The 57,671-nt window shown below is 29.3% G+C and carries 45 protein-coding genes and 1 pseudogene (2 of these 46 running past the window's edge); 8 read left to right on the top strand and 38 right to left on the bottom strand.

Annotation, left to right across the window (positions count from 1 at the left end; genetic code table 4):
* On the top strand, positions 1 to 664 hold the 3' portion of the coding sequence (locus SCLAR_RS03315; RefSeq protein WP_100254519.1) for a SprT-like domain-containing protein. Its footprint begins 2 nt before the window's first position; only the last 664 of its 666 coding nucleotides appear in the window; only part of the start codon is in view: it crosses the left edge, with 1 base visible at position 1; it ends in the stop codon at positions 662 to 664.
* Between the two features lie 127 nt (positions 665 to 791).
* Positions 792 to 1,703 carry a hypothetical protein gene (locus SCLAR_RS03310; RefSeq protein WP_100254518.1) on the top strand — a complete coding sequence of 304 codons (912 nt, stop codon included), beginning with the start codon at positions 792 to 794 and terminating at the stop codon, positions 1,701 to 1,703.
* Positions 1,704 to 1,844: 141 nt separating this feature from the next.
* On the opposite strand, the gene coaE is transcribed toward SCLAR_RS03310, so the two are convergent.
* The 6 genes from coaE to holA all read right to left on the bottom strand — a co-directional run bounded on the left by coaE (position 1,845) and on the right by holA (position 8,083).
* Positions 1,845 to 2,438 carry a dephospho-CoA kinase gene (gene coaE / locus SCLAR_RS03305; protein WP_100254517.1) on the bottom strand — a complete coding sequence of 198 codons (594 nt, stop codon included), beginning with the start codon at positions 2,436 to 2,438 and terminating at the stop codon, positions 1,845 to 1,847.
* A gap of 52 nt (positions 2,439 to 2,490) precedes the next feature.
* On the bottom strand, positions 2,491 to 4,068 hold the full coding sequence (locus SCLAR_RS03300; RefSeq protein WP_100254516.1) for a hypothetical protein: 1,578 nt from the start codon (positions 4,066 to 4,068) through the stop codon (positions 2,491 to 2,493).
* Positions 4,069 to 4,254: 186 nt separating this feature from the next.
* Positions 4,255 to 5,310, bottom strand: coding sequence for a hypothetical protein (locus SCLAR_RS03295; protein WP_100254515.1), 1,056 nt, complete (start codon positions 5,308 to 5,310; stop codon positions 4,255 to 4,257).
* A gap of 11 nt (positions 5,311 to 5,321) precedes the next feature.
* Entirely contained in the window at positions 5,322 to 5,603 is a 282-nt protein-coding gene (locus SCLAR_RS03290; RefSeq protein WP_100254514.1) for a hypothetical protein, read from the bottom strand.
* Positions 5,604 to 5,678: 75 nt separating this feature from the next.
* On the bottom strand, positions 5,679 to 7,112 hold the full coding sequence (locus SCLAR_RS03285; RefSeq protein WP_100254513.1) for a hypothetical protein: 1,434 nt from the start codon (positions 7,110 to 7,112) through the stop codon (positions 5,679 to 5,681).
* Between the two features lie 17 nt (positions 7,113 to 7,129).
* Positions 7,130 to 8,083 (bottom strand): DNA polymerase III subunit delta, encoded by a 954-nt coding sequence (gene holA / locus SCLAR_RS03280; protein ID WP_100254512.1) that lies wholly within the window; start codon positions 8,081 to 8,083, stop codon positions 7,130 to 7,132.
* A gap of 210 nt (positions 8,084 to 8,293) precedes the next feature.
* On the opposite strand from holA, the gene rpsT reads away from it, so the two are divergent.
* Positions 8,294 to 8,536 (top strand): 30S ribosomal protein S20, encoded by a 243-nt coding sequence (gene rpsT / locus SCLAR_RS03275; RefSeq protein ID WP_100254511.1) that lies wholly within the window; start codon positions 8,294 to 8,296, stop codon positions 8,534 to 8,536.
* Positions 8,537 to 8,589: 53 nt separating this feature from the next.
* Here the strand turns inward: rpsT and SCLAR_RS03270 are convergent, their stop codons facing one another.
* The 5 genes and pseudogenes from SCLAR_RS03270 to trmFO all read right to left on the bottom strand — a co-directional run bounded on the left by SCLAR_RS03270 (position 8,590) and on the right by trmFO (position 17,241).
* Positions 8,590 to 10,296: a ComEC/Rec2 family competence protein gene (locus SCLAR_RS03270; protein WP_157795134.1), complete on the bottom strand. Its 1,707-nt coding sequence runs from the start codon at positions 10,294 to 10,296 to the stop codon at positions 8,590 to 8,592.
* A gap of 325 nt (positions 10,297 to 10,621) precedes the next feature.
* Entirely contained in the window at positions 10,622 to 11,152 is a 531-nt protein-coding gene (locus SCLAR_RS03265) for a hypothetical protein (RefSeq protein WP_100254509.1), read from the bottom strand.
* A 735-nt stretch (positions 11,153 to 11,887) separates the two neighbouring features.
* On the bottom strand, positions 11,888 to 14,536 hold the full coding sequence (locus tag SCLAR_RS03260; RefSeq protein WP_100254508.1) for a valine--tRNA ligase: 2,649 nt from the start codon (positions 14,534 to 14,536) through the stop codon (positions 11,888 to 11,890).
* A gap of 348 nt (positions 14,537 to 14,884) precedes the next feature.
* Positions 14,885 to 15,883: a hypothetical protein gene (locus tag SCLAR_RS03255; protein WP_100254507.1), complete on the bottom strand. Its 999-nt coding sequence runs from the start codon at positions 15,881 to 15,883 to the stop codon at positions 14,885 to 14,887.
* Between the two features lie 72 nt (positions 15,884 to 15,955).
* Positions 15,956 to 17,241 (bottom strand): annotated as a pseudogene (trmFO, locus tag SCLAR_RS07345) (methylenetetrahydrofolate--tRNA-(uracil(54)-C(5))-methyltransferase (FADH(2)-oxidizing) TrmFO).
* Between the two features lie 238 nt (positions 17,242 to 17,479).
* Between trmFO and SCLAR_RS03245 the strand changes: the two are divergent.
* Both SCLAR_RS03245 and SCLAR_RS03240 read left to right on the top strand, forming a co-directional pair.
* On the top strand, positions 17,480 to 18,880 hold the full coding sequence (locus SCLAR_RS03245) for a DDE-type integrase/transposase/recombinase (protein ID WP_100254506.1): 1,401 nt from the start codon (positions 17,480 to 17,482) through the stop codon (positions 18,878 to 18,880).
* 133 nt (positions 18,881 to 19,013) lie between these two features.
* Complete coding sequence (locus SCLAR_RS03240) at positions 19,014 to 19,319, top strand: hypothetical protein (RefSeq protein WP_100254505.1); 306 nt, start codon at positions 19,014 to 19,016, stop codon at positions 19,317 to 19,319.
* 41 nt (positions 19,320 to 19,360) lie between these two features.
* Here the strand turns inward: SCLAR_RS03240 and SCLAR_RS03235 are convergent, their stop codons facing one another.
* The 8 genes from SCLAR_RS03235 to SCLAR_RS03200 form a co-directional block, all read right to left on the bottom strand.
* A complete protein-coding gene (locus tag SCLAR_RS03235; RefSeq protein WP_100254504.1) occupies positions 19,361 to 19,885 on the bottom strand; it encodes a hypothetical protein in 525 nt (174 codons plus the stop codon).
* Positions 19,886 to 19,956: 71 nt separating this feature from the next.
* On the bottom strand, positions 19,957 to 20,358 hold the full coding sequence (locus tag SCLAR_RS03230; RefSeq protein ID WP_100254503.1) for a hypothetical protein: 402 nt from the start codon (positions 20,356 to 20,358) through the stop codon (positions 19,957 to 19,959).
* Between the two features lie 187 nt (positions 20,359 to 20,545).
* Positions 20,546 to 21,160 (bottom strand): lipoprotein, encoded by a 615-nt coding sequence (locus SCLAR_RS03225; RefSeq protein ID WP_100254502.1) that lies wholly within the window; start codon positions 21,158 to 21,160, stop codon positions 20,546 to 20,548.
* A gap of 375 nt (positions 21,161 to 21,535) precedes the next feature.
* Positions 21,536 to 24,484, bottom strand: a complete 2,949-nt coding sequence (locus SCLAR_RS03220) for a cation-translocating P-type ATPase (protein ID WP_100254501.1) — start codon at positions 24,482 to 24,484, stop codon at positions 21,536 to 21,538.
* Between the two features lie 359 nt (positions 24,485 to 24,843).
* Positions 24,844 to 25,974, bottom strand: coding sequence for a S8 family serine peptidase (locus SCLAR_RS03215; protein ID WP_100254500.1), 1,131 nt, complete (start codon positions 25,972 to 25,974; stop codon positions 24,844 to 24,846).
* 95 nt (positions 25,975 to 26,069) lie between these two features.
* The gene (locus SCLAR_RS03210) at positions 26,070 to 27,068 is read right to left on the bottom strand and encodes a hypothetical protein (RefSeq protein WP_100254499.1); all 999 of its coding nucleotides are present in this window, start codon (positions 27,066 to 27,068) and stop codon (positions 26,070 to 26,072) included.
* A 2-nt stretch (positions 27,069 to 27,070) separates the two neighbouring features.
* Entirely contained in the window at positions 27,071 to 28,096 is a 1,026-nt protein-coding gene (locus tag SCLAR_RS03205) for an ATP-binding protein (protein ID WP_100254498.1), read from the bottom strand.
* 221 nt (positions 28,097 to 28,317) lie between these two features.
* Complete coding sequence (locus SCLAR_RS03200; protein ID WP_100254497.1) at positions 28,318 to 29,718, bottom strand: DDE-type integrase/transposase/recombinase; 1,401 nt, start codon at positions 29,716 to 29,718, stop codon at positions 28,318 to 28,320.
* Positions 29,719 to 29,889: 171 nt separating this feature from the next.
* Here SCLAR_RS03200 and SCLAR_RS03195 point away from each other — a divergent pair, with 171 nt between their 5' ends.
* Positions 29,890 to 30,270: a hypothetical protein gene (locus SCLAR_RS03195; protein WP_100254496.1), complete on the top strand. Its 381-nt coding sequence runs from the start codon at positions 29,890 to 29,892 to the stop codon at positions 30,268 to 30,270.
* 34 nt (positions 30,271 to 30,304) lie between these two features.
* Here SCLAR_RS03195 and SCLAR_RS03190 read toward each other — a convergent pair whose 3' ends face one another.
* From SCLAR_RS03190 to SCLAR_RS03165, 7 genes are all read right to left on the bottom strand, one after another.
* Positions 30,305 to 31,126 carry an aldo/keto reductase gene (locus tag SCLAR_RS03190; RefSeq protein ID WP_100254495.1) on the bottom strand — a complete coding sequence of 274 codons (822 nt, stop codon included), beginning with the start codon at positions 31,124 to 31,126 and terminating at the stop codon, positions 30,305 to 30,307.
* A gap of 140 nt (positions 31,127 to 31,266) precedes the next feature.
* Positions 31,267 to 31,839, bottom strand: a complete 573-nt coding sequence (locus tag SCLAR_RS03185) for a lipoprotein (protein ID WP_100254494.1) — start codon at positions 31,837 to 31,839, stop codon at positions 31,267 to 31,269.
* A 190-nt stretch (positions 31,840 to 32,029) separates the two neighbouring features.
* Entirely contained in the window at positions 32,030 to 32,272 is a 243-nt protein-coding gene (locus SCLAR_RS03180) for a hypothetical protein (protein WP_100254493.1), read from the bottom strand.
* A gap of 30 nt (positions 32,273 to 32,302) precedes the next feature.
* The gene (locus tag SCLAR_RS03175; RefSeq protein WP_100254492.1) at positions 32,303 to 32,515 is read right to left on the bottom strand and encodes a hypothetical protein; all 213 of its coding nucleotides are present in this window, start codon (positions 32,513 to 32,515) and stop codon (positions 32,303 to 32,305) included.
* 338 nt (positions 32,516 to 32,853) lie between these two features.
* Entirely contained in the window at positions 32,854 to 33,981 is a 1,128-nt protein-coding gene (locus SCLAR_RS03170; protein WP_100254491.1) for a hypothetical protein, read from the bottom strand.
* The gene (locus SCLAR_RS07045; RefSeq protein WP_157795133.1) at positions 33,981 to 34,148 is read right to left on the bottom strand and encodes a hypothetical protein; all 168 of its coding nucleotides are present in this window, start codon (positions 34,146 to 34,148) and stop codon (positions 33,981 to 33,983) included. The genes SCLAR_RS03170 and SCLAR_RS07045 overlap by 1 nt, the downstream gene beginning before the upstream one ends.
* A 1,255-nt stretch (positions 34,149 to 35,403) precedes the next feature.
* A complete protein-coding gene (locus SCLAR_RS03165) occupies positions 35,404 to 36,633 on the bottom strand; it encodes a lipoprotein (RefSeq protein WP_100254490.1) in 1,230 nt (409 codons plus the stop codon).
* A gap of 273 nt (positions 36,634 to 36,906) precedes the next feature.
* On the opposite strand from SCLAR_RS03165, the gene SCLAR_RS03160 reads away from it, so the two are divergent.
* A complete protein-coding gene (locus SCLAR_RS03160) occupies positions 36,907 to 38,307 on the top strand; it encodes a DDE-type integrase/transposase/recombinase (protein ID WP_100254489.1) in 1,401 nt (466 codons plus the stop codon).
* Positions 38,308 to 38,609: 302 nt separating this feature from the next.
* On the opposite strand, the gene SCLAR_RS03155 is transcribed toward SCLAR_RS03160, so the two are convergent.
* From SCLAR_RS03155 to SCLAR_RS03140, 4 genes are all read right to left on the bottom strand, one after another.
* Positions 38,610 to 39,305: a lipoprotein gene (locus tag SCLAR_RS03155; protein WP_100254488.1), complete on the bottom strand. Its 696-nt coding sequence runs from the start codon at positions 39,303 to 39,305 to the stop codon at positions 38,610 to 38,612.
* A 487-nt stretch (positions 39,306 to 39,792) separates the two neighbouring features.
* Complete coding sequence (locus SCLAR_RS03150) at positions 39,793 to 40,611, bottom strand: hypothetical protein (RefSeq protein ID WP_100254487.1); 819 nt, start codon at positions 40,609 to 40,611, stop codon at positions 39,793 to 39,795.
* Between the two features lie 169 nt (positions 40,612 to 40,780).
* Positions 40,781 to 42,061, bottom strand: a complete 1,281-nt coding sequence (locus SCLAR_RS03145) for a hypothetical protein (RefSeq protein ID WP_100254486.1) — start codon at positions 42,059 to 42,061, stop codon at positions 40,781 to 40,783.
* A gap of 2 nt (positions 42,062 to 42,063) precedes the next feature.
* Positions 42,064 to 44,331, bottom strand: coding sequence for a glycoside hydrolase domain-containing protein (locus SCLAR_RS03140; RefSeq protein ID WP_100254485.1), 2,268 nt, complete (start codon positions 44,329 to 44,331; stop codon positions 42,064 to 42,066).
* A 342-nt stretch (positions 44,332 to 44,673) separates the two neighbouring features.
* Between SCLAR_RS03140 and SCLAR_RS03135 the strand changes: the two genes are divergently transcribed.
* A complete protein-coding gene (locus SCLAR_RS03135) occupies positions 44,674 to 46,074 on the top strand; it encodes a DDE-type integrase/transposase/recombinase (protein ID WP_100254164.1) in 1,401 nt (466 codons plus the stop codon).
* A gap of 400 nt (positions 46,075 to 46,474) precedes the next feature.
* On the opposite strand, the gene SCLAR_RS03130 is transcribed toward SCLAR_RS03135, so the two are convergent.
* The 8 genes from SCLAR_RS03130 to SCLAR_RS03095 form a co-directional block, all read right to left on the bottom strand.
* Positions 46,475 to 49,333 (bottom strand): endo-beta-N-acetylglucosaminidase, encoded by a 2,859-nt coding sequence (locus SCLAR_RS03130; RefSeq protein WP_100254484.1) that lies wholly within the window; start codon positions 49,331 to 49,333, stop codon positions 46,475 to 46,477.
* A 17-nt stretch (positions 49,334 to 49,350) separates the two neighbouring features.
* Positions 49,351 to 50,256 (bottom strand): hypothetical protein, encoded by a 906-nt coding sequence (locus tag SCLAR_RS03125; RefSeq protein WP_100254483.1) that lies wholly within the window; start codon positions 50,254 to 50,256, stop codon positions 49,351 to 49,353.
* A gap of 6 nt (positions 50,257 to 50,262) precedes the next feature.
* Complete coding sequence (locus SCLAR_RS03120; RefSeq protein ID WP_100254482.1) at positions 50,263 to 51,144, bottom strand: hypothetical protein; 882 nt, start codon at positions 51,142 to 51,144, stop codon at positions 50,263 to 50,265.
* Positions 51,144 to 51,872: an ATP-binding cassette domain-containing protein gene (locus tag SCLAR_RS03115; RefSeq protein WP_100254481.1), complete on the bottom strand. Its 729-nt coding sequence runs from the start codon at positions 51,870 to 51,872 to the stop codon at positions 51,144 to 51,146. The genes SCLAR_RS03120 and SCLAR_RS03115 overlap by 1 nt, the downstream gene beginning before the upstream one ends.
* 1 nt (position 51,873) lies before the next feature.
* Complete coding sequence (locus SCLAR_RS03110; protein WP_100254480.1) at positions 51,874 to 53,139, bottom strand: hypothetical protein; 1,266 nt, start codon at positions 53,137 to 53,139, stop codon at positions 51,874 to 51,876.
* A 344-nt stretch (positions 53,140 to 53,483) separates the two neighbouring features.
* A complete protein-coding gene (locus SCLAR_RS03105; protein WP_100254479.1) occupies positions 53,484 to 54,905 on the bottom strand; it encodes an SGNH/GDSL hydrolase family protein in 1,422 nt (473 codons plus the stop codon).
* 4 nt (positions 54,906 to 54,909) lie between these two features.
* Positions 54,910 to 55,878: a hypothetical protein gene (locus SCLAR_RS03100; protein ID WP_100254478.1), complete on the bottom strand. Its 969-nt coding sequence runs from the start codon at positions 55,876 to 55,878 to the stop codon at positions 54,910 to 54,912.
* 223 nt (positions 55,879 to 56,101) lie between these two features.
* Positions 56,102 to 57,671 carry the 3' portion of a lipoprotein gene (locus SCLAR_RS03095; RefSeq protein WP_100254477.1) on the bottom strand. Its footprint extends 521 nt past the window's final position, so the window shows 1,570 of its 2,091 coding nt (coding positions 522-2,091); its start codon lies beyond the right edge, outside the window; its stop codon occupies positions 56,102 to 56,104.

The raw sequence follows: 57,671 nt of genomic DNA, 5'->3' as shown, positions 1-57,671 counted from the left end.
GAATCAAATATTGCTTGAAGATGTTATTACTGAATTATCTTCAATCCATCGACAATTAAATGAAATTTTATTTGACAACAAATTAGTTCAAGTAAAAATTGCTGTTGAAAACAATAAACGTCAAAGTAAATCCTTGATGTTAGGTCATTTTAATCCCAATGATGGTTGACTAGATGGTAACAAGATGCAAATTTCAATTTGAACATTAGCTTTAAATGGTGATTATTATGAATTAATTGGAATTTTAGTTCATGAAATGATTCACCAATATAATTATCAAAATGGCATCAAAGATGTTGAAAACAACCAGAGACACAATAAAAAGTTCAAAACTGCAGCAATTTCAATTGGAAAATTGTACATAGAACCAACAATTAGGGGTTCAAAAACAAATGCTCATGGTAAGGGTTATGCCTATACTAAAACTTCAAAAGAATTGCGACAAATCATTGATAAGCAGTTGGATTTTAACAAAGCTGCCTTACAAATCAAACATAAATATGCTATTGTTGGTGACCAAAGAGGGTATGAAAAGCGAAATAAATATACTTGTAGTGGGTGTAAACTGGTAATTACTAGTAGTAGATCTGACTTAAGTTTATTGTGTTTAAATTGTTGTACACTAATAATTAAGACTGATGATCAATATAAGTTACCCGAGTAAAGTGTATATTGTAAAATACACTTTATACAAATAAATGTCTAAACATTGTATTATATCTATGATAAAATTAAATTGGTGTGTAGTCAAAATACCCTACACTACTTAACATAATCGGAGGAAAGCATATATGGGAGCATTTGCGCCAAAATTTTGTTCAATTCACCTAAAAATTCATGTTTGTGATGAACAGCAAGTTTCAAAAAAACTTAGCAATATTGAAAATGATCTAAGTGCCAAAGTCAGAAGACTACATGGAGTTCAAACAGAAGAAGAGATTGCTGCAGAACTTGCCAAAAAACAAGATGCACCAGGAACTTTTGGAGCAATTCTTGCTGAAGCAAAAGCAAAGGCGGCCAAACAAAAACAAGAATTAAGTCAGCAAGGAAATAATGCTGAGGAAGGAAAGGTTGTTAGTGAAGAGGAAGTAAGTAGTCGTATGGCTGCTTTAAGAGCAAAAATGCAAGGTGGTTCACCTTCTCCCACAAATCAAGACATTCCCCTATCAACCCCTACTACAGGACTTGGAGAAATTATAAAAAAAGCCAAAGAACACCAAGCAGATAACCCTAATGCTCAATTTAAAGTCCCTGTGCGCTCCGTTAAAGGCCAAGTTGAAAAGAAACTCACATCAGAAAAAACAACTCGAATAGATGCATTAAATGAGACAAATTTGGATATTTCTGAGTTAGATATGGATAAAATTGAAGTTGCCAAACCAGTGAAAGCAAGTAAGGTAAAAACAACTGCGACTGAAGTAACAAGTAAAAAGACTGGAACAAAAATTCAAAAAGAAGCTAAAATTGATGAGGATAAAATCTTTACTATTGAAGAAACTCAAGAATTAATTAAAAAAGCTGTTAATGCAGCTGTTAAAAAAACCGTTAAAGAAACCTTAAAACAAGTGGGTATTGATACCAAAACAACTGCTGTTAAAAAAACTGCAGTAAATAACAATAAGAAAACAGATGTAAAAAAAGCAAAAACTAACAATTCAAAAGTAGTTCCCAAAAAAACAGCAGTAAGTAAAACAGCAAAGTAATAATACTAGCAAAAAATAACTAAATTAAAAAAAGCCCCAATATGATATTGGGGCTTTTTATTCGACTATCATTAACATTAACTTTTTTTAGATCAACAAATCTAAAAAAAGTACAAAACTAACTTAGTTTACAAAGATTTTTTACTTATTATGATGAGTGGAGGAAATTTGTTTCACCAATTTATCAATATTTTCATAAAAAACTTCAATGTTATCATTATTTTCAAGAACATAATCAAATTTAAAATTATTTAAGTTATTTCTTTGGTAACTTGAAACTGATTTTATTTCCTGAACTTCCCTTTCATCACGAGCAACCACATCATCAATTCTTTGCAACTCATCTTTTTGCAATAAAATAGTTATATCAAATTTAACATTCAAGCCTGCTATAATTGCAGCTTCAATTACAACAACCCTTTCATTTTTATAATCATGACTTATCAAATAGTTAATTTTATCTGAAATTAAGGGTCACATAATTTCTGTAAATTTATCATTTAATTTAGCATCCAAAAAAACAATACTTCTTAATTTTTTTCTATCAATTTTTCCCTCATTTGTAATAACTTGGGGGATATTTACTTTTAAAAACTCTAACACTCTTGCATCTTTAATAACTTCTTTTGAAATTAAATCAGCTTCAATTACAACTACTTCATAGGTCTTTTTTAAATAATTTAACAAGGTTGACTTCCCTGCTCCAATAAAACCACTCACACCAATAACAAACATAACAAAATCAACTCCCTTTATAAAAAATCATTTCTCGAAGAAATGATTTTAATTAACTGTGAAAATGTCTACTAATTGCTGTTTTAATTTCAGCTTTATTTGGAGACATGGCCAATATTGCTTCTAAACAAATTTCACGATAACCATCATAATTTTCACTTTCTTTAGCACTTTCTAATCTACTTAGAATATTTAGTTTATTGTTAATTTCACTAAAGTTTGTATCAACTTTAGTTCTAATACAATATCCTATTTTCCCATATAGTTCTTTGTGTTTAAAAGTTAGGACATAGATTTGTTCAATTACTTGCTCCATCTCAATCAAATTTCACTTGCTGTATGCAAAGTTATATTTGTCAATCAATTTGTCAAGATTATATTTGTCAGATCCAAAAATTTCAATTCTAGGATTATCAATCATTTTTTCAAGTAACAAGACAAATTTTGGATCTTTTCCAACAACTGAACGCAGTACACTTTCAACCTCAGAAACTTCATTATTTCAGTCAAATTTAGCCGACTTACTTTTATAATCATCAATTTTACTTTTAGCTTTTTTGTATAATGGCGAACTTGTTAGTGCAGCTTTTGATAAAATATCTGCTAAACTTGTGTAAAAATCAAGACATTTTGGTTTTAAGTTTGAAGTCAATTTTTGCGGTCCCAGTTCAGTTGTTCTTGTCACAGCTAGATCTGAAGTTTTTTCAGTTCCAGGTACAATAACTTCTCTAATTACTTCAGTATTTGTTGCCAAGACACTACTAATTGAAGCTAAAACAACTGCATTAATTGTTCCCCATGAGCAAGCACCACATGTTGTTCCAATTAAATTATTAAGTAAAAATACTAATAATGGTAAAGTTGGGACAATTGCTCACATTGCTTTTAAGAAAGTACTATCTTTTACAACTGAAGATCCAATGTATTGAATTCCTGTCTCTTTTACTCAAGCATTGTTAAAATGAACTAATGATAATCAATAAAATTTTTTGCTAAGTCCAGTGCCTACTAATCAAGCTTCAATGTTATTTTCATAGATTTCAGAATCTCCAGCTTCAATAATAATGCTTCCTTTAAGATTAAAAGTAATAAACCCTCCTGCTGAATATGGGTAAACTGATGCCAATGAAATAAATCCAGTAATAAAAATTAACACTAAAAAAAATCATGACAATGTCAAAGTGTATTGATAACTTCTAATTGGTTTAACAACTCTAGCAATACCTTTTTTACTTAAAGGACTGTAACCAATTGCATGAGTGATTGCTCTAACTGTCATCACCAAAACTGCTAGACCTCCAACTGCAAGAGGAATTCAAATGATTGCAATTTTACTTGGTAAGAAAACCACTGCATTCCCAGAAACTGATTCTGTTGCAATAAAAGGCAATCACTTAAGTAAATTTCAAACCTGCAATCCTTTTTCTTCAACAATTAACTCATCAGTCAGTTCTCTTGTGAAGAAGTTTCTTAGTCAAATTTCAGATGAATAACCATCAACTGAGTAATTCACAATTGGAGATAACAGCATACAAACCCCAAAACTTAAAAAAGCCAAACCAAATAAAACAGTCGCCACAATCATATATTGAGCCTTGCGGTTCTTTTTAATTATTTTAACCTTTTGCACGAAGAGCCCTCCTTCATAATAATAATTGTAATAATTATACACTATTTTTACATTAAATTATACATTGTACCATAAAATATAGAGCAAACCTTGTTTTTAAGTGTTAAATTTCAATAACTGTAAAGACATTTTTAGATAGTTATTTATCAAATAAAAAAGAGACAATAATCTCTTTAAATTTAAAAATTAACCTTGGACAAAAAAGTCTAAATCTGTTCTTAGATCTCTAATTGTAAGACACTCATTAATTAAACGAACTTGTTTACTTGTTAATTCAAAGCTTCTAAAATTAAATCTTTGTTCTTCACTTAAATAAATACCATCAGCTTCAATTGAATGTTCAGGTTTTAAACATGCAGGAATCATTCCTGTATCCACCTGCTTATTAGTAATAAACTTAAATAAGGGGCGATATTCACCTCTTCCTGGTCCTAAATTGATTAAACCAATTGCAAACATTGGGTCAACCACAAACATGCTTAAAACTGAGATTTTAGTTCTTTCATCCATGAAGTTAGCAATAGTTTTATTAGTTAAAATTAGTGATTTTTCATCTAATTCTGAAACTCGATAAACTTTAATAAAGGTATTGTTCACAATGTTGTGAAAATAAGCATCTAAGAATTTATAATTTTGATTTTCTAAGGCATTATATGGGACAAAAATTTGTTTTTTAAACTCTTGGTGCACAAAATTGACCCCAGAATCTTCAATGTACTTGAATAAACTTTCAAAAATCCTTGGTGTAAAGATATAATCATACATCTCAAACAACACATAACTTATAATTGATAAAATTGTGCGACGAATGTCTAAAGAAATTTCAGGATTTAAAACATCAAAAACTCTGTAACTACCCAATTCATTAAAATTGTATCGATAATCTCCATTCAACAAAGATACTAAAAAATAAAAATACTTAATGAATAAGACCTCTTTACCTGTCATTGTAATTTCAGACCCTTTTTTTCCAATTCGGCGATCAAAAATAGTACGTGCAATTTTAGCGATTTGACTATATTGTCTTTGGATTAACTCAATGTCAAAACTTGTATCTCACTCAAAAAGGACTTTAATTAAAGGATCATTTTCAACTTCTACTTCAACTACTTGGTCTGAGGCAAAATCTATGTATTTAAAAGTTCTTTTACCATTATCATCTACTGTAATTCAACGGTTTAAGAACTCAGCTGGCAAAAGTAAATTCCTTTTAATATTTTTTTTCATATTAAAATCACTCATACTTAATCCTCCTATCCATCACTTTCGATTAGTTGTAACTGCTTGGCAATTGAAATTGGGGTCGCTGTAATAATTAACTTCTCAGGTAATTTTATCACAAAATAAATGTCTTGTTTTTTGGTGTGGATATACAAATGTGTTGAGGTTTCAAAACATTTAGTTGATTTTTCAATCATATCAAGTACCTTTTCTTTTAAAAGATACTCTTCACTATTTCCAAGATTCAAACGTTGTTTTATTCTCTGAATTGAGTGGTCTGAAAATTTAAATTCATGACGATAGTAATATCCCATTTAATAACCTCATTTACCCTATTTTTATAATTATATTAAACCATATTTTTTTTAAAAAAAATAGAGTCTCCTACTCTATTTTTCATCTGATTCTTTTGGGTTATTTTTGCTTTCATAAAAGTCTCGAATCACATCTTCATCCTCAAAAAGAGTGGGATCCATCTTATATTTACGACCATTCATAGCTTCTCCCATTGCTTTTTGATATTCACTAACTGCTCTCATCACTTTATTGCGATCTGTTGCTGGGTTGTAGAATAATAAAGTAATTACAACCACTAGTGCAAGAAAAGAAATTGCCATTTCAATTCATAAGAAAATTGCTGCAAGTTTGATGCTATTGGTATCTAAAAACATTTGATATATCGATCTTATATTTGCATCTCATCCAGTAACATTGCTAACTGAAGAACTAACATAACCTCACTCCACATTTGCTGCTCTGGCTGCTGCTTCAAATGATGATTTTAAATTGACTTCAAAAGTTGATTGATTAACCATTGCTGGTCAAATGTATTTTGCTGATGTAATATATTTCATACCAGTTATAATAACAAAAAACAAGGCATAAAATACTATCATTCATGAAATGCGGAATTGATCACGATAATGTCTTGGTTTTGTTAATAAAAAGTAAGCAACCCCAGTACCAGAGGCAAGACCAATTAATACAGTAAAATAACTTAAAACCTGAGTGTTTGCACCTGTAAATCCAGTCATAATTGGCAAGATAAGTTCTTCAATTTTTTTATCAGTTATAAAAATTCATCCACTAAAAAAATCAGGATTTTCAACAATACTTACTTTTACTGATTGTGAGAGAATAACTATTTCACCAATCACAAAAATTAATGTTAAAAGTGCAAAAATACATCCTGAAACAAGTTTGAAATATTTCATATTCTTTGGTTTTGAACGATAAGGGTAAAATCTTGGATTTTGTAACGGTGGGATTGGAATATCTCCAAAATTTACCTGTTGTCCACCAAAACCATCTTGGAAAAATTGGTTTTTTGGATTTGTGTTTGGTTGTTCACTATTTTTATCAACCACCTCAACAATTGGTAAAACTTCAGTAGTCTCTTCAACCTGCTCAGTGTATAATGACTTCATTTGTTCAGTCACTTTTGAGTTCAGTTTGATTTCCTCAGCAGTTATTTCTAGATTATTGCTCATTAAAACTTCTTTTGGAACATTATATAAATTTAGTGATACTGTTAAAGTATCTGCATAATCTGCATAGATGTCTGTTTCTGATTTATCATCAGGTTTTTCAAACTTTAATTTTTCCTTAGTAACGTTAACAATAGCCTTAGCATAAATTTGACTTCAATTTGTGTCTTTAAAAGAACAGTCATAATCTTTTTCAAGCGCTAGTAAATCATTTACTAAACTTATTGCCTTAGTTTTGTACTCAAGATTTAAAGCAATTTTAGTACGCAGTTTCTCATTCTTAATTATGTTAAATAATGAAACCACAATATCTTCATATATTTTTTTTGCTTCCATAATTATCCCCTCTAACATTAATTGCAAAACATTCTAATAAATTCAAGTTCTGGAATAATCTTATTATCAAAGATTCCTTCTTTTATATTTTTTTCCAATGTGTACAATACTTTTATTTTATCATTAATTTCACTTATCTTTAATTTATTTTCATCAAGTATTTTTTTTATAATATAAGGGTTTTTTACCAAGCGTGATGCAATATCTTGATTGGTATAACCTTGCTGACGCAATAATAAAGCATTTCTTAAAGTAATTAACTGCCCACCTAATAGGGCCACAAAACCAAAAATGTTTGAATTTACTTCAATATAACCCTTTCAACCCACAATAAAACTATTTAAATCACCTCTAATAAATGCATTTAAAATTTGAAAAACATCAAATTGTCAGTAATGATTAATAGATGCTTGGATGAGTTCTTCATTTATGTGCTTGTTCATGTTGATTAACTTATTTAGCTCATTTGTAAAAACATTCATATCATCATTTATATACTCTAAAAATAGATCAGTAGCTCTTTCATCATAACTAATTTGTTTTGATTGTAAGCGTCTTAGGGCAATTTGTTTTTTTTGAATAATATTTGGGACCTGAATCAGCATCACATCAGCTTTTGTCTCAGTTAATTTAGCAATTTTTAATTTCTTTGAAAATTTATCTGAATTTAAAGTCAGAATAATTTCAACATCCAGATTTTGATTATTTAAAATTTTTTCAATTAATTTCAAATCAAAATCCTTGTGCAATTTCACTTTACTTTCATTTACAAACCAACAATCATTAATAACTACAATTTTTTTACCACCAAACAGTGAGTAAGTAACAATTTCTTCATAAATGCTTGCAATTGAATCTTCAATTAAAGAAAATTCAAAAACTTCAAACTCATCTTGAGCTTTTAAAGTTTTAATAATTTTTTGTACCTGTTTACGAAGTAAAAAGTTATCAGCTGATTGTAGAAATTGCATTATTTTCACCCTAATTCCTTTATTATTTTAATGAAAAAAAGCCAAGAATTTTACTATTATTTAAGAAAAATGCAACTGAACCATAAACAACATTGTCTGCTAATTGTCATAATTACAAGAAAAAAAATAATTTCTTTGTAAATTTTGTTGATTTTCCTATATACTTATTTTGTATATATTAAAAATACTAGTAGTTTAGGAGGAAAATAAATGGCAAATATTAAATCACAGAAAAAACGTATTTTAACTAATGAAAAATCTAGAATTGCAAACAAAGCATTTAGAAGTCAAGTTAAAACTGCTATAAAAAAAGCATCAATTGCTAAAGCAAATGATGCAAGTGATAAAGATACATTAATTAATTCAGCTGTTAGCTTAATTGATAAATCAGTAGTTAAAGGTGTTTGAAAAGCAAACAAAGCTGCTAGAGAAAAATCAAGATTAATGAGATAATACAACCAATGAGTTCAGTGAAGAGCTCTTTTTTATTGGTTTTTTAAAATCAACTATCAGAATGTTGGTTCAATTAAGTTAACTTGATGGGAATCTATTTTAAATTTATAACTATAAAGACCTTGAGTGGTATAGATTTGACAGTGATGTTTAGTCAAAGTAGCAATAGTTTCAAAATTTGGGAAAGCTTTTTTCCCTTTTTTTTCGCCTGAAACAAAACAAACCTTGGGCTTGATGGTTTTGATAAACTCTTCACTACTACTAGTTTTGCTACCATGATGACCAACTTGTAAAAAATCAATTCCCCTTTTTACTAAATTTGCAAAACGAAAATCTTGAACTAAACGGTGCTCTCGTTTACTAGTGGCATCACCAAGAAATAACATTTTTGATGATGGAGTTTCAAAAATGATCACCATAGAGTTATCATTTTCATCTGAATTTTTGTACTCATTAAAAATGTGCACTTTTAGATCTCCAAAAGCCGTTTCAGTTATGGTGTTATCATTTTGAATAACTTTTTTAACTGGTCTTGAAGCAATTACACTCTCTAATAAATTATAATGATCCACATGGTGGTGAGAAATAAAAATTGTGTTAACCTTGGTTACACCTAAATAATCAAAATAAGTCTTGACAATTGTTGGTGAGTGACCTGTGCCCTCACCAACATCATACATATAAACATTGCTTTGATAGTTAATAATAAAACTATTCCCATTACCAACATTTAACATATGAACACTATTTTGCATTAATTTCATTCTACTTGTACTGATAACTGGAATAGCCAGCATTACTAATAAAACCAACAAAAGCATTTGCAATCGTTTGGTTTTAAATTCAAGTTTAATATAAGAAATTAAACCACAATAATAAAGGACAAATCAAATTACTGAAATTTTTCCAATCACAATAGAAATATTTCCATATTCAAATGCCCTAACTATGGTACTTAAAATATTCACCAAAAGATCATAGCAAACATCTATTTTGGGAATGAAAAATACTAAACTTAGTAAAAATGATAAATGCACAAATGGTAAAAGGATTAACTCATAAAGTCAGTCAAAAAAATAGAGTTTGTACTGTGCATAAAGAGTTAATGGTGCAAATAACAAAAAGATAAGGACAAAATTTAAGAATAAATTTTTGTACCAGTGAGCTGTTGATAATTTAGTTAGTAAAAAATATGCTAAAAATGAATAAATTAGCCCCAAATTGAATAGATAAAGTGGATTAAAGATTAATAATGTAGTTCATGTTAGTGTCATTCGAATTGCTCTGGACATACTAAACTTTTTAACATAACAATACCATTTTATTAGTAAAACCACTATTACTTTCAACATAACTACAGGGAACTTTAATAAATAGCAGTAAAATAATAAGACTAAAATTGGTATGATTTTATATTTTTTGTAGGTCTTGTTAAATTTAAATAATTTTTTTTCAATAAAGTAATCAATTGGATAAAGTAGTAAACCACTTAAGTTTAATAATCAACTTATGTTTAAATGGATCATACTTTTATACAACTCTTGTTGAGCTTTTCTTTGAAAAATCAGTATTTTCACAAGTTCATGCTGGTGCATTGCTACTTGATAGAACAAATATCTTAAAAATTTGAACTGACAAATTTCAAAATGAGGGTTTTTAATTTCACCAATTACATTAAGATTTTTCAGATAGTCTGTAAAATTAAATTCTCAAAAAACCCCATTGTTTACTAGCTTAGTTGACTCCCCCGTCAACTTCACAAACTCCCCTATCGAAATTTGTGACTCCCCTACTGAGGTTAGATAGAGATTTACCCCTTGTTTTAACAGTGAATAATTTTCTTTAACCTCATAAACATAAAATATTTTTGAACTTACTCATGGGTTGATTTGTAATTTATAAAAAACTATAAAGAATGTCAAAAATGATCCATACACAATGAATCATTTTCACCCTTTTTTTAAGTTAAAACAATAACTAGCTATACATAATCCATAGATAAAACCACAAATTATCAAATTATTTAGTTTCCAGGTTGCAATTGTTAGTAGTAATGTTGCACAAGTAACTCAGATATAGTTAAGTCTAGTAAATCAATTTCGGTAAACCAAACATAAAAAAGTCTTTATTGTATTCATTGCCAATGTAGATTTTCTTCAATTTTTCAAAACAAGTTTCTAAATCTTCATCACTATTTGCTAAAATTGCCACTGTTTTTTTTGAGTTGTTTAGACTAATACCTCTTGATAGGAAGAAATCCACATCAACTTTATAACGTGAAGTTTTTGCAATTTCAACTTCCTCATCAGGGTATAATTCAATAACCTTAGTGGTTTGAAAATTCTTTAAGACACTAACATCAAACCACTTGTATAAATAGCTGAGTTTTTGACTCTTTAAGAATTTCTTTTCTGTAGTTAATTGTCCTTGATATAAAATTGGTTGAGGAACTAAATTTGGATCTTTTAACTTGATATCAAATTTAATTTTAAAAGTCACATATTGATCATTTTTAATATTAACAGGTTGAACTTGGCTTTTATTCAGCATTAATCACAAAATTGTAGTTAAAGTCACTAAGATAAAAGCACCTGAAAAAATAGTTTTTTTATTCATTATTTTTTGCCTCCAATTATTTATCGTCTGGAAATTACTAATTTTGCCAGATAAAATTGTTTTTTTAAAACAAAAAAAATAATAAAAACTCTATCCTTACGGATAGAGAAAGTTTCTTTCAACACCAATTGACTTGACATACTAAATTCAACTTATTTTTATCAATTAACTGATGAAATTTTAAAAAATGAAGTAGTACACTAAAGGGTTAGTAAAAATTGATATTATAAAGTATAGATATAACTTAAATTATTTTATTGCCTATCCTTAGCATGTAGATTATATGAAATAATTTGTATAACTTTTAGTAAAAACTATTATTAATTTTTAAGAACACAAATAACTCTTATGAAGCTAATCAAGGGGGAATAGTCTCATTAACTATTAATCTTAACTAAGTTGTGACAATAAATAAGCTAAATTTAACTTTATACAAAGAGATAAAGGAACAAAACATAGTTTAATATTGTCTGCATTATTTTAAAATATTTATTCTGTTTGATGAGGCAAATCCCCAAACAGAATTGTTTGAATTAGATTTTATATTCACTACTATCTTTTTTAATTAATTAACATCACTTAATTAACACTTATATTTTATCTCAAATTGGAAAAAATACAATTGTTTTTGCCAAGTATTTGAAAATAATTTTCCATAGGGTTTGTCATGACAAACCCTGAATTTATCTCATTTTTTAATCCAATCAGAGAGTAAACTAACTAAAAAACTAGTCTTTACTTATTCTTTTGGTACTTTGCTAATTTTGCTGTAATCAAGTCATACTGAAGTTGATTTTGTTTAGCTTTTTCAACTTCTAATTCAACTTTTTTTGGATCTGCTTTTGCTATAAAATTTTGATTTGATAACATTTTTTGGCTACGAGCAATTTCTGCACTTAATTCTGCTTTGGTAGCCAGTAACTCTGCAACTTGTTTTTCTTTATCAATAAAATCTAAATTTAAAATCTCAAAAAAACAATCCCCCACTTGAATAGTGGTCACTTCCCCAGTCAGCAAGGTTAAAGTCACTTGTGAATTTACTAAAGCTTGAAAGTATTTATTTAAAGTTGGTAATAATTCAACTAATTGTTTTTTAAAACTTGATTCTTTGCCATTGCAAGAGAATGACAAAGGATGAGAATTTTTGATTTTCTGATTGGTTCTAAACTCTCTAATTTTTGAAATTCCTTCTAAAACAAGTTCCTCAAAACCAGGAGTTAAGAAATCAAAATCTATTTCACTAAATTGTTCTTCCATAATTGAAGTTCTTAGTTCTAATTGTTGATAAATTTCTTCAGTGACAAAAGGCATAATTGGATTTAACATTAACAAAATTTCTTTTAATACAAACCCAAGAACTGCTTGAGTTGTTTTGCTAGTTGGTGTTGAGCTGTTTAACTCAGCTTTTGTTAATTCCAAGTATCATGAACAATAATCATCTCAAATAAATTTATACAGATTTTTACCAGCAATTGTGAATTCATATTTGTCCATAGCTTCATGATATGCTTTTTTTGTTTGGCTCAATTTATTTAAAATTCATTTATCAGCAACGTTTTCAAATGATGCTGACTTTTGTAAACTACTGGTAATTGTTTTTAAATCCCCAACAAACTCAATATTTAACATTACATAACGAGCTGCATTTCAAATTTTATTAATAAAATTTCAACTTGCTCGCAGTTTTTCTTCACTATAACGTAAATCTTGACCTGGTGCTGAATTTGTTAAAAGAAAATGCCTCAAAGTATCTGCCCCATATTCCTTGATAACAGCCATTGGATCAACACCATTACCTAATGATTTTGACATTTTTCTACCTTCTGCATCGCGAATTAAACCATGAATTAAAACGTCATCAAATGGTTTCGAACCAATAAACTCTTGGGTTTGAAAGATCATTCGAGCCACTCAAAAGAAAATAATGTCATAACCTGTAACTAAAACATTACTTGGGAAATAATGCTTAAATAAAGGATTATTTTCATCAGTCCCTCAATCAAAAACAGCAAATGGTCATATGGCTGATGAAAATCAAGTATCTAAAACATCTGGATCTCTGGTTCAGTTGGCTTCATCACTTGGTGGTTTTACCCCAACATAAATCTCTTGGCTAGTATTATGGTATCAAGCAGGAATTTGGTGACCTCATCATAATTGCCTTGAAATAGTTCAATCATTTGCATTTTCCATTCATCTCTTTAAAGTATCATCAAATCTTTTTGGAAAGAATTGAATTGCTTGGTCTGATGCTTGTAATTTTAACACATTACTTGCTAATTCATCCATTTTAACAAATCATTGTAGTGATAAGTATGGTTCTACAATTGCATTACTTCTTTCTGAATAACCAACTTGGTGAACAATTTCTTCAGTTTTAACATAAGTTCCAGCCGCCTTTAATTTGGCAATAATTTCTTTTCTGGCCGCAAAACGATCAAGACCTTGGAACTCACCACAAAGTTCATTTAAAGAACCATCTTCATTTAAACAAATGACTTGTTCAAGTTGGTATTTTTCACCCAAAATAAAGTCATTGACATCATGTACTGGAGTACACTTCATAGCTCCTGTTCCAAAATCCATTTCGACATAACTATCTCCAAGAACTGGAATTGCTTGTTGATTTACTGGGTTAATTACTTTTTTTCCAATAAATTTTTGATAACGTTTGTCCTTGGGATTTACCACAACACAAACATCACCAAACATAGTTTCAGGTCTTGTGGTTGCCACTTGTAAAAATTTAGTTGGATCATCTGCTAGAACATATTTAAAATGATACATACCCCCTGTTGTTTCTTGATAAATTACCTCAATATTAGAAATAGCAGTTTTTTGGACTGGATCTCAGTTAACAATTCGTTTGGCTTTGTAAATTAAACCTTTATTATACATTTCAGTAAATACATAATTAACTAAATCATTCAGCTGGGGAGAATATGTAAATTTTTCCTTTGAATAATCTAAACTTAAACCTAATTTGGCTCACTGAGCTCTAATAGTTTGAGCATATTCTTCTTTTCATTCTCAAACTTTATCAATAAACTTAGTTCTACCTAGTTCAAAGCGAGAAATTCCTTGCTCTTTCAAACGTTGTTCAACTTTAACCTGAGTTGCAATTCCTGCATGATCCATTCCTGGAACATATAAAGTGTCAAAACCACTCATTTTTTTGTAACGAATTAAGGTATCTTGTAGGGCTGTATCCCAAGCATGTCCCAAGTGTAATTTTCCAGTTACATTTGGTGGTGGAATCAAAATTGAGTATGGTTTTTTAGACTGATTCAATTCAGCTTCAAAATACTTGTGTTTATTTCAAAATTCATATTTACCTTGTTCTACAGCTGTGGGGTTATATTTTTTATCTAATTCTTTTTTCATAATTTTTCACTCCTTAATAATAAAAAAACCTATTTTGTATAATACAAAATAGGAACGAAGAATCTCCGTGGTACCATCCTTATTAGCTAAACTAGCTCACTCAAAGATATTCACTTGTAAAAACTATACAACCTTCAAAAATCTAATTTATTAGTTCACACCAAACACTAACTCTCTGAAAAATTAAAATTTTTTACTCCTTATAGTTATCAAAATTATTATACCCAATATTGAAAAAAAATGAATTATTATTTAAAATTATTTTAATAGGTCTCATTATTATTTAAAATTATTTTAATAGGTCTACAAAATAAAACCCCTAAAAACAAGGGGTTTTATTTACCAAAACTAAGCAGTTTCACTTGTGCTGGTTGGTTTTGAAAGTTTTTTCTTCTCAGCTTTTTTAGCTGCTTTTTTTTCTGCTGCAATTTGAGCATGATTTGCTTTATATTCTTTATACCCTTCTGGATCTGTTAATTTTAAACATCTTAAATTAATTCCTTTGTTTAAAGCTGCTCCTAATCCTAAAATAATTAAAATAATCATTATTAAGGTAATTGGGAAGAAAATTTGACCTTTTGCAGAGTTAATATCTAAGAAGAAATATTGATAAGCTTTAATATGAAAGTGAGCTACATACTGACTAGCATTTGAAATTGTAACTCCTAAATTTTCAAAGGGTTCAAGGCGTGATAATGAAGCATAAGTCAAAGCACCTCTAACTAATGCTAAAGTCAAGTAAACAATTGGATAAATTATACCCAAAGTAAAGTCTTTGGCAAAATACTTAACTCATGAATTTCTTTTAAAAGCTGATCTGTTAATAAATAAAGCATAGCAAACCATCATAAGGGGCACTAAACCATGACCGATTTCTTGAACAAAAATATCCATTCAAAAGTTAATTGGTTTGTCAGAAGTAATTAAACGCATTGGTAATAAAATTGAGTTATAAATTAAGCCTGTAACTAAAATATAAATTGAAATTAGCAAGACACTAAATCTTGATAGAATAAAACTCTTATGACCTTTTTCATTTGGATTATAATTAAACTTTATAATTGCCACAATAAATAAAATTAAAACTAAAATATTTGATTGTGTGGTAAAGTAGCCCAAATAAAATAAACTGTAACCAAAATAATCCTGGCCAATTACTTTTCCATTTGCACCAAAGATTTCTCATCCTGTAAAATCACTTGCGCTAACAATATTGTTGTGATCCATTTTAGCAATTTTATAAATGTTATATGAGTAATCTGCTACTAAAAAACCAATCACTAATAAGATAACTAGTATTTTATACCAAAATCTTCACTCCAACATATCTTTTGAATTAATGTACATGTGTCCCCCTTGTAGTTATTTTCTTTAATAATATTTTTAATCATAGCACTTCTAAGCTAGAATGTCAAAATGCTAATTTAGATATTCTCTAAGTTTCTTTAAACTGTTTTCATAAATATAATTATTTTTTTCAACCTTTGAAGCAAATGCAGGCATTTCATAATTAACAATTCCTAGGTTTGCTTTCATCGGTTTTAACTTCTTAATTTTAGGATTAGTCACATAGTTAATTAATGATCCTAAAATGGTTTCAGTGGGAAATGGTTCAAACTTATTCCCTTGAAAATGCTGCAACAGTGCTTGCACACAAACCAAAGCAGAGGCAAATGATTCAATGTAACCCTCAACTCCTGTGATTTGACCTGCTAAATAAATTTTTTTATTACGCATAACTTGTAATTTTTTATTTAAGATTTTTGGTGAATTTACATAAAAATTTTTATGCATAACTCCAAATCTCACAAATTCTGCTGTTTGCAACCCAGGTAACATTGAAAAAACCCTTTTTTGTTCTATTCAAGTCAAATTAGTTTGAAAACCAACCATATTATATAAATCATCAACTGCATCATCTTGACGCAGCTGAACCACAGCATATGGCTCAACCCCGTTATTTAACAACCCATTTGGTGATAATGGTCCTTTTAATAAGATTTTTTTGATGTTTTAGCCAACTGTTCAATTGGTTGACAACCTTGAAAAAAGATTTCCTTTTCAAAGTCTTTAAGCACAACTTTATTCGCATTACATAATTCTTGATGAAATTGATCAAACTCAGTTTCAGTTAGTGGCAAACAAAGATAACTTTCATCTTGGTGATGTCTCCCTCCAAAAAAGGTTTGTTGTAAATCAATGGAAGCATTTTTTATAATTGGAGCAGATGCATCCAAGTAGAACAGTTTTTGAGATCCTATAATTCTTGTTAATTCTTGTTTAAATTCAGCACTAATCAAAGGTCCACAAGCAATAATTGTATACTGATTTTCATCAATTTTTGTCACTTCACAATCAAAAACTTGAATATTTTTATGATTTCTAATTTTTTGATCAACCAGTTGCGAAAATTTTTGTCGATCAACTGCTAAAGCATCATCTGCAGGTATTCTGGTTTTTTGTGCACATTCTAAAATAAAAGAATTTAGCAATTCCAGTTCCTTTTTTAAGATTCCCACTGCATTTTGAGTTGAAGTACTGCGAAAAGTGTTTGAACAAACCAATTCAGCAAAAGTATTAAGTTGTTGAATTTCATTTTTAACTAATTGCTTTTTTTCATACAATTTTACTTGTACTCCATGTTCTGCCAACTGCCAAGCAGCTTCACAGCCAGCCAAACCAGCACCAATAATTGTTACTTCCATAAACCCTGTAGTTCCCCCATCTAATATTTTTAGTTTACTCTATTTTAACTTGATTATCTATGATCTTGTTCTTACTTAAGAGTTTATAAGTGTCAAGAGTGTTTTTAAGACACATTTATTCCATTTTAATACACTATTTTTTATATTTTGTAAAAAATTTCAAAAAAACGTAGAAATACATTGTTATCAAAACAAAACTGGACTTTATTATAATAATAAAGGAAATCAGGGAATAAAAATGAAAAGAAATTATAGAGGTAAAAGACAAATGAAAACCAACAAACATATACAAGATATTATTAGGGAGGCTGCTTTATCCAGGGATAAAGCAGCCAAAAGAGAACTTTTGATAAAAAGTGGTGGCAGTAGATCATGGTTTTATGATGCCATTAAAAAATACAAAGAAATTGGTGAGGCCTTCTTTATCCACAAAAATAGAAACAATAAGCATGCTCAAAAGCGAACCCATATGCAAGCACTAGAGATTAGCAGGATTTTTAGGGATGAGTACTTAAACTGTAATTTTAGGGATTTTATGCGCTATTTAAAAGCAGATAAAAGATATGACTATCAGTGGGTGAGTTATTCATATATTTACAATATTTTAAGATCTAAAAATCATTGTTCAAAACTGGCACATAAAAAAACTATCAAATTGTTAGCAAAAGAAGAAGAGTTGAAAAATAGACCTCAAAGTCTACTGGTTCCCTCCTCAGCTACAGAAAGAGCAAAAGAAAATATCCATATTGCAAGGCCAAGAACCCAAAGGCGTGGTCATGTTGTTGAAGCTGATGCTACATTTTGAAGATTCAGTGATGAGGAGATTTGGGCATTGCATGGTTATATTGATGAGGCAAGTGGAGAGGTTTTAGGATTATATTTTGATCATCAAGAAACTACTGAAGGTTATTTCAATGCTTTGAAACCGGTCTTAAAAAATTATGGGACTTTTGAAGTGCTAAGAACTGACAAACGCAGAACTTTTTGGAGTGAAAAAAAAGAATCTTCGCCCGAAGATTCTCGAATTCAGTTTGCATTTGTAGCTAAAAACTTAGGTATTGACATCCAATCATCAATTTCACCACAATTCAAACCAAGGATTGAAAGGCTCTGAAAAACCATTAAAGGTACAATCACTACCTTTATGGAACAAAATAAAGTCACAAATATTAATGAGGCCAATCTAGTCTTACCAAAATTTGTTGAGTATTTAAATAATCATGTTGTAACCCTTCAAAAAGATTTTACTACAAATTCATTCAAAAAATTTGAGGGAGATCTAAATATTATTTTGGGACACAAATCAATTAGAGTGGTTGCAAGAGATCTAACCGTTACCTATGAAAAGAAAAAGTACTTTATATGCAATTTTACAACACCATTAAATATACCTAGACGAGAGATTATGATAATTCAATGTTGTGATGGTAACCTTATCGCATCACTTGGTGATAACTATTATAGTATGATTGAATTTGATAATGAAATGCTCTACAAATCAAAAGTTGTTCTTGAAAATGAAGGAGTGAAACCTGAAGATATGCCACAAAAAATTAAAAACAACTCTGTCTGAGCTCAATCAAACTTTATCTTTTTTAAGAAAAAATACTCAAGTTGATATAAAAAGCACTCCTATTAAACTAGCAATTTATTAAAAGTTGTATTAAAATTACTAAAAGTCCAAATTTGTTTTGATAGCTACATAAAAAATTTCAAAAAAACGTAGAAATATATCAAAGGAAATGTTATTATTTCCACATAGGAGGTACATTATGAAAGGTCTTAAAATTTTTGGAGCTATGTTAATTGATGCTTTTTTTACTGCCATAACATTTACAATTTATGGAATTATTCAAGTGATTAATACAGCTCGCTCAAAAGAAACCCTTGGTATGAGATGAATGGGAATTACATATAGTAATCCAGACAAATCAGGTAACTTATTAATTATGAACTATTTAGTTTACTCATTATGAAGTATGACTTTTGGAGTTATGTGATTAATTGATGTAATCAACTTACTTTCAGGGAAAGAATCATTTGGTGAAAAATGAACTGGAAATGTAAGAAATGTTTAGTTTATATCTAAAAAACTCATTTTAAAAAAAATGAGTTTTTTTTATGCAATTTTAGATTCAGTAGCAGTGTTTGCAGCTGCTTTTTTTGCATCAAGTTTTTTAAAAATTAAGTATAAAACATAGATGTAAACCAAGTTTATTCCATACAAAAATAAAACTATTCCTAAGAAAATCAAATAACATAATAACATAAAGCTAACAGTTGAATAACTTAAAAATCGGCTAAAAATAATTAAATAAATTATAAAAACTATGGTAATTATTGCTGCTGGAATGAAAATAGTTAGTGCAAAAACAACTAAATATCTTTTTCAAGGAAATGGATCTGTAATTGAGGCATTAGAAAATAATAACCTACCTTGATGTGCATAACCAATTGTATAGACTAGATAAACTATTAGAGTTATTAATAAAATTGAAAAACAAGTTATTAAAATATAGTCAAGATAAGAGCTATCAACAAAAAAGAAAGCACAAAAACTCAAACATCAGGTCAAATAAATTACAGTTAAGCCTACAATAGTTAGTATTTTTGTAGTTTTTTTTAATTTTTTTTCTTGAAACATCCTATCATCTCCAAAATAGTAATCTCATTTTACTATAATTAAATCAAAATAAAAAATTGTTGAGGTGTACCCTAAACTGACACTGTTTCATCAGGGTTTATTTCTGTTTGTTGCTTTTCATTTTCAATGGTTTCATCAATTATTTTGTGGATTCTTTCACTTACTTTAAAATATAAGATTCCAATATCAAGGGTAGAGAGATTTTTAAGTTTCTTTACTTCTAAAGTTTTTTTATTTTTTGCTAAAAAAACAGTCCCAACAATTCATGCTAGTGAAAAAATAAAGGTAAAAATAAAAAAGAAAACTCCACAAGCAACTTCAATTGTAATTTGAATTCTTCCAGTATGATCCCACCAAATAAATGTGTGTAAAACTAGCAATAAGAAAATAATAAAGCTAATTAAGCACAAGATGGCAGATGTTATGGTAATCTTAAAAATAGACTGCTTGATTTTGATTAGTTTTTTATCCACAATACCTGACCTCCTTGTATCATTAATAGTATATATGACATTAAGTTTTCTTGCAACTACTTCAAAATTATAAACTAATTTGCAAGGTAAATTGGCAAGTAAATAAAAATTACTCAAATTTATTTGAGTAATTTAAGTAGATTATTATTTTAATAAACAATATATTTATTATTAAATGAGGTAAGTCTTATTCTTCAATGATATCTTCAAGAGTAAAAGTATAAACTTCTCCATCTAATTCATAAGTTTCTTCAAGTTCAAATGTAACTATTGCATCTAAGCTATCTTCAACTTCAGCAGCAGTCAAACTAGTGATCCCATCAATATCACTTACAAAACCATCTAATGCTGTTTGTAAAGCAGCAATGTTAGCATATTTTGTAGCACCAATTTTAGCAATAACTTCTGTTTCAATTTCCTCAGTAGTGATTGGTGTTTTTTGCACTGGTGTAACAGCTAAAAGATATGTGATTTCAAATGTTCCAGTAGTTTTTTCAGCATTATCATCTAAAACATACCCCTCTACAACAGCGAATTCAAATACTGCTGTCGATGCTGTTCCTGATTTTGCAGTTATAGTTCAATTAGCAACTCCAGGAATTGCACTTTCTTCCTTATCTAATAATGCTTTTAATTCTGTAGTTGTATAATCACTTTTTCCATTTTCTAAAAAACCTTTAACAGCTGTTTTAATTGCCTCAGTTGTAATTGCTGAATCTGTGTTTTCTCCACAAGCAATTACTGCAGATCCTGTGCTAGCAACTAACCCTGTTGCTGCAAGTAACCCTAATAATTTTTTCATATATTTTGTTCCCTTTCATACATGTAGCATAACTAAATGCCTAAAAGTATTATACACTTATTCGCGTAGTTTTCAATATTATAAGTGTTAAATTTTAAATTCAAACCGTATTTTAAAGTCCTAAAAACCAAATAATAAACATTATTTTCTTAAAAAATTAAGAAAATCATGACAATTGCTTTAAAATATGAAGATAAATATGGACTTAACTAGTACTTATCTAGGCTATTAAGCACCATAATTGAAAATAAAACTTAATTTAAGCACAGCTTAATATAAATTAAGCAATTTTTCAATAAAAAAACAGATAAATTTATCTGTTTTTACTTAACTTGTCTTTAGTGGTTTAACTTGTAAACACTAATAATTGCAAGATTATTTATTTGCTTCTGCTTCTTCTTTTTGTTTTTTAGCTTTTGCTTTTTTACGTTTTTTCTCAGCTAATAATTTGTCAGATTTTATCATTTCTGCCACTAACATTTGGTTTCTTCTTTTTGGATCTGGAAAGTAATGATAAGTCACAAAAACAATACCATCAAGAGCTAAAATAATAAAAGTTGGTGCTGCTGCAATAGCTAGCGACACTGGGATTAAGTATCAAGCAGTTTGATACTCAGTTAGAGGAATTAAGTTAAGAATACTTGTATTTAACCCAGGAACAAAAATAACAATAATGTTAAGTCCTAGTGCTCCCATTGAACAAATTCATAATGGTTTATTGACAATAATGTTAATTTTTTTACTTGTTTGTCATTGAGATAATTTAATTAAATTAGCATAACCACAAGGTCCGCAAGTAATTGCAATAAACATTGCAGTTCTACCAAAGTTACCAATAATAACTTTTGCACTTATTAAAACATTGTGATCTTTAAAAATTTGGTACCAACCATGGTTATTTCTAATTAAAATTTCACTAACCTGAGCCTCATTGTACCCTGCTTGACTTAAAGCACTTTCAATAACTTGTGTATTTACAAAACCCATTCCAAAGTATCATGCAGCAATTGAGGCAATTGAAGTAAACATAGTGATCTTAATCATTGATCACCAAATACCCCTAAATAAAGGATTTTTACCTTTAATTGGTTTAACTTTCATTAAGCTGTTATCATTGGCTCCCATACCCATTGAAATGGCTATTAAAGACTCAACAATTAGGTTCATTCACAAAATATTTGTGGCTTCCACTGGTGAAACACTATTTAAGGCTGATAAGACAAAGATTGAAATAACATTGGCCATATTGACCCCAATAACAAAGGTTACTGCTCGCTTAATCTTTTGATAAACATTTCGCCCCTCATTAACTCCTTTAATAATAGTTTCAAAGTTATCATCAGTTAAAATAATGTCTGCAGCTTGTTTTGCTACATCTGTTCCAGTAATCCCCATAGCAACTCCAATGTCTGCTTTTGTTAGAGATGGGGCATCATTAACTCCATCCCCAGTCATACTGGTAATGTTACCTCTTCTTTGAAAGGCATCAACAATTCGAACTTTATGTTCAGGGTTAACTCTAGCAAAAACATTAATTTGCTCAATAATTTGGTATAATTCATCATCACTTAATGAGTTTAAACGTTCTGAACTCATAACCTCATTCATACTGTGAGCAATATCTAACTCTTTGGCAATTGCCAAAGCAGTTACAGCATGGTCACCTGTAATCATAACAACTTTAACCCCAGCATCATGGGCTTGTTTTACAGCATTTACTGCACTTTCACGAACTGGGTCAATCATAGCAACCCCTGCTATGAAAGTTAAATCATGTTCTAAGTCGTCTTGATCGGGTTCAACATCATAGCTTGTATTATATGCAAAAGCCAGCACTCTCAAAGCATCATCACTTAGTTTATTGGCAATTTCTAATAAACTATCTTTATCTGCTTGGGTAATAGTTCGAACAGTGTTATTAACCATAATCTTAGTACAGTGTTTTAAAAGTTGATCTAGTGCTCCCTTTGTAAATGTGGTGTTGACACCATTAATGTTGTTAACAGTAGTCATCATTTTTCTTTCACTATCAAAAGGAATTTCATCAATTCTTTTTCACTCATCACGAGCATCTTGTTCATCATAGCCCATAGATTCAGCAAAATCCACCAAAGCTAATTCAGTTGGGTCACCAATTCTCTCTAAACCTTCAGTTACTGAGTCATTACATAAAACCAATGATTTTAAGAAATAATCAGCATGCTCATCTTTTTTCTCAAGACTATACTTTTTACCATCAATAATTTGGTTGTTAATAATGATTTTTTGCACAGTCATTTTATTTTGAGTCAAGGTTCCTGTTTTGTCAGTACAAATAACATTAACACTACCTAAAGTTTCAACTGCTTGTAGTTTTTTTACAATAACATTTTCAGTTGCCATTCTTTTTGTTGAAAAACTTAAAGTAATTGAAATAATGGCCGCTAAACACTCAGGAATAACTCCAATTGCCAAGGTAATGGCAACCATTAAATGGTTTGCTCATGCCTTTTGATCTCCAGAAACAAACAAAGTCAAGAAGATAGCAATCCCAATCAAGAAACTTATTAAAGCAATAATCATTGTAAAACGATTAAATTTTTTCTCTAATGGAGTGTGACTTTCATCATTTTCATTAATTGAAGTAGCTATTTTTCCAATTTCTGTATCTTTTCCAGTTTTAATAACCACCCCGATTGCTCTACCTGCAGTTACAACAGTGGACATAAAAGCAATGTTTTTCATTTCAGCTAAAATTTGAGTAGTTTTAGCTAATGGGGTGTCAATTTTTTCAACTGGTACTGATTCACCTGTTAAAATTGATTCATCAATCATTAAATCACTGGCTTCAATGATTTTTAGTTCTGCTGGAATGTATTTTCCTGCTTCTAAAACTACAATGTCACCAACTACAAGTTCACCTGCATCAATTTCTTGTTGACCATCATTTCTAATGACAACTGCCTTAGGTTTTGAAATTTCTTTTAAGGCATCCATTGACTTACGGGCCTTAACCTCTTGAACGGTTTCTAAAATACCATCGATCAAAACAATAGAAATAATAACCATAAAGTCAATAAATACTTCAAAGTGAACTTCTCAGTGATTTGAAATTAATGGTGCAATTACACTAATAATTGCAGCAATGATTAAAATTATCTGGATTGGTTGAGTTAATGTCTTTAAAAATATTAAATATCAAGGCGTTACTTTTCCTTGAGGCAGTTCATTTCTTCCATACTTTTGCAGTCGATCTTCTACTTGTTCACTAGTCAAACCCTCTTCAAAATTGGTCTCTAGTTCTTTTTCTAAATTTTCATTTTTTTGCGACAAATATTTGTCCATATAAATTCGCCCTCTTCTTAAAAAATTATATCAAATAAAAACAAAATTTAACAAAGATATTATAAAATGATTATGGCTAAATTGTCATTATTTTCTTATTGTTTAGGCATAAAAAAAGGACTAGCAAAGACCTTATAAAAAAAACATCTAGTTCTTTTTTAGTATATCAATCAATAGCTTCCTGAGTTTGCCGCATATTTTCTATGCCTGGCTGAACTTTTGGTCCTCTACTACTATCACAATTATCATAGCACAGACTTTTATTTTTTTTAATCTTTTTTAATTTTTCATTATTATCGATTGTATTATTTTCTTATTGGTTAAGCAAATAAAGAACCTCTCAGAAATATTATATAACTTTACTGTTTGATTTCTAAGTCATCTATGGTTTGTTCCAAGTCAATTATTTCAATAATATTTTCTGCATTTAAATCAATAAATGAACTTAGTGAATTTTCAACAACTTCTCTCAAATGAACTATCAATCCATATCCAATTGATTCAGTTTCAAACCCAACTAGATCGGTTCTTTTAATTACAAATCCAAACTCGTTGTCTGTTGCTGAAATTTTAATTGGTGTTTTGTTACAAAAACTGTTATTAATCAACACAATATTTGGGTTGAATTTACCAAAGTGCTTTCTTAAAGTGCTCTCACTAGCATCAACTCCATCATTTTTATTATTATTACTTTTTATTATGTTTGGTCTTTTGTTATCTCCATTAACTTTAGCAAGTTTAAAAAAAAGATCAAAAGGTGTGTACTCATCACCGATGTCATTCAAAACTGGAACATTATATGATAGTGAGTATGCTACAACAAATTCTGTTTTTGAAAAAAAATCTACAGGTAATTTGACTCTAACCTCTTTAAGTAGACCTTTTTCGGTGCTCCCTTCAATAAGAATAAGTCAATCATTTTTGAAATCATCTAAAATACCTAAGTCACATATTTTATTTGGATTTAATGAAGATAAATGTTTAATTAATGCTCTGGTTGACTGAACATTCAAATTATATTTTCCCAACAAATATGCATCCTTTCGAGCAACTAAGGGTGCAGAAAATGAAGTTCCATTTTCAACTTTGGGTTGAGATGGCCCACTTAAAGTAATTTGTGGGTCTTGGTTTCAATCTGAAGCACCAATTGCATTCCCGATTTCATAACAGTCTGGCTTTTCATATGTCCCAAAAACTTTACCAGTTCCAGATTTGCTCCAGGTTTTTATTTTGTTATTAGTATCTTTATAAGCTGTGCCCACTGCAATAGCAGCTAATGAGTCTGCAGGCATAATGAGTTTATTGTCTCCATAGTTACCAGCAGCAATTATAAATAACACATCATAAATATATTGGAGTTGGTCAATGAATTTCCCAAAAAAAGAAATACATTTCCCTATTCTCTCACAACCAATTGATAAATTTCAAATTTTAATTGTATCACAATTATTTTTAATTACATTTTCAATTTCCCGAACTAATGTACTCACCAATATTGTTCCCTGCGGTAAAACTTCAAATGATTTAATTTTAAATAACCCTAAATTGTCCTTATATGAACTGTTAATTAAGTCATTCCCAATTATTATGATGCTACTTGTGTACCATGTGCTGTATCTCTATTTTTAGAAATTGGAATTAGTTTTTCACTACTTATCACAGCATGTTCTAACCAAGAACTTGGCAAGTCACAATATGAATCAAAAACACCAATTATTTCTTTATTAAATTTACTATTACTTTGCATTTCAATATCAATATCAATCTTATCAATAAACTCATCAGATTCTAAGCAACATTCTACATCATTGGTTGCAAATGCAAATGCATATGGAAAATGCCTTACAATTTTGTTAACATCCTCAATGTTTATGTTTCAATATTCACCTGCAATTAATCACTCTTTTTTAATATTAATATCATATTTTCCCAAAATTATTATTCATTGTTCTACTGACTTTAATGGTAAAAATGAAAATATTGGTGCTTTATCAAACTCATTTCAAATTTTAATTTCAACTTTTTCTATATAAGTTAGGTCTTTTAAAATTTCTCAATGCTTATTTTTTAACAGATTAAAATTGTTCTTAATAAATTCCTTAAATTTTGGTTTTTTTTGTTTAGATTTTAAATCATTAGAATTTTTAATTTCTTTAAGCTTTGTGGCCATTAATAAATCTATATTTGGATAGTTTTTATTAATAATCTCAAAAAGCTGACTTAGATTAGTATAAGTCTTTCTTACATCTTCAAGTCCACATTCATAAACAATGCGAATCTTTTGAATATCTTCTGCATCTTTTGAAAATATATATTCAGAACCGATTTGAAATGGTTCTGAATCTCTTAACTTAAATAACTTTGACACTCTAGATGTTTTTGGAACCAATTTTGAATATGTAATTGAAATTGGTAATGTAGTAAATTCACTTCATTTTTTAAAATTTTCAAAAATTTCTAAACAGCTTTTTAAAATGTCTTTAAGTTGAGATACAAAATTAAAACTTAATTTTGTATAATCAATGCCACCACTAGAATTTTGAGGAACAATTCTGTGGGGAGCCCTATATTTAACAATATTCAAGACTATTCACCATCTTTTCTTTTCCTTTGTAGTGTTGACCTACTAATCCCACTAACTTTTTCAATTTCTCTCAATGTAAATTTTTTATTTTTCAGATCATCTAAGGAAAGATTTAAAAACTTTGCAAATGCCCCTTCTATGGATTTTTCCTCTAAAAGAGCAATGGAAATGACATTTTCAACCAGTGAATAATTTAAATCATCATACTTTAGTTGTGCAATTTTATTAATTAGGTTTTCATCAACTTCAAAATTAAAGTCTTTTGCTCTGCAAACAAAAGTCTTAACTAAATCATCTAAACTAATTTCATTCATTTCAATTTTTAAATTAAATCGTCTTAGAGTCGAATCATCAATGAAACTAGGTTTATTTGAAATCGCTATCACTATTGAACCTTTTGGTAACTTATCTAGATTTTTATTAAAAGTACCAATCATTCTATAGTACTCATCATTAATTTCTCTATCCCTAGATCCCAGTAATGAATCAAATTCATCTACTAAAATAATTGAGCCATAATGGGCTTCTTTAATTTCTTCAAATAATTTATCAATATTTTTTTGAGTTTCTCCAAGTCTTGATGAAATTATGTTACTGGCAGAAACTGAGTATAGATGTTTTTTAGTTGCTGCTGCCAATGTCTGAACTAAACTTGTTTTTCCGGTTCCTGGTTTTCCATAAATAAAGATTTTCAAACCATTAAACTTATAAACAACATGATCATTGTTAATTATTTCAACAAGTCTACCTAATCTTTGTTTTGGTAGCTCTTCACTTAACAGCTCACTTTTTAAAAACTGAAACTTAGTGGTATCAATTTCATCTGCTTCTTTTAAAACCTTAGCATATGCAATATGCCCCAGTAAATCTTTAATATAAATTGATTCTTTTCTCATGTTATTTTCTTGTAAAACCTCAGAAATTTGATTAAACAATATCTTTTTTTGTCTCTCTGTAATATTTCCCTCTTGAACAAACTCTGCAAGTTTTAACAAAATTTTTGGGTCTATTTGTATTAATCGCTCCATTGGCTCACCTCTTCAATATTATATATTAAAATCTCAAAATGGGACAAAAAGAATTTTTTTGGGACAAAATTCCTTGTTTTGCTACCAAAATGCTATATTTTGGGACAAGAAATTAGATATTTTTTAAAAATTAAGTATCTAGATTTTAGATAAATCTTGTAGCTATCAAAACAAATTTGGACTTTTAGTAATTTTAATACAACTTTTAATAAATTGCTAGTTTAATAGGAGTGCTTTTTATATCAACTTGAGTATTTTTTCTTAAAAAAGATAAAGTTTGATTGAGCTCAGACAGAGTTGTTTTTAATTTTTTGTGGCATATCTTCAGGTTTCACTCCTTCATTTTCAAGAACAACTTTTGATTTGTAGAGCATTTCATTATCAAATTCAATCATACTATAATAGTTATCACCAAGTGATGCGATAAGGTTACCATCACAACATTGAATTATCATAATCTCTCGTCTAGGTATATTTAATGGTGTTGTGAAATTGCATATAAAGTACTTTTTCTTTTCATAGGTAACAGTTAGATCCCTTGCAACCACTCTAATTGATTTGTGTCCCAAAATAATATTTAGATCTCCCTCAAATTTTTTGAATGAATTTGTAGTAAAATCTTTTTGAAGGGTTACAACATGATTATTTAAATACTCAACAAATTTTGGTAAGACTAGATTGGCCTCATTAATATTTGTGACTTTATTTTGTTCCATAAAGGTAGTGATTGTACCTTTAATGGTTTTTCAGAGCCTTTCAATCCTTGGTTTGAATTGTGGTGAAATTGATGATTGGATGTCAATACCTAAGTTTTTAGCTACAAATGCAAACTGAATTCGAGAATCTTCGGGCGAAGATTCTTTTTTTTCACTCCAAAAAGTTCTGCGTTTGTCAGTTCTTAGCACTTCAAAAGTCCCATAATTTTTTAAGACCGGTTTCAAAGCATTGAAATAACCTTCAGTAGTTTCTTGATGATCAAAATATAATCCTAAAACCTCTCCACTTGCCTCATCAATATAACCATGCAATGCCCAAATCTCCTCATCACTGAATCTTCAAAATGTAGCATCAGCTTCAACAACATGACCACGCCTTTGGGTTCTTGGCCTTGCAATATGGATATTTTCTTTTGCTCTTTCTGTAGCTGAGGAGGGAACCAGTAGACTTTGAGGTCTATTTTTCAACTCTTCTTCTTTTGCTAACAATTTGATAGTTTTTTTATGTGCCAGTTTTGAGCAATGATTTTTAGATCTTAAAATATTGTAAATATATGAATAACTCACCCACTGATAGTCATATCTTTTATCTGCTTTTAAATAGCGCATAAAATCCCTAAAATTACAGTTTAAGTACTCATCCCTAAAAATCCTGCTAATCTCTAGTGCTTGCATATGGGTTCGCTTTTGAGCATGCTTATTGTTTTTATTTTTGTGGATAAAGAAGGCCTCACCAATTTCTTTGTATTTTTTAATGGCATCATAAAACCATGATCTACTACCACCACTTTTTATCAAAAGTTCTCTTTTGGTTGCTTTATCCCTGGATAAAGCAACCTCCCTAATAATATCTTGTATATGTTTGTTGGTTTTCATTTGTCTTTTACCTCTATAATTTCTTTTCATTTTTATTCCCTGATTTCCTTTATTATTATAATAAAGTCCAAATTTGTTTTGATAACATTTAGTCCTTTTTTGTTTTGATAACAATGAATTAAGTATCTAGATTTTAGATAAATCTATTTTGTTGAACTAAAGTATTGTAAAATATTTATAGAAAATGGAGTCTAAAGAAACATGCAAAAAGAAGAAGTAATAATGGCACTCAATATTTTTGAGCAAGATTTTTTTAATTATGGTAGATCATACCTTTTAAATGATGGTAAGACCAATTTAATTGATAAATTTAAGGATTTAGTTGAAGCCACTGTAAAAATTTTAACTAATAAATTAACAAATTCACTTGCAACAAAACAGTTTGAGGCCACAAAATTTATCCATGCAGTTGCCAATGAACTAGATCTTAAAGCCAAACACCTTCATGAAAAACAACAGCAACTAAGGGCAATGGATATTAACCAGTACTTACAAGGTCAAATTGTTTTGTGTTTTAATGAATATCTTGGCAATCACTTTGTGAATAAAGTAAAATTAAAAGAGATTTTAAGTTTTATTTAAAAAAATGCTCTAATTAAGAGCATTTTTTGTTCCTTTAAAAATCAAAATTATCTGGATCTGGACCATCTCTGTATTCAGGAATGGTTGCCAGTAAAGCCATATCTTCTGCAGTTAAGGCAAAATCTTCAATCTCAGTATTTTCAATTAATCTGTGTGGTTTTGATGATTTTGGAATAATCACAAATCCTTGTTGGAAAGCTCAACGCAGACAAATTTGAGCTGGAGATTTTTGGTATTTTTCAGCCAAGACTTTAACTTGCTCAACTTCAAAACATTTACCCCTAATTAAAGTACCTCATGATTCCACAACAATATCATTGTCTTGTAAGTATTTTACTAGATCTTTTCTTTGTAAAGCTGGATGTAATTCAAATTGATTAATTACTGGCTTAATTTGACAATTTTTTAGCAATTCCTCAATATGCACAATTTGGAAGTTACTTAACCCAATTGAGCGTATTTTTTTAGCAGCTACTGCCTCTTCTAGTGCTTTTCAACACTCAAGACGTTTTGGTGTTGGTCAATGAATTAGTACTAAATCAATGTAAGTAATTTCTAATTCAGCTAAAATACGATCAATTGCTTTTTTAGTTTCTTCATAACCATGATCTGAATTTCAGATTTTTGATGTAATAAAAATTTGTTCTCTAGGAACTTGACTATCTTTTAAAGCTTTTGCAATTAACTTTTGATTTCCATAGATTTGAGCAGTATCAATGTGTAAATAACCTGCTTTTAAGGCAGCAATAATTACATCATAAGTTGCTTTCTCATCATCTAATTTATAAGTTCCTAAACCAAATTGTGGTATTTCTTCACCATTGTTAAATTTAATTTTTTTGTTTAAAACTGACATTTTTTTATCCCCCCTGTCATTTATATTTTACTCCAATTTAGATTTTTACTTCAAAAAAATAAAAAAAAGACCATTATTAGTGGTCATTGTAATTTAGGCAAGTTTAAAAATAGTTTTAAACTTATAAATTGTATTTAGTTTTAGTCTTGATCGTCGTGATAACTTAATTCAAATTGGAATGAACCAGTAATATTTGGACTACTTTGAGTTGCTTGAACTCTGTAAAGTCCTGAAGAAACTCGATCACCATAGTCATTTTCAATTCATTGTTCTGGAGATATTAAGTCTTCTACACTTAATCCTAGAAAGAAAATATTGAAGTGGGTATAATCACCAACTTGGTTAATAACATTGATTCCATAAATGTTGCGAAGAATGTTGGTACAAATAGAATCATACAAGTTCCCAGCATTAACTCAAGATTGTTCATTCAATTTAGTTGCAACTAATGTACTATTTACATTATTGATAACAACCTTTTTCTCTGAATCTACAACTAATTCTTGAGCTCTATCAGGGTCAAAATCTCCAACATTTTGATCTCCAAGTCATTTATAATAGTCCTCAGTGGTTTCAGTGTCAGGAATTTTATCTCCAATAGAGTTTGGGTCATTCCCTGCAATCGGAAGCGGGTCTGAATTACATGCAACTATTGCTGATGCACTTGTTGAAACAATTGAGAGACTCGAAATAACTGAAAGTAACTTTTTCATAAATAACACCTGCCTTTTTTAAATACAATTTTTAATTAAAGAAAAGTTAGGGTCTATAAATAGACTGATTTCTTTAATGTTTTTATTATAATGGTAATATTCTGAAATTGCAATCTTTATGCCGTATTAAACACTTTTATTTAAAGGGTATTTTAAGAAATTTTAATTTTTTCCGTTAATAACTAGTAGCCTAAAAACCGCTAGTTGCCCAATCTGCTAAACTTTCAATAAAACTCAATGTTTCTTCGATATAATTCCCTTCTTGTCTACCAATAGCTGCATATCTAATAAAAGCTTGAGAAATTAAATCTTTTTTATAGCCAATATCATGGTTATTTTTTGCTGCATTAAACAGTTCAATTCGAGCTTCAATAGCAATAATAATCATATCAAGGCAATACAATCACTGAAAATCATATGAATTCATTTTCATTTTTTTTGATTCAGCTACACTTGTGCCTTTTTATTCTAATTCTTTTACTCACACGCTAACTGTTTTTGCTAGAGACGCTTGTTTTTCTCGGTAATCCACAAGAGCTATCTGGGCCTCACTTAAAGTATTTACTTGATTTGGTAGTACAAATCTTGTCTTAGTACAAGCAACAACTTGAGTCAATTGAGATCCCACAATAACAACACTAAAACTAAAAGTCATTATTTTTAATAGTTTTTTCATAAAATTGCCTCCCTTGCTCTACCAACTAGCTTGACAAGATTTTTTTATGGCAAAAAAAATTTGCATTTAGCTATTAGAATAAAGTAAATTAACGAGCTCAAAGTCTAGTCATTACTTCTACACCTTTATTATAGTTTAAAACCCGTGAATATTTTTTTCAAAATAAAAATTATTACAGTATTTTATTGAAAAATTAAAAAAATAGTTAATTTTTAAAAATTAACTATTTTTGCAGCATTATTGTAGCTGTTGCTACTAAAAGCTTTAATAATTTTTTCATGTTAGTCCTCCTGGTCACTACAAGAAAAGAATCTATGCATTTTTTCACTAAACTATTATTATTGAGCCTCTTTTTTTATTGTTCCTTCCATTAGTGATGTGTTTATACTAATATAGATTTCATCACTTTTTTTAAGTTGATAATCTGGGCTTAAATCTGTGCTACCATTAATTGTTATTTGGATTTCATCTTCTTCAAAGAGATAATCTGGATTGGCAAAATATTCTAGTTTTTTTATGACTACATCATACAAGTGTGCTTTTGTTTTTTGTAAGGTTCAACCCACTCTGATTGTAGTTCAATTTAAAAAGTAACTAGTTGCAAATTTTTTAAAAACTACTTTGGTTTGGTTACTATTTTTAAATTTAAGACTATGTTCACTTGGTTTGATTAATAAAATATCTCCCTCAAGTGCTTCATATCTATTATCCAAATCAAAAGAAGTATTATCTCTACAAATTTTTATGTCAACTCAATCTATGGCATCATCAACTTCAGTTATTTTCATTAAAGCAATTTCAATTCTTATGTCATTTCAACCTTGGCCAATTGAACTTGTAAAATCAAATTCTGCAAGATCTAATCTTTTATCTTTTGGGGTAAACTCAAAGTTACCACTAACATAATATGAAGTTGCTGTTTTTGCTTCAAACATGACAATATCATTTGTTTGAAAATAATAATCTTCAGCAACTAATTGATATTTATTATCAATTTTAAGATAAACTAGATAATCTTGTTGATAATGAATTTCTAGATTTTTTTCAAAAACAAATTTTTTTAAATCATCTAGACTATGATTAACATAGAGATTATTTTTAAGTGTCCCCAAGAGACTTTTGGTGAATTCTTCACGCCCATCAATTACTAAAATTGTTTTAGTTTTTGGTTCAGCATTTTCTTTGTGGATAACTTTAAAATTAAACTTATCCCCAACAAAGGCTTGGTAATTTTTATCAAACTTAAGTTCTGAATTTGAACTATTTCTCACTGTTAATTCATATTGATAAACTACATTTTCAAGTTTATTATTAATTTTTTTTGCAATTTCATCATATTTTTCTCCCACTGTAATTCATAAACCATCAAGAACTTCAGGACCACGAGACTTTGAACAAGCAATTGTGACTGTTGTTAATTGTGCTAGCAAAGAAAGACTTGCTAAATATTTTAAGATCCTTTTCATTAGTGGTTTTGGTTAACCTCTTTTTCAAGAATTGTTCAGCCACTAACATTTGCATTAATTGATGTGTATTGTCATGTGGCTCTAAAACCTTGAACCCCAGCATAACAATAAATTAGTAAATTTATTTGTGAAAATGAATGTATTTTTTTAAAAAACTTAGTTTTCATTCTCTTTTCTCCTCTCATTGGGTTGATACGCAATTATCTTAACACTTTTTATAAAATATTCAAGAAATTCCGTAGACTAGTAGAAAGAATTGTTGAAATTAAAAAAAATATACTGAATAAAAACCTTTTGTAATTAGGTTTTTATTCATGGTTTTAACTAAAACTGACCTTTACTTTTGGAATAATATTCTTTGAATATTTTTAGATTTCAAAATAAATTTAAAGATCATTGACAAACAAAAAACAACCAATTTGAGGAAACCCCAGATTAGTTGTTAATCTTGTGATAAATCACAATTTTAGTTTTACAGACAATTTGCTAGGAGAAAATCAAGTTGTTGTGATAAAGAACGGTGTAAAGTATAGACTTCAACACATGGTAAAACATTTCTAGCAAAGTAACAAAAGCAGGTAAGTTACTTTAGTTATGTTTTTTTATATTATTAATAATTTAAAACGTTTGAAAAAATAACTACAATAAGCTCACAATCATTGTAATCCATTACCTAAATTAATAAATAATGGTCCCGACATACAAGTATTATAAGTTTTTATTGAAAAAAGTGCTCAGTATTGTTGTTATATTACCAATATTTTGGAGATACCTTAACAATTGTAACTTTGAACTGGTAAGCAGATTACCAAATGCTTAAAAATCACAACCAATGCAGTTTAATTGGCAATATTCACGCTTGTTTATAAACAACAATATTCAAATGCAAATAAGGATATATGTATTCACAACTACTAGCTAGATTAATAAAAAACTTGTAAAAAAATTTTAAATAGTATAGATTGACAACCAGGCAAAACAACCTAACTGTTTTGCCTGAACTAGACCAAATAATCTAACGAATAATTTTAACCTTGTTATAATTTTGTTCTCTAGCAAAAGAAAACTATTTTTTTGGTTTTGCAAAAATTGTAAAGTAAAATTTATGACACTAAAAAACTTTAATATTTTCAATCTAACTTCAGTCTTATTCCCAACAAAACCTACTTAAATTATACTACACTTTTAAGTAGAATCAAGTGAAAATAATATTTTTTTGAAATATTTTAACACTTATAGAAAGAAATTTTGTTTAATGATCAAGATGGGTTTGGGTTAACATTTGTTTTTATTTCAGCCAGCCCTTTTCAAGTTCATGTCAAAATTCTTAATTTATAAAAACCCTATACCATATGGTATAGGGTAAAATCTAAATTTATTAATTTTAATAGTTTTTAAAATTTATAATGGTTATTGATGTTATTATGCAGCACTAACAGTCACAGTAAATGTAACTGCAGTAACTCCAGTAACTCCAGTAGCAGCAATTGTCACTGTAGTAACAGCTTCTGCATTTAATCCTGCAGCAACTTTATATGAAAGCACACCGGTAATTGGATTAATGCTAACTTCAGTAATACCAGTAGGTGTTTCTGGTGATGTTAAAACAGTAAAATCTGTAACAGTACCCTTAACTGCAATGGTAAGTGTTTCGTCCACAGTAGTAGCACCACTAGTACGAACAATATCCATTGGTTGTACAATAAAGCCTGCTACAACTGATACATCAAATGTAACTGGTTCAACAGCAGTATCTTCTGAACTGATTGTAACAGTAACATTTGTTCCAAGAGCAGCCTCCAAACCTGTGAACTCAATTTTTCTACCTTGTTCACTATACGTTACAGTTGCATGAGCAGGATTTGCTGCAACTTTTATTTTCCCAACTAAATCAAAGTCACTAGCAGCAATTACAATTTCTTCTTTAATGCCTGCTGCTGCTTTAATATTAGCTGGTTTTGTAATTGTCCCAGCTGTTTTAACAGTCACAGTAAATGAAATTTCTTCTACCCCTGTAGTAGCTGACTTAACTGTAATTTTTGATGTTGAGTTAAGTGAAGCAGTTGTAGGAATTGAAATAGTGATTTTATTACCTACATTTGTTGCAGTTGCAACTGATTCTGTTCCAGAAGAAACTGATAATCCTTCAACAGTTCCAGTAGTAGTAATTGTAATTTCTTTTGTGACAGCAACACGGTCACTAGCTTTAACTAATACAACTTGATCACCTGGGTTTGTAATTGTACCTGTTACTGCAGCACTTTCAGTGTCTTTTTTAATAGTAACATTAATAGTACCTATAACTGCATCATTGTATTTTACAGTAATAATTTCTGTAACATCTGCAGCTAATTTTGCTGTACCTGCTTTTAAGCTAATTTTAACATTTGATTTTAAAACACTAGTATCTAGGTTAGTCATTTGTTCAACTACAAGAATTGATTTTCCTGTTGCTGCATTTGATTCAAATGCAAAGTTTGCTTTTCCAGTAACAAATGCTGGAATTGTAACATCTTTAACTTCAAAAGATTTTGTGGTATTGTTTAGTGTAACATTTGCTAATGCATTTACTGTTTCACCACAGGCAACAACAGTTGCCCCTGTGCTAGCAACTAATCCAGTTGCTGCTAATAATCCTAATAATTTTTTCATTCAATTTTTTTTCCTTTCAAAAAATTAAGTTGTTTTTTCTTTAAATTCGATTCCAGAAGAAACCTTAATTTCCTTTCATACATTTCATATACTCATTCTCATTTTCGTTCTCATTCTAGAACCTATTAATAGAGTACCATAAAAACGTGTTATTTATAAAATAATCTTTAAACTTTACAAAAAATAGCATTGTTATCAAAACAAAAAAGGACTAAATGTTATCAAAACAAAACTGGACTTTATTATAATAATAAAGGAAATCAGGGAATAAAAATGAAAAGAAATTATAGAGGTAAAAGACAAATGAAAACCAACAAACATATACAAGATATTATTAGGGAGGCTGCTTTATCCAGGGATAAAGCAGCCAAAAGAGAACTTTTGATAAAAAGTGGTGGTAGTAGATCATGGTTTTATGATGCCATTAAAAAATACAAAGAAATTGGTGAGGCCTTCTTTATCCACAAAAATAAAAACAATAAGCATGCTCAAAAGCGAACCCATATGCAAGCACTAGAGATTAGCAGGATTTTTAGGGATGAGTACTTAAACTGTAATTTTAGGGATTTTATGCGCTATTTAAAAGCAGATAAAAGATATGACTATCAGTGGGTGAGTTATTCATATATTTACAATATTTTAAGATCTAAAAATCATTGCTCAAAACTGGCACATAAAAAAACTATCAAATTGTTAGCAAAAGAAGAAGAGTTGAAAAATAGACCTCAAAGTCTACTGGTTCCCTCCTCAGCTACAGAAAGAGCAAAAGAAAATATCCATATTGCAAGGCCAAGAACCCAAAGGCGTGGTCATGTTGTTGAAGCTGATGCTACATTTTGAAGATTCAGTGATGAGGAGATTTGGGCATTGCATGGTTATATTGATGAGGCAAGTGGAGAGGTTTTAGGATTATATTTTGATCATCAAGAAACTACTGAAGGTTATTTCAATGCTTTGAAACCGGTCTTAAAAAATTATGGGACTTTTGAAGTGCTAAGAACTGACAAACGCAGAACTTTTTGGAGTGAAAAAAAAGAATCTTCGCCCGAAGATTCTTGAATTCAGTTTGCATTTGTAGCTAAAAACTTAGGTATTGACATCCAATCATCAATTTCACCACAATTCAAACCAAGGATTGAAAGGCTCTGAAAAACCATTAAAGGTACAATCACTACCTTTATGGAACAAAATAAAGTCACAAATATTAATGAGGCCAATCTAGTCTTACCAAAATTTGTTGAGTATTTAAATAATCATGTTGTAACGCTTCAAAAAGATTTTACTACAAATTCATTCAAAAAATTTGAGGGAGATCTAAATATTATTTTGGGACACAAATCAATTAGAGTGGTTGCAAGAGATCTAACTGTTACCTATGAAAAGGAAAAGTACTTTATATGCAATTTCACAACACCATTAAATATACCTAGACGAGAGATTATGATAATTCAATGTTGTGATGGTAACCTTATCGCATCACTTGGTGATAACTATTATAGTATGATTGAATTTGATAATGAAATGCTCTACAAATCAAAAGTTGTTCTTGAAAATGAAGGAGTGAAACCTGAAGATATGCCACAAAAAATTAAAAGCATCTCTGTCTGAGCTCAATCAAACTTTATATTTTTTAAGAAAAAATACTCAAGTTGATATAAAAAGCACTCCTATTAAACTAGCAATTTATTGAAAGTTGTATTAAAATTACTAAAAGTCCAAATTTGTTTTGATAGCTACAAAATAATCTTTAAACTTTACAAAAAATAGAATTATTTTACTAGAATTTATTTAAAGTTACTAAGAATAATGATCAAACAAATTCAGAAGTTGTGTCAAACAACATCATGACTTTAATTAATATTTTAGATATTCTAATCATGTCATAAAAGAATAAAAAAACCTAAACCAAATGGTTTAGGTTAACTTTAAAATAATAAATATTCAAAGTTTTTAAAAATTAATAATGATTGTTGAGATTATTCTTCAGTTTCTCCATCTCCACCTGCAGCAGTAACAGTCACAGCAATTGTAACATCAGCTACATCGTCAGTTGTTGAAGAAACAGTAATTGTTGAAGTACCTTCAGCTACTGCAGTAATTGTGAATTGGTTATCTACAATTACTGAAACAGTTGCAGTTGCTGGAGTTCCAGATACAACATCCAATCCTTCAACAGTTCCAGTAATAGTGATTGTAATTACTTTTGTATCATCTACTGCTAATGAAACTTCTGTATCGCTTACACTAATTGAAGCAGTATCTCCTGGAAGTGCAAGTCCTGTATCTTTTTTAACTGTTACATTGATTTTTCCAATTACAACATCGTTGTATTTTACAGTAAGAACTTCTTTAACTTCTTCTTTAGTTACTTCTGATGGGTTTTTTAATGTTATAAGAACATCTGATTTTAAGTTTTCAGCAGTAAATGGTGTTGAATTTGAAGCTGATAAAATTGTTTTGTCATCTTTATCTGATGTAATATTAAGTGTTGCTTTTCCTTCAACAAATGCTTCGATTGTAACATCTTTTACAGTTCCAATCATTTTTTCTGCTGAACCTTCTAAAGTAACACTTCCTAAAGTCTTAGCATCTGCATCTCCACATGCAACAACTGATGCACTAGTACTTGCAACTAATCCAGTAGCTGCTAATAATCCTAATAATTTTTTCATTTATTTTTTTCCTTTCAAAAATTGAGTTATTTTTTTCAATATTTTGTGATCTCAGAGATACAAAATAATTTAAATAAACCTTTCGTATCTCACTCTGAAATCTACTACTAGAATACCATAAAAAATGTAAAAAAATCAACAATATTCAAAAAAAATATTATATTTTTGCGCTTTTTGAATAAAAATAAAACTTAAAGTGTGCATAAATTCTGCTATTCTATGAAAAACTCCTTTATATTTTAATAGATTTTAAAATTTTTCATTTTTATTAATCAAAAGTTAATTAGAAAGATGTTTTTAAAATATTCTTGTCTTAAACCTTTTATCTAGCATTTAGAGATTTTTGACAATTTTAAAGAAAGGTAGCTGTCAATAATGATTAAAATTCAATAAAAACCAAAACACAAATTAGAAACTAATTTGTGCTATTGAGATCTTAAATTGAAAAAATAAAACACTACCTTTTTATAAAACAATCCATTTAAATTTAATTAAAGATAGGTGTTAAACCCCTGCTTTGAAATGCTTGGTTAAAACACTCTCTATAAAAATCACTTTTAAATAGTCCGCCAAAAATATAGACTTTTTTAATATTTGGGTTTATTTTGACTTTATCAAAATAAGTAAAGAATTGTTCAAAGTTTTGTTGTAAAATAGCTTTGATTTCAGAACTATAAGCTTGATTTTTTTCAGTTAAAAGTTCTTTACTAAAACTTAATAAAATTGGTTTAATATCATTTCAATTTTGATAAATTAACTTAACTTTTTCCATATCATTGGTTTTAAAAAAATCATAAACATAATTGACATAGTTACTTGAAATATTATTTTGTCAATCAACAAGGGCTTTGGCAATAAAGTTTTGAGCAAACTTAAATGCTGAACCATCATCTTGAAACATTGGCCCAAAACCATTTAAAAATTTCTTGTGTTGTTGATCTTTTTCAATCATAATTGTTCCACTTCCCAAACACAACATGTAATAACTTGCTTCAGTAATAAACAAGTGTTCTTGAACTTCAATGTCAGTTACTATTTGGGTGTTTTGACAAACACTAGCGAAAATCTTGATTATTTCTGGTTTTGCTTGAAACTCATGTACTCCAGGCATTCCTAAATAAATCTCTTCAAAGTTATTTGTAAAATAATCTTTAATTTCTTGAACTGTTTGTAAGATTTTATTAACTCCTTGCTGAATATTCATTCCAGCAAAGACTTTTGTTTCTAAAATATTGTGTTGTGGATCAGTTAAATAAACTTTTGTGGAAGTCCCACCTCCATCAACAAATAATTTGTATGTTTTCATTGCTTTTACACCTTTCTTTTAAGATAACACTAGTTAGATTCTTGATTTTATCAAAATCTAACCAGTTTCTGCTTTTTAATTCTTAAATATTATATATTTTTTAATCAAAAAATATATAAAAATTTCTAAACTAAATCATCAGGGCATCAAAAAAGGCTTGAAGCCTTTATTAATTGTTAAAAATTATTGGTAAATGAAAAGCACATAATTTACGGGTTGCACCATCATTAAACACTGATAAATAATCTCGATTAGAGCTCATAATTGTTACATTAAAAATATTTCTTGATTCTCCAAAGTAATTGCCTTTAGTAATTCCTGTTGGGTTAGCATTATCTTGTCAAATATTTTCAACACTATTTCAGTAATCAACTCATTCATCTTCTTTACCAGATGTTGGACTTAGTGCTTTTAAAATTTTGATTTCAAAATCAGCTTCAGTTAAATCAATGTTATTGTTGGGAAATTCTTTTAAAATTCAGGTTTTAACATAAGTTTTAATATATGGCATAATATCTCCAAGTTTTTTGTCGGTTAAATCTAGTCGAGACAAGTCTAGAGACATGTCATTTTCTAGATCATATTCTTTATCACCTTGACCCAATTTATAAACTGTTTCAAGTCTTTGTGTAACATCATTGTTAATGACAATTTTTTCATAAAGTACAATTTGACTATTTGCAGAACCATCACTAAAACCATCCATTTTAAAGAAAGAGTTTAAAAACCAATTTGAAGTGGTTTCTAGTTGGGAAATAACTAAATTTGCTCGATTGTCTTCTCCTAAGACAATGTCTTCAGCAATACTTAAATACATTACATTATTTGTTAAAGTGTTCATTAAGTAATTTTTTAAGTCAACTTTTGAGACGTGTAATGCAGTTTGTAAAAATTCTGCTACACCTGGTTCTTCAATCTTACTTACAATCTCACCAATTAGTTCTACAAAAGCAGATTTTGTAATTGAATAAATGTCGGGATTTATCACATTGTTTCTGTCTAAGTAAAAGTTTTTAGGTAATTTCACAATTGTATCTAGCTCACTAAGGTTTTTTCTAACATCAAATAATTCAAAGTTAACATATTGATCATAGTCTTTGAATAAAACTAAGTTAACTTTTAATATAATTCCTAATTCAAATAATTCAGCTAAAGTAATAAATTCATTTGATTGTGCATCATTTCCACTTGCAAAATAAAATTGAAAGTCATTTTCAGCATTATTTCGCTTTAAAAATTGAGATAAAAACTCTTCAAGAGCTGCGCTTTGTTGATTAATAATCATTGAGGCAACATCAATCTGACTTAAATCAGTTTTTAAGTCACTTGATAATTTTTGCATTTCTAACTCTAGTTTTTCAGTGTTGTTCGTTTGTTCACAAGCAACAATACTAAGAGTTGGTGCTACTGTACTTGTTACTGAAAGTAATACTCGTAATAATTTTTTCATTTTTAAGCCCCCTTGTTAGTTAATGAGATTTTCAAGTACTCAATCATTCCATTTATTGAGGCAAAATCTACATCTTTAATTTCTAAGTTTTTATCATTGGCAAACATATAATTTGAAGTATTTTTAAAAGTCTTAGGATTAACAAGATAACTTAATAACTGGATTTTTGAAGCCTCAGTTAAATCACCATTTGCAAACAAAACTCTCATTTTTTTAACTAAATTATAAGCTTCTTGAATATTAAATAACCTAATACTAGGCATAGTATTTTGTAAGTAATAAGTTGGATACATTAAATATGAATCTCCTGGTTCTTTTGTTGCACTATTGTCAACATCCCCATCACTAGTAATTGAGTTACGATAACCTTCATAAGCAAAACGAGTAAAGCCATCAGCACCAAGTTTTTCAGCAATCAACATTCCTCAATAAGCTTCACTTGGTAAAGAGGCAATGTAAGTTGCAGGAGCATTGTTTCATGAAGAGTAAATCCAAGTAATTTTATTTGCTTTTTTACGTTCTTGGATTATTTTTTTTAAGTTAGCCAAACGGGTTTCATCATTTAAAGCATTAACAACAATTTCTCGCTGTTGAATTGTAATATCATCAAATTGTTCAACAAACTTTTGGTAAAGATCATCAGAATCATCAATATTCACTCGGTACTCTCAACCTAAATATGCATGTGATTTTAAAAGTTTGTTTTCATCAATTTGGTTAATTTGTTCAATAATTGCTTGATCAATTTCAAAACTAGTTTCATCAAAAGAATAATAAAACTCTAATTTACTTCCACTTGCAGTAGTTTTTTGTTCATCACTTAGTTGTTCAAGATAGTTAAGAACTGCTTGAAAATATTGGGGAATAAAATTATTAATATAACTTGTTCCTAAGTTTGTAATGTTTCCATAGCCATCAATAAACTCATCTTTAACTGCTGAAACAATATTGTAAAGAGCATTATTTGACCCTAGACTTGCTGATGACACTCCAGCATTATTGTCATAGTTATAAAAGAATTTTAAACCATTGCTTCCTCTGGTTATGGTTGGGATGTAGATTTTTGTAAAACCATTGTTTTTAACAAATTCTAAGTATTTGTCAAAACCATTAAAGTCAAAACTAAATTCAAAATTTTCATTTGCAAATCAGTCACCACTAAAATCTGCCATCTCTTCAAAATATTTATTGTGAGTTTCATAATTTTTTTTATTTTTAACTGAGACTCTCATAATTGAGTTTCCAAAAATTGGAGCATAAGCATACTGAGCACCCATTTGCATCATATAAGAATAATTGTTTTTTAAAATATCTGCATATTTATCATCTAAATATGATGGGAAATAGTTGTCATGGTGAGTCATTCAGTCAAAGTAATTATTGGCACTATATAAATCTCGAATTTCATTAGCAACCTCATCATCAGGCTTGTTAAGTGGTGTCACTACACCACTTTTAGTGGTTTGAGTTGGTGGAATATTAGCTGCATTAAAATTATATGTTGCTAATGTTGCTGGAGAAGTCATTGCATTAAATGAAAAGTCTGAAGTAGGATTAATGGTTTTGTCACTAACTAAGAGAGTGACTTTTTCAACCTTAGTTTTGTAAACTCCATTATCTAAATATTGAATAATGATATTGTAGTTTCAATGTCTTGCAATAACTTTGTTAGTGTAAGAAGAAAATGATACTAAAAATGGTTGAACTGGAAATATTTGAGGATTTACCACTGTATTACCCCCAATTTTATCAGGAAAATAAGTGGTTCCTTCTGGAATTGTGCTTGTCCCAATAGTTTTTGTTGACAAGATAAAGTTCATTACATTAATTTTTGCTTCTACCCCATTATTACTTGCTTCATTTACCCCTTGAATACTAACAGTCACATTTGATATTTTAGCATTCATATCAAAAACCATTACCATTTGTTGAGATTTACGATCATTTTGTCATAAACTTAATTCTTTTCATGGGTTATTTGTTTTTCTTAAAGAGGCAAAATTACCATTAAAAACGGGTGTTTCATCTGCACTCAATTTATAATTGGCATAATTGTACATGCTATCACCATAAAAAATTGTGAAATTATGAGGAGCTGGTTTGTTTGAATCCAGTTCAATCTCATTAACAACATAATTGTTATCATATGAGGTTCCAAAAAATGGTGATCTTTTTGTAAAGGCACTCCAAACTGATAAAGAACTTGCTAATATGCAAGTTATTATTCCAAATATTAAGAAACTATTTATTAGTCTTTTTTTTAAATTCATAAAAACTGCTCCTTTCAAGCTAAGTTTATGCTTTTAATGATTTCTTTGCTTAATTACCGTACTTTTTATTATAAAAAGCAACACCGGTCTAAAAATATTTATGTTTAGGAAATATTGATGATTTTTAATAAAATTTATATCAAGGTGATTTTCATATTTAAGTTTTGAACTATGAATTTTTTCTTCATTTTTCAAAATAATCATAACACAGTTTCATATTTTTAACACTCTTTTTGTGAAAAGTAAGTAAAAAAAACATTGTTATCAAAACAAAAAAGGACTAAATGTTATCAAAACAAATTTGGACTTGATTATAATAATAAAGGAAATCAGGGAATAAAAATGAAAAGAAATTATAGAGGTAAAAGACAAATGAAAACCAACAAACATATACAAGATATTATTAGGGAGGCTGCTTTATCCAGGGATAAAGCAGCCAAAAGAGAACTTTTGATAAAAAGTGGTGGTAGTAGATCATGGTTTTATGATGCCATTAAAAAATACAAAGAAATTGGTGAGGCCTTCTTTATCCACAAAAATAAAAACAATAAGCATGCTCAAAAGCGAACCCATATGCAAGCACTAGAGATTAGCAGGATTTTTAGGGATGAGTACTTAAACTGTAATTTTAGGGATTTTATGCGCTATTTAAAAGCAGATAAAAGATATGACTATCAGTGGGTGAGTTATTCATATATTTACAATATTTTAAGATCTAAAAATCATTGCTCAAAACTGGCACATAAAAAAACTATCAAATTGTTAGCAAAAGAAGAAGAGTTGAAAAATAGACCTCAAAGTCTACTGGTTCCCTCCTCAGCTACAGAAAGAGCAAAAGAAAATATCCATATTGCAAGGCCAAGAACCCAAAGGCGTGGTCATGTTGTTGAAGCTGATGCTACATTTTGAAGATTCAGTGATGAGGAGATTTGGGCATTGCATGGTTATATTGATGAGGCAAGTGGAGAGGTTTTAGGATTATATTTTGATCATCAAGAAACTACTGAAGGTTATTTCAATGCTTTGAAACCGGTCTTAAAAAATTATGGGACTTTTGAAGTGCTAAGAACTGACAAACGCAGAACTTTTTGGAGTGAAAAAAAAGAATCTTCGCCCGAAGATTCTCGAATTCAGTTTGCATTTGTAGCTAAAAACTTAGGTATTGACATCCAATCATCAATTTCACCACAATTCAAACCAAGGATTGAAAGGCTCTGAAAAACCATTAAAGGTACAATCACTACCTTTATGGAACAAAATAAAGTCACAAATATTAATGAGGCCAATCTAGTCTTACCAAAATTTGTTGAGTATTTAAATAATCATGTTGTAACCCTTCAAAAAGATTTTACTACAAATTCATTCAAAAAATTTGAGGGAGATCTAAATATTATTTTGGGACACAAATCAATTAGAGTGGTTGCAAGAGATCTAACTGTTACCTATGAAAAGAAAAAGTACTTTATATGCAATTTCACAACACCATTAAATATACCTAGACGAGAGATTATGATAATTCAATGTTGTGATGGTAACCTTATCGCATCACTTGGTGATAACTATTATAGTATGATTGAATTTGATAATGAAATGCTCTACAAATCAAAAGTTGTTCTTGAAAATGAAGGAGTGAAACCTGAAGATATGCCACAAAAAATTAAAAACAACTCTGTCTGAGCTCAATCAAACTTTATCTTTTTTAAGAAAAAATACTCAAGTTGATATAAAAAGCACTCCTATTAAACTAGCAATTTATTAAAAGTTGTATTAAAATTACTAAAAGTCCAAATTTGTTTTGATAGCTACACTCTTTTTGTGAAAAGTAAGTAAAAAAAATCACTTTTTCTAGCATTTAAGTACTTTAAATCAAAATTTTGGTAGCAGGATAAGGGTCGCTAGCACTTTTTGAGAAAGCCCCTTTAATAAAGACTTTTTGCCCAAAAAAAGTGCTAGCACTTGCAATTTTAAGCTAGCACTTGTGCTAGCACATGAAAAATATAATCTCACATTAATTTTAAGTCAAGCTTTTATTTGTACATTCAATAAACTATCTAAAAGCTTGCTGTTGTTATCAAAAATTAAAAAAATACCCCTATCAGTTCGTTAAAACCCAAAGAGATATTTTGAAAAATAATTATTTTAGCTAAATTTTAAATGTTCCTGTAAACATTTGTGAAGACTCTCCAGAATTATATTTGATTCTTATTCCCAGAGTTAAAGCATCACCTGCAACAAGATCACGAAGGTAATATGAAGTAAGATTGGTTTGTCCAACTCGATATCACTTATCATCATACTTGTAAAAAACTTCATAATAATCTATATTACTTGTATTATCAGTTTCTCAATTAAATCTAATTGAGGCATTTTCATCTCTAACAATTGTAGCTTCATTTGAAAGTCTCTTAATTTTTGAATTTACAACTGGTGCTGACATAGTGTTGGGTTTTAAACTTAGTTCCCCAACATTATAAATAAATTCAGTATTATCACCAGTATTAATTTGTAAACCAATTTTAGCAAGACGATTTTGATCGTTGACACTTAACCCAGCTTGACTTAGGTTGAGTGAAACATTATACCAACCCCCATCAACTGGTGTTACACTAGTTGGTTCAATTACTTTTGGAGCTTCTGTACTTGAAGTTTTAACAAGAACTTTAGTGTTTTTAACAACTTCTGCTAGACCTGCTGACTTGATGTCATCATGTTTTGCAGCTTTAACTTTAAAGTCGAGTGTATAATCTGAGGTTTGTAAGTTTGTTCCCATTAAATTTCAATTATAAGCTGAATTTTTTTCTCAAATTCCTGGTTTTATTCGACCTTGAGCACCATTAAAATCATAACCATTACCAATAGCAATTGAGTTTCCTTTTTTATAAGGGTTATTGTAATCAAAATAACCATTTAATTGACCAGCTTTAGTAATTTTTGAACGATACTTTACTCCATCAACTGTATTGTTGTCAGTAACTGTGCGATCACTTTGGGTTGTTTTTCAAAAATCTCATTGGTATGTGGGCATAACATCTGCTAAACGATTATTAGTTCAAGGGTAATTACTTGCATAAGACAACAATTTACCTGCACTATCTCGATCCACAAAATACATTCCACTACCAGTTGAAAAACTGGTAGTGATATTTGGAGCTGTTGTAGTTTCTTCGGCATTTGTATATTGATTTAATTTTGTATCTGTCAATACGGTTTGTTCTGCAAAGTCATTACCATAACCATAACTAAATGGATAAACTCCTGTGTTTTCATCTCAAAAAAATTGTTTATTACTATCAGTTGGTGGAGTTTCATTTTTAATTTGATCAAAATCAACTCGGGGATCGATTGCTAAAATATCTTTTAAAGCAATAGCATTACCATAACTTGCATCTCGATGCATATTTTTACGCATTGCAGCGTAACTTTCTTCATCATTATACTTATTTTTGTTATTTTCAAAAGCTTGTTCAAAGCCTTTGGCATCTGATTTCAAATAACCATTATAACCTGCATACATGTATGAATTATACAAATTTGAAATTTCTTGGGTTTTTAATCAAGCTCAATCTGTATCAAAGGGAGTTTTGGCATTTTTACTAAACTCAATAAATGAAGAACGAGCAATATCATTTTCAGCTCCTGAACCAAAGCTTGAAAAACTAACTGGAGTATGGTTTTCATAGTCATATGTTAATTCAGGTTTTTTTTCTGAAAATTTGTTAGTAACTTTGTACAAGTATTTTCTAATATCTATGTTACCAATTCCAGGAGTATTGGCACCTTCATAATACATTGAGTAAAATCTTGAAGGATAAGTTGGGTCACCATTATTTCTTTCAGTGAAGAAGTTTTCTTCTTCACCTGGAAATAACCTGTTAAAGTCAAGTTGGAATTTAGTGCGATTTTTTGCATTAGCTCCAAACCCAACTGTAGTTCCATTAACTGCAGCAAGAGTTTGAGAATAAGCGGGTTCTTCTTTATTAATTGAATTTGTATTTTTATAGTAATTAAAAGTTAAGGTTTTTCCACCTTTTCTTTCTAATGCTGCTGCTTTGATGTTAAATTGGCGAATAATTTCATAAATATCACTTTGTTTAACAACTGAACCATCAGGTGCTCCCCCATTTGCTTCATCATTAATAAATCAACCATCAAAGTTCAAAGTAAGTGCTTGGTTAATTAAAATATCCACAATTTTAAAATTTCCTTGTGAATCTAGTTCAAAAAGTTTTTTTAATTTCTCTCGTGAGACATCTTCTCATCCAGATAAATAAAGTAAACCAATAGCATTAACCCCATTTTTATGTAATTGATCAGTGACATCTGCAGATAATGGGGTTAATCACCCTAAATTTGTAAAACCAGCTCAACCAATAAAGTCATTAACATAACTATAATTGGTCATTAGGGCTGAATAAGGATTATTAGTTCCAACAATTGATGAGTCAGAATTTCCTTTATCATGAAAACGATTGTAATAAACCCCTTGTAATTGGCGTTTGGTTGATTTAGCAGCAACATAGTTTCGTGCTCGAATATCTGTGGCTGCAGTGTTATATTTTAGATCTAAATTATCTTTATCTCAGTCTAAAACTGAATTAAAATATTCAAATTTTCTTGACTTTGAATCAACCCCATAATCTGATCAGGTGTTCCCATTGGGTCTAAAAGTTGTTACAATGGGTACCCCAGTTACCCCTTGTTTTCTAATTGAACGACGAGTTTTATAACCAGTGCTAAATTTATCATAATCAAAAACTTGGTCAACTGGACCATTAGCCACTGTTTTAATTGCCACTTCATCACTATTAACTTGGTCAGTTGTTTTATCTTGGTCTGTAAAATTATATTCAGCTCCAGCTCCAGTATCTTCTGCTCAGTTATAATCATCAAGTGAGAGTAAATATGGTCTAGTTGAAGTGGTCCCAATATCGCAAGCACTAACAATACTAATGGTTGGTGCCACAATGGCAACAATTTGTAATCATACTAATAATTTTTTCATATTTTGGTTCCTTTCTTTTACTTTTTAATTTTGACAAAAAATGTTGTTAAAAATAATGCCCCTGCTCAGAAAAATGCTGTTGAAATTGCTAGTGGCAAAATTAAACCAACATCATTTCTGTAAAGAGTGAATGAAAAGTCTCCATAAGCACTGGCAACAATTTGGCGAGCATTAACTAAGTTTGAAATTAAGTTGGCATATGAGGCAAAAAAGATTCATTGCACTGCTTTTAGTGGGTTAAAATAACCTAAAATGTTTAAGACTGCATTTACTTGATTGTTAGTAATTAAATTAAGTCCAACAACATTACTTGATAATAAGATAAAAACAATGATTACCACATTTAAAGTTTGGATTAATAATGGTGAACTAATTAAAAATGATAATAAGTAAGCAATACTAAAAGTAATAAAAGCTGCTAAAATCAGGCCAAAGAAAATCCCTAAAACTTGTGAAAAACTTGTAATAATTTTTAAAGAATTAATAAAGTTTTGATTAATTAAGAATAAATCTAAAAAGCAACCCCAAATAATCAAAGTCAAATAAGAAAGTAAAGTTATCACAATTGTAGTTAATAAAAGTGAGAAAATTAAGTTTTGCTTACTAATTCTAAAAATTTTAAACTGTTTAATCATCACTGAATACTTTCAGTTATTAATTAAACAAGCAGCACTCATTAAAGCAAAACAAGCAGCCAACAATAGTGATGCTAAAGTACTTACTTGATTTAAAGAAGTAACTTTAGCGTAACCAAATGAAGTCACAATCAAGTAAATTACACTATAAAATATAATTGGTAGTAAAAAACAGTAAAAATAAATTCTAATTGAAGCTAAAGTTGTTTTTAAAGAATATTTTAAAAGTCTTAAAAAACTATTTAATTCAAATCTAAAATTTGTACTAAAAATTTGTTTTGTTTCCATTTCCTATTAGTCCTTTCATTTGAAATACTTGCAAGTAAGTACAAAGCAAAGCACCACTGCAACACCTGCAATTACTAGAGGTGCATAAATATTGTTAATAAAAATGTACTCTGGACTTGAAGCATCACTTTGAGTTACTTGATTAATTCCCCCTTCAAAATCCAAAAATGCATATGATGCAGTTAAGAGAATTATTCAAGTAAAATATTTGAAAATGTTGATGTAACTAAAATAGTTTAAAAAAGCATTTTGAGTTGCAACATATGAAGGTATTAAAATATCTGAAAATATTAAGGCAAATGCTAATGTAAATAACAGAATGACAATCCCAATGTTTTTTTTATTAATAAAATTACAAAGAAAACTTGTTAAGAAAAAGAACATCATCATCATTAATACAGAGGTAATAATAAACCAAATTCAAACATATGAAGTTAAATTTGATAAATTACTAAACTCAATTTCTGGAGTTGTTTTAGCTAACAAATAACTTACTAAGAAATTAACTAGTAAAGAAATTGTTAAAAATATACAAGCCACAAGCAAACTACTTGTTAAAATCTGTCATGGCTTGACTCCAATAGTTTTCAGTCTTCGGAGCATATATGTTTGTCTTCACTCAATAATATTTAGTGAAAAAATAAATCCTGTTAGTAGTGGTGAAGTGAGCATTAAACAAACAATTTGAGGTGGTAACATACGGTGCAAAGTTGAGTAACGAGAAAAACAATATAGCGAAATAAATGAGAGAATTGCTGGTAAAGTTACTATCAAAACTCAAGTTCTTTCAGATGTGACATTTAGTTTAAAAACTAAGTTTAAAACTTTTAAAAATTGTTTTTTAACAACAGTTGTTTTAAAATCTATGACATTGACTTTTTTTAACATTAGATTTGTTCCTCAAAAAATTCAGTGAGAAGATTTCTCACACTTCCAAATTCTTTTTTCACTGTTGTAATGTCCATTTGTTTATAAATTTTTCCTTGTTTTAAAATGATAATGCGATCACACACTTGCTCAACTTCTTCTGGAATGTGTGAAACCACAATTAATGTCAAGCCACTTTTCTTTCTTAATTCTTGAAAAAATTTAATTAACTTGATTTGCATTTTTAGATCTAATCCAGTAATTAACTCATCTAAAATTAGAATTTTGGGATTATTAATAATCGATAAAAAACAATTAAATCTTTGTTGTTCTCCACCTGAACAACTAGCAATTCTATTTTTTAAAATACTTGAAATTTCAAAAACATTAATTAACTCAGTAATATACTCATTGGTTTTTCATTTTCTACCAACAAAAAACTCAAGTAAATCTGTTCCCATAGTGTTAAAGGGTCAAGCTCCACTTTGAAATTGGATCCCAACATTTTTTTGTAAAAAATCTTTATCATTTTTCTTACTATCACTAGTTTTTCCTTCACTCACATAAGCAATTTCACCAGATGTTGGTTCAATAATACCAGCAATAATTTCAACCAATGTTGATTTCCCTGCACCATTGGCACCCAAAATTGCTACAGCTTCGCCATCTTTAATTTCAAATGAGACATCATCAATAACATTTGGTGAATTTTTTTTATAACTTTTTTTTATCTCTTTAATTTGTATCATTTTAGTTATGCTCCTTTAATATTTCAATTTGTTTAGCATCAAGTTTTAAATAAAGATTTCAAACTCTTTTTGCAAAGTTAATAATTTTTTGATCTAACATTAAATATGGGTTAAAACTTAATTTTTCCCTTTGAAGTGGAGTTGTATCTAGACCTAAGTTGGTGAATTCAGTTAGACCTGGGGCTGGGACATCATCATTTTGATCTAGATTAATTCCCATTGTAGTTTCTCCATCAGCTTGCATTAAAGTAAACAATTCAAAATTGTAACCATATTTAATGGTGGTGTAAAGACTTGAAGCCCCAGTAACTCCATCAAATTTCCCTGATTTAATGTTTCCCATTCCATGGATTAACTCACTATAATCTACCAAGTCTGAGTTTCTCTCAATTAATTCAACAACAGACATGTAGTTTCCAATTGCTTCAACATAACACAATAAAATTGTTGTTAATTCATAAGCTTGAAAATTAATGTCATTAACATATTCATAACGCAATCAATCTCCAAGTTTATAATTTAAGTAAGATTTTGATTTTTCAGGATTTGACTCACTAATGCTTACTGTTAACGAAGAATTACCATAAGCATTTGTTTCAGATTCAATAATATCTCCCAGATCATTTACTGCAATGAATTTTCATTTTGAAGAACCAGTGGCTGTTTTTTCAGTGACATTGTTAGTCGTTCTAAAGTAAACACAATCAGTTTTGTTAGTATTTGTTAGAGGTTGATAGACTAAATCATTGTGTTTAATGGCTTTTTTGCTTGCATCAACATTAATAATTTCAATTTTTTCGTCATTAGAATTGTTAATATAAAGTGTATAACCTAAATCATTTAAAGCTCTAAAATTTGGAACTTCATAACGGTTAATTTCATGCAACTCTGTGGCTCTGGGGTAATAATTACCCATTGCTTGCTGTCCTAAATAGACATAGTCAACTGAACCACTCTTAACTGGTACTTTGGTGTTTTGAGTAATATCAACATCAATTTTTTCTTTGTTGGCTAATTGTTGGTAATATTTTTCATACTCTGCTCTAACAGCTAACTGGATGTTTTTAAAATAATTTGCTCGGTATGCTAAAACATCATCTTGCATTCTTATCATCACTGGAATATTGCTTGGATCATTATAATCAATTTCTCTGAAACTTAATAATTTATCAAGTTCATTCATTTTAAAAAATGAACAAGAAGTTGTTGTAATGACTGCAGGTCCAATTAAAGTAATTGCTGACAATAAACTTAAAATTTTTTTCATACTTTCTTATCTCCTTTCGTGATTGGTAAATGACTCATTCAATAAAAAGTTCAAATTATTTGCCTAACTAAAATATTTTACACAATACCCAATTATTTAGCAACTCAATCACATAATTAGTGTTTCAATATTTCCTTTAAAACACTAGTTATAAGCGAAAATTTTAAGTTTGTTGAATATTTTTTAAAATTGTAAAAAATATTTGCACAAGTCAATTAAAAAAAGTAATTACTAACTAATCACTTCTTTTGATATTTACTTTAAAAAATACAATTTGTTGAACTTAATTCAACTTATGGTTTCTATATAAAAAACAACCTATTGTAAGGTTGCTAGTTCTTAAATTATTTTAGATCGAATTTTTTAGCAAGTAATTTTGCAACATACTCATGAACTTGTGCTGTTGGGTGAACATAATCTGTGAAAAAGTAATTTTTAATGTCTCATGTAGGATTTTTTGTGTTTCTACCAAGCATTAATAGTTGTACATATGTTTGAGTTCCTTCTGCTCTTGTTTGATAACTTCTAGCAGATTTACTAAATCCACCTGCAAGACTTGCTAACTCAGTTATTTTTTGAATGAACTCTGCAATTGTGACGATTCCGTTTTTATAATCATCTTTTTCATAAATAAAATCATCCTTGGCTACACCTGGTAACAGGGCATTTGTTTCATCATTTAAAACATAGTACCCTCCTGATTCATCTGTATAACCTTGATCAATAATGTTATTGTCTACATCTTTATTTTTAAATCAGTCTAAAATATCGGCAAATTCATTATATAAATCAAATACTTCAACTTTGTTTTCATAGTAAGTGTTCACTTCAGTAATTATATCCAAAATTGCTTTTTGATATTTTTCACCAATTTCTTCAATGAATTTTGCTTGAGCTTTTTGTTCTTCATTTGCATCTTCTTTGAAGAATGCACCATATTTTGGTACTTCATTCATTTTTGGTGGTGTCATAAATAAAATTTTACTCATTCCATGATTTAATAAATTGTAAATCCCAGTTCTAATTGATTTAATCCCTTCATTAAATACTCTGTCAACTAATGCTGTATCTTTGTAATTGTCGATCATGGCAAATAGATCGTTTCCGCCAATTTCAAAGAATGTTAAGTCATTTGTACTAATTTTGTGTTGCTTGATTAATGCCACAGTTTGTTTTTCAATTGTGGCATCATTTAAAATACTTCCCATGAAACCATCCATTTGAGCTGCAGTGGCACCTCCAACTGCATAGTTATTCCCGTAACCTTCACCATCATCATCATTTGGTTCAGTTACAAAGATATTGCTGCTTTTCATAGGTTTAAATCCCAATTCTTCATTTAATAAATAACCAGCAGTTCCCCCATTTGAGAAAGCACTATGATGGTTATCATCAGCATCTGCAAATCCGTAACCATCTCCATCAAGGGCTACTTTTAGGTTAACTTTCAAATTTTGTAGATTTGGAATTGGGATACCTTGAGTTAGATTTCCAATGACTTGGTCTAAAAGTGGTTGTAGTTTTTTAACCATATAAGTTCCGATACCATCAACATCACTTAAACTATCTCCAACAATATAATAGTTTGTAAAATCTGATTTTTCATTCTCCTCACTTGAAATACTATCATCAAGTGCTCCACTAGTGTCAATACCTGTTCCAATTGCTGTTGGGTCAAACTTGGTTGCTGGCAAACAAGCCACAACTCCAGTAACAGTAGGAACAATAAGTCCTGTCGACATTAAAAATGTTAATAATTTTTTCATTTACTTATGCTCCTTTTTTAAATTCTATAATAGCTAAAACTCCCAAACCAACACTGGCAGGTAGAATAACTATTGACATAAACATCATCACTATGGCAGCTCTTTGAGTTCCAATTGCAGTAGTAAAATCTGGATGATATAAGTCAGCCACTGTAATTTTAGCTGCAATATCTTTTTCAGTTAAATCTTTGTTTTTTAAAACCCCTAGGTTCAAGTCCAATCTTGGACTGGCACTTTTACCTAAGATTCCCCCAAGGTCTAAATTTCCTAAAGAAACTAATAGTTTTAGACCATCAATTTGTTGGTTTAACAATCAAACTTTATTGTTAACAATGTTTCCCCCATTGGCACCTGTTACTTTAAATTTGCTTAAACCTGTTGGTTGTCATGATAGAGTGGCTTCATAATCAGCTTGATCTCAAATTGATTGTTGTGCCCCTGCAAAAGCTTGAAAGTCACTTGAAAAAGTGTCACTCAAACTACCTTTTGAGAATAATCACCCTCAACCAGTGTGTACATAACCATATGAATGGAATTTGTCAGCAACTGCTTTGTCAAATTCAATCATGTTTTTACCAATGGCATTTAAGTCAGTGTCCTCTTTTTTATCAGTTTTTTCTTTTCAATATTTATCTCATCATTGATCTGCAAATGCCTCATACTGAGATTTTAATGTTCCGTCTTTATCATCACTTTTAAAGTCTAAAGTTGATAATGCATCAGCGGCAAAAGATGCTTTTAATGAATTTTCCACAACAATATCATATGCCATGCTTTTTCCATCTAAAACATATTTATCTTTTGGTAGAATAACATCAATTTGTTTTTCAACACTGTTGATAAACTTTAATGATTCTAACCCCATACCAGGAATGGCCATTAAACCTGCAGTTAGAGAAAATGCTCCTCCAAAAGAGATTAATCCAATCCCAAGTCCTAGTTTTCATTTTTGTGATAACTTGTTATAAATCATAATTCCTCCTTGTAATTCAAGTGTAATTTTAACTTAAACATTTTTAAAAAGTAAGTGCCTATTTGTATAATAAAATTTATTTTAAATTTTAAAAGTTCTTTTATAAAATTAACTAAATTAGTTTTAAAAAAATGCGTTAATTTCCATTATAAGTGTTGGAAACTAATTTTATCTAAAAACAGTTAGTTGTAACTAACTGTTTTTTTGAATTAATCTAAAGTTTTTAAGCAACATCAATGCTAGTAACTGTTGATTTACCTTCAACTGCAGTAAGTTTGATTGTATAATTTGCAGTTGTAGTTCCATCGGTTACTTTATATTCATAAGATCCATCTTTGTTTGAAAGACCAGTAACTTTAAGACCTTTTAACTGTTCTTCAACTTCAACTCTAATACTGTCAAGTTCAGTTTGATAATCTTTAACTCATTTTGAAAATGTGTTTGCCACATTAACCAGTCAGTTTAATTCACTTAAAATTTCAACAAGTTTTTCAAGTGGACTTCCTGGAGTAATTGATGGGTTCTCCCCGCCAACATAACCAAGTGCTTCAAAGAATTTTGCAGGTTCATTTAAAGTATTTGCAAGTGCATTATCTTTTTTCAGTAAAGCCATCAAGTCTGCAACTTTTTCAAAGTCAAAGACTGCAGTTTCTTTATTTTCAACTGCAGCTGCTAAATCAACCACAATTTCCTTTAAGCTTTTTTTCAAAAGAAAATCAAATCCTGAATTTGTTTTTTGATCAAATCCATATTCACTAGTTCCAAATAATGACATTAACCCTGTTAAAGGTTGGTCTAAAAATCCTTTTAAGGTAAAGTTTAGTTCTTTGTTATCATTATTTCACAAGTAACTAATTCATGATTCTTTAAATTTATCGTAATCTCCATTACCACTAATTTTTTGTAAAGCATCACCAATGAAATCTGGCAAAGTATCTGCCATTGTTGGCAAGGCATCCATAACTTCAGAAATCCCTTGAACATTTTTAACATTTGAAGTTCCTCTAATTCCACTATCAAGTACTGCTCTTATTACAGGACAATAGTAGATGATCCCTGCTTCAACTTCAATTTTAATCTCTCCACCCAACATGGCAACAACTAAGTTTGACAAAATTGGTGCATATCCAGCTGGTCTATATCCTAGAGCAGATCCTGGAAATTCATTATAGCTTTCACTACGAACTGAGTAAATGTTACCCTTTATGATTGCTCCATTTTTATCAACAACAGTAGTCATAAATAATGCTCCCAAGAAGTTTCTTAAAACAATGTCACCTTTATTGTTTTCATCAAGCACAATTGCTTTTAAAACACTAATGACATTTTTGAAATCCATTTTGTTTTCAACACTTTGAACTGAAATTTTCCTTTTTTCAGTCATTTCTTCAATTGTGATTAAATCCCCTGTCATTTCTTCATAGGTAAATGTATTTAAATAAACAAGTAAAGTTCTAACAAATCGGATAATTTCTGCAACTGCTAACATGTCTTTTGAAATATCAAATGAAATTGCTTTTGTTCCATCAATTAATCCATATATGTTTTGTCCAAGACCTTCAATGGCAAGTTTAAAGTTCTTGTTGATTTCATCAACTGTTTTATAATCGTAAATTGTTGCTTTATCTTGGTTAACTAATTGTTCTATAGCATTTGCTAAACCAATCATAGTTGAATTCATTGCATCTATAAAGTCCATATCTTTATAAACATCATTGCTAAAGGCAGCTTCTAAATGAGTTAAGTTCTCATCTGAAGCAATTGTTTTAACTTGTTCTAGTAAGTCACCAGAT

It is taken from the genome of Spiroplasma clarkii (genome assembly GCF_002795265.1).
Lineage (GTDB): Bacteria > Bacillota_I > Bacilli_A > Mycoplasmatales > Mycoplasmataceae > Spiroplasma_A > Spiroplasma_A clarkii.
The sequence above is the reverse complement of the archived record's forward strand: the minus strand, read 5'-3'. Positions and strand labels throughout refer to the sequence as shown.